The 57334-nt window shown below is 40.5% G+C and carries 61 protein-coding genes, 1 pseudogene and 2 riboswitches (1 of these 64 only partly in view); of the genes and pseudogenes, 14 read left to right on the top strand and 48 right to left on the bottom strand.

Annotated features, from left to right (window positions below; genetic code table 11):
• A protein-coding gene (locus tag J2S11_RS12990; RefSeq protein WP_307395198.1) for an ECF transporter S component crosses the window boundary here: on the bottom strand, positions 1-24 show its start. The gene continues 561 nt to the left of window position 1, outside the view; 24 of the gene's 585 nt are visible here — the first part of the coding sequence; it begins with the start codon at positions 22-24; its stop codon lies beyond the left edge, outside the window.
• Between the two features lie 335 nt (positions 25-359).
• Positions 360-458, bottom strand: a riboswitch (TPP riboswitch).
• 220 nt (positions 459-678) lie between these two features.
• On the opposite strand from J2S11_RS12990, the gene J2S11_RS12985 reads away from it, so the two are divergent.
• Together J2S11_RS12985 and J2S11_RS12980 are read left to right on the top strand one after the other, a co-directional pair.
• Complete coding sequence (locus tag J2S11_RS12985) at positions 679-1311, top strand: zinc metalloprotease (protein WP_307395196.1); 633 nt, start codon at positions 679-681, stop codon at positions 1309-1311.
• A 17-nt stretch (positions 1312-1328) separates the two neighbouring features.
• Entirely contained in the window at positions 1329-2225 is an 897-nt protein-coding gene (locus tag J2S11_RS12980) for a hypothetical protein (RefSeq protein WP_307395194.1), read from the top strand.
• A 216-nt stretch (positions 2226-2441) separates the two neighbouring features.
• On the opposite strand, the gene J2S11_RS12975 is transcribed toward J2S11_RS12980, so the two are convergent.
• The 3 genes from J2S11_RS12975 to J2S11_RS12965 are packed head-to-tail and all read right to left on the bottom strand — an operon-like array spanning position 2442 to position 3941.
• Positions 2442-2903, bottom strand: a complete 462-nt coding sequence (locus J2S11_RS12975; RefSeq protein ID WP_307395192.1) for a DUF2269 domain-containing protein — start codon at positions 2901-2903, stop codon at positions 2442-2444.
• Between the two features lie 43 nt (positions 2904-2946).
• Positions 2947-3480 (bottom strand): PadR family transcriptional regulator, encoded by a 534-nt coding sequence (locus tag J2S11_RS12970; protein WP_307395190.1) that lies wholly within the window; start codon positions 3478-3480, stop codon positions 2947-2949.
• 14 nt (positions 3481-3494) lie between these two features.
• Complete coding sequence (locus J2S11_RS12965; RefSeq protein WP_307395188.1) at positions 3495-3941, bottom strand: DoxX family protein; 447 nt, start codon at positions 3939-3941, stop codon at positions 3495-3497.
• Positions 3942-4303: 362 nt separating this feature from the next.
• Here J2S11_RS12965 and J2S11_RS12960 point away from each other — a divergent pair, with 362 nt between their 5' ends.
• On the top strand, positions 4304-5074 hold the full coding sequence (locus J2S11_RS12960) for a VOC family protein (RefSeq protein WP_307395186.1): 771 nt from the start codon (positions 4304-4306) through the stop codon (positions 5072-5074).
• Positions 5075-5245: 171 nt separating this feature from the next.
• Here J2S11_RS12960 and J2S11_RS12955 read toward each other — a convergent pair whose 3' ends face one another.
• The gene (locus J2S11_RS12955; RefSeq protein WP_307395184.1) at positions 5246-5830 is read right to left on the bottom strand and encodes a hypothetical protein; all 585 of its coding nucleotides are present in this window, start codon (positions 5828-5830) and stop codon (positions 5246-5248) included.
• 56 nt (positions 5831-5886) lie between these two features.
• A complete protein-coding gene (locus J2S11_RS12950; protein ID WP_307395182.1) occupies positions 5887-6360 on the bottom strand; it encodes a DinB family protein in 474 nt (157 codons plus the stop codon).
• A gap of 309 nt (positions 6361-6669) precedes the next feature.
• Between J2S11_RS12950 and J2S11_RS12945 the strand changes: the two genes are divergently transcribed.
• The 3 genes from J2S11_RS12945 to J2S11_RS12935 all read left to right on the top strand — a co-directional run bounded on the left by J2S11_RS12945 (position 6670) and on the right by J2S11_RS12935 (position 9577).
• Positions 6670-7464, top strand: coding sequence for a GNAT family N-acetyltransferase (locus J2S11_RS12945; protein ID WP_307395180.1), 795 nt, complete (start codon positions 6670-6672; stop codon positions 7462-7464).
• Positions 7465-7782: 318 nt separating this feature from the next.
• Positions 7783-8307: an RNA polymerase sigma factor gene (locus J2S11_RS12940; protein WP_307395178.1), complete on the top strand. Its 525-nt coding sequence runs from the start codon at positions 7783-7785 to the stop codon at positions 8305-8307.
• A complete protein-coding gene (locus J2S11_RS12935; protein WP_307395176.1) occupies positions 8291-9577 on the top strand; it encodes a hypothetical protein in 1287 nt (428 codons plus the stop codon). Before J2S11_RS12940 ends, J2S11_RS12935 begins: the two co-directional genes overlap by 17 nt.
• Positions 9578-9648: 71 nt before the next feature.
• Here the strand turns inward: J2S11_RS12935 and J2S11_RS12930 are convergent, their stop codons facing one another.
• From J2S11_RS12930 to dapD, 3 genes are all read right to left on the bottom strand, one after another.
• Complete coding sequence (locus J2S11_RS12930; RefSeq protein ID WP_307395174.1) at positions 9649-10821, bottom strand: aminotransferase A; 1173 nt, start codon at positions 10819-10821, stop codon at positions 9649-9651.
• A gap of 5 nt (positions 10822-10826) precedes the next feature.
• Positions 10827-11954: an N-acetyldiaminopimelate deacetylase gene (locus J2S11_RS12925; protein WP_307395172.1), complete on the bottom strand. Its 1128-nt coding sequence runs from the start codon at positions 11952-11954 to the stop codon at positions 10827-10829.
• Positions 11955-12062: 108 nt separating this feature from the next.
• Positions 12063-12782, bottom strand: coding sequence for a 2,3,4,5-tetrahydropyridine-2,6-dicarboxylate N-acetyltransferase (gene dapD / locus J2S11_RS12920; RefSeq protein ID WP_307395170.1), 720 nt, complete (start codon positions 12780-12782; stop codon positions 12063-12065).
• Between the two features lie 161 nt (positions 12783-12943).
• Here dapD and J2S11_RS12915 point away from each other — a divergent pair, with 161 nt between their 5' ends.
• The 3 genes from J2S11_RS12915 to J2S11_RS12905 all read left to right on the top strand — a co-directional run bounded on the left by J2S11_RS12915 (position 12944) and on the right by J2S11_RS12905 (position 17103).
• Positions 12944-13474 (top strand): gamma carbonic anhydrase family protein, encoded by a 531-nt coding sequence (locus J2S11_RS12915; protein ID WP_307395169.1) that lies wholly within the window; start codon positions 12944-12946, stop codon positions 13472-13474.
• Between the two features lie 95 nt (positions 13475-13569).
• Positions 13570-15363 (top strand): CocE/NonD family hydrolase, encoded by a 1794-nt coding sequence (locus J2S11_RS12910; RefSeq protein WP_307395168.1) that lies wholly within the window; start codon positions 13570-13572, stop codon positions 15361-15363.
• A 252-nt stretch (positions 15364-15615) separates the two neighbouring features.
• On the top strand, positions 15616-17103 hold the full coding sequence (locus J2S11_RS12905) for a transposase (protein WP_307395166.1): 1488 nt from the start codon (positions 15616-15618) through the stop codon (positions 17101-17103).
• A 463-nt stretch (positions 17104-17566) separates the two neighbouring features.
• Here J2S11_RS12905 and J2S11_RS12900 read toward each other — a convergent pair whose 3' ends face one another.
• Together J2S11_RS12900 and J2S11_RS12895 are read right to left on the bottom strand one after the other, a co-directional pair.
• Positions 17567-18118 (bottom strand): GNAT family N-acetyltransferase, encoded by a 552-nt coding sequence (locus tag J2S11_RS12900; RefSeq protein WP_307395164.1) that lies wholly within the window; start codon positions 18116-18118, stop codon positions 17567-17569.
• Positions 18119-18152: 34 nt separating this feature from the next.
• Positions 18153-19478: a serpin family protein gene (locus J2S11_RS12895; protein ID WP_307395162.1), complete on the bottom strand. Its 1326-nt coding sequence runs from the start codon at positions 19476-19478 to the stop codon at positions 18153-18155.
• A gap of 248 nt (positions 19479-19726) precedes the next feature.
• On the opposite strand from J2S11_RS12895, the gene J2S11_RS12890 reads away from it, so the two are divergent.
• Positions 19727-20077 carry a VOC family protein gene (locus tag J2S11_RS12890; protein WP_307395160.1) on the top strand — a complete coding sequence of 117 codons (351 nt, stop codon included), beginning with the start codon at positions 19727-19729 and terminating at the stop codon, positions 20075-20077.
• A gap of 43 nt (positions 20078-20120) precedes the next feature.
• A pseudogene (locus tag J2S11_RS12885) lies at positions 20121-20303 on the top strand (Lrp/AsnC ligand binding domain-containing protein); the annotation flags it as partial.
• Here the strand turns inward: J2S11_RS12885 and J2S11_RS12880 are convergent.
• From J2S11_RS12880 to J2S11_RS12840, 9 genes are all read right to left on the bottom strand, one after another.
• A complete protein-coding gene (locus tag J2S11_RS12880; RefSeq protein ID WP_307395158.1) occupies positions 20300-21091 on the bottom strand; it encodes an ABC transporter permease in 792 nt (263 codons plus the stop codon). The pseudogene J2S11_RS12885 and the gene J2S11_RS12880 sit on opposite strands and share 4 nt — an antisense overlap.
• The gene (locus J2S11_RS12875; protein WP_307395156.1) at positions 21066-22046 is read right to left on the bottom strand and encodes an ATP-binding cassette domain-containing protein; all 981 of its coding nucleotides are present in this window, start codon (positions 22044-22046) and stop codon (positions 21066-21068) included. The genes J2S11_RS12880 and J2S11_RS12875 overlap by 26 nt, the downstream gene beginning before the upstream one ends.
• A 27-nt stretch (positions 22047-22073) precedes the next feature.
• A complete protein-coding gene (locus J2S11_RS12870) occupies positions 22074-22808 on the bottom strand; it encodes a MerR family transcriptional regulator (protein WP_307395155.1) in 735 nt (244 codons plus the stop codon).
• 70 nt (positions 22809-22878) lie between these two features.
• Positions 22879-23781 carry a sensor histidine kinase gene (locus J2S11_RS12865; RefSeq protein WP_307395154.1) on the bottom strand — a complete coding sequence of 301 codons (903 nt, stop codon included), beginning with the start codon at positions 23779-23781 and terminating at the stop codon, positions 22879-22881.
• An 11-nt stretch (positions 23782-23792) separates the two neighbouring features.
• On the bottom strand, positions 23793-24590 hold the full coding sequence (locus J2S11_RS12860; RefSeq protein WP_307395152.1) for an ABC transporter permease: 798 nt from the start codon (positions 24588-24590) through the stop codon (positions 23793-23795).
• On the bottom strand, positions 24583-25506 hold the full coding sequence (locus J2S11_RS12855; RefSeq protein ID WP_307395150.1) for an ABC transporter ATP-binding protein: 924 nt from the start codon (positions 25504-25506) through the stop codon (positions 24583-24585). Before J2S11_RS12855 ends, J2S11_RS12860 begins: the two co-directional genes overlap by 8 nt.
• A 101-nt stretch (positions 25507-25607) precedes the next feature.
• Positions 25608-26300, bottom strand: a complete 693-nt coding sequence (locus J2S11_RS12850) for a response regulator transcription factor (protein ID WP_307395148.1) — start codon at positions 26298-26300, stop codon at positions 25608-25610.
• Positions 26301-26349: 49 nt separating this feature from the next.
• A complete protein-coding gene (gene phaZ, locus J2S11_RS12845; protein ID WP_307395146.1) occupies positions 26350-27231 on the bottom strand; it encodes an intracellular short-chain-length polyhydroxyalkanoate depolymerase in 882 nt (293 codons plus the stop codon).
• Positions 27232-27270: 39 nt separating this feature from the next.
• Positions 27271-27744 carry a GNAT family N-acetyltransferase gene (locus J2S11_RS12840; RefSeq protein WP_307395144.1) on the bottom strand — a complete coding sequence of 158 codons (474 nt, stop codon included), beginning with the start codon at positions 27742-27744 and terminating at the stop codon, positions 27271-27273.
• A gap of 306 nt (positions 27745-28050) precedes the next feature.
• Between J2S11_RS12840 and J2S11_RS12835 the strand changes: the two genes are divergently transcribed.
• Together J2S11_RS12835 and J2S11_RS12830 are read left to right on the top strand one after the other, a co-directional pair.
• Positions 28051-28266, top strand: coding sequence for a hypothetical protein (locus J2S11_RS12835; protein WP_307395142.1), 216 nt, complete (start codon positions 28051-28053; stop codon positions 28264-28266).
• Between the two features lie 150 nt (positions 28267-28416).
• Positions 28417-28917: a GNAT family N-acetyltransferase gene (locus J2S11_RS12830; RefSeq protein WP_307395140.1), complete on the top strand. Its 501-nt coding sequence runs from the start codon at positions 28417-28419 to the stop codon at positions 28915-28917.
• A 116-nt stretch (positions 28918-29033) separates the two neighbouring features.
• Here the strand turns inward: J2S11_RS12830 and J2S11_RS12825 are convergent, their stop codons facing one another.
• From J2S11_RS12825 to J2S11_RS12700, 26 genes are all read right to left on the bottom strand, one after another.
• Positions 29034-29240 (bottom strand): hypothetical protein, encoded by a 207-nt coding sequence (locus tag J2S11_RS12825; protein WP_307395139.1) that lies wholly within the window; start codon positions 29238-29240, stop codon positions 29034-29036.
• Between the two features lie 322 nt (positions 29241-29562).
• Positions 29563-33030 carry a methionine synthase gene (metH, locus tag J2S11_RS12820; RefSeq protein WP_307395137.1) on the bottom strand — a complete coding sequence of 1156 codons (3468 nt, stop codon included), beginning with the start codon at positions 33028-33030 and terminating at the stop codon, positions 29563-29565.
• Positions 33011-34921, bottom strand: coding sequence for a bifunctional homocysteine S-methyltransferase/methylenetetrahydrofolate reductase (locus tag J2S11_RS12815; protein ID WP_307395135.1), 1911 nt, complete (start codon positions 34919-34921; stop codon positions 33011-33013). The genes metH and J2S11_RS12815 overlap by 20 nt, the downstream gene beginning before the upstream one ends.
• Positions 34922-35009: 88 nt before the next feature.
• A complete protein-coding gene (metC, locus tag J2S11_RS12810; RefSeq protein WP_307395133.1) occupies positions 35010-36212 on the bottom strand; it encodes a cystathionine beta-lyase in 1203 nt (400 codons plus the stop codon).
• Positions 36205-37359, bottom strand: coding sequence for a methionine biosynthesis PLP-dependent protein (locus J2S11_RS12805; protein WP_307395130.1), 1155 nt, complete (start codon positions 37357-37359; stop codon positions 36205-36207). Before J2S11_RS12805 ends, metC begins: the two co-directional genes overlap by 8 nt.
• A 264-nt stretch (positions 37360-37623) precedes the next feature.
• A riboswitch (SAM riboswitch) is annotated at positions 37624-37725 on the bottom strand.
• 157 nt (positions 37726-37882) lie between these two features.
• Positions 37883-38008 (bottom strand): hypothetical protein, encoded by a 126-nt coding sequence (locus J2S11_RS12800; RefSeq protein WP_307395128.1) that lies wholly within the window; start codon positions 38006-38008, stop codon positions 37883-37885.
• Between the two features lie 168 nt (positions 38009-38176).
• On the bottom strand, positions 38177-39484 hold the full coding sequence (locus J2S11_RS12795) for a dihydrolipoamide acetyltransferase family protein (RefSeq protein ID WP_307395292.1): 1308 nt from the start codon (positions 39482-39484) through the stop codon (positions 38177-38179).
• A 54-nt stretch (positions 39485-39538) separates the two neighbouring features.
• Positions 39539-40552, bottom strand: a complete 1014-nt coding sequence (locus J2S11_RS12790) for an alpha-ketoacid dehydrogenase subunit beta (protein WP_307395291.1) — start codon at positions 40550-40552, stop codon at positions 39539-39541.
• A 33-nt stretch (positions 40553-40585) separates the two neighbouring features.
• Entirely contained in the window at positions 40586-41638 is a 1053-nt protein-coding gene (gene pdhA, locus J2S11_RS12785) for a pyruvate dehydrogenase (acetyl-transferring) E1 component subunit alpha (protein WP_370875517.1), read from the bottom strand.
• 25 nt (positions 41639-41663) lie between these two features.
• Entirely contained in the window at positions 41664-42818 is a 1155-nt protein-coding gene (locus J2S11_RS12780; RefSeq protein ID WP_307395125.1) for a Glu/Leu/Phe/Val family dehydrogenase, read from the bottom strand.
• Positions 42815-43825, bottom strand: a complete 1011-nt coding sequence (locus J2S11_RS12775) for an NAD(P)H-dependent flavin oxidoreductase (RefSeq protein WP_307395122.1) — start codon at positions 43823-43825, stop codon at positions 42815-42817. The genes J2S11_RS12780 and J2S11_RS12775 overlap by 4 nt, the downstream gene beginning before the upstream one ends.
• A gap of 4 nt (positions 43826-43829) precedes the next feature.
• Complete coding sequence (locus J2S11_RS12770) at positions 43830-44630, bottom strand: 3-hydroxyacyl-CoA dehydrogenase family protein (protein WP_307395120.1); 801 nt, start codon at positions 44628-44630, stop codon at positions 43830-43832.
• Positions 44617-45468: a 3-hydroxyacyl-CoA dehydrogenase NAD-binding domain-containing protein gene (locus tag J2S11_RS12765; protein ID WP_307395118.1), complete on the bottom strand. Its 852-nt coding sequence runs from the start codon at positions 45466-45468 to the stop codon at positions 44617-44619. The genes J2S11_RS12770 and J2S11_RS12765 overlap by 14 nt, the downstream gene beginning before the upstream one ends.
• Before the next feature lie 46 nt (positions 45469-45514).
• On the bottom strand, positions 45515-46297 hold the full coding sequence (locus J2S11_RS12760) for an enoyl-CoA hydratase-related protein (RefSeq protein ID WP_307395116.1): 783 nt from the start codon (positions 46295-46297) through the stop codon (positions 45515-45517).
• Between the two features lie 6 nt (positions 46298-46303).
• Complete coding sequence (locus J2S11_RS12755; protein WP_307395115.1) at positions 46304-47077, bottom strand: enoyl-CoA hydratase-related protein; 774 nt, start codon at positions 47075-47077, stop codon at positions 46304-46306.
• Between the two features lie 16 nt (positions 47078-47093).
• A complete protein-coding gene (locus J2S11_RS12750; protein WP_307395113.1) occupies positions 47094-47396 on the bottom strand; it encodes an EthD family reductase in 303 nt (100 codons plus the stop codon).
• Between the two features lie 25 nt (positions 47397-47421).
• A complete protein-coding gene (locus tag J2S11_RS12745) occupies positions 47422-48198 on the bottom strand; it encodes an enoyl-CoA hydratase-related protein (RefSeq protein ID WP_307395111.1) in 777 nt (258 codons plus the stop codon).
• 81 nt (positions 48199-48279) lie between these two features.
• Entirely contained in the window at positions 48280-49488 is a 1209-nt protein-coding gene (locus tag J2S11_RS12740) for an acetyl-CoA C-acyltransferase (RefSeq protein WP_307395109.1), read from the bottom strand.
• A 39-nt stretch (positions 49489-49527) separates the two neighbouring features.
• On the bottom strand, positions 49528-50985 hold the full coding sequence (locus J2S11_RS12735) for an aldehyde dehydrogenase family protein (protein ID WP_307395289.1): 1458 nt from the start codon (positions 50983-50985) through the stop codon (positions 49528-49530).
• Between the two features lie 144 nt (positions 50986-51129).
• The gene (paaD, locus tag J2S11_RS12730) at positions 51130-51609 is read right to left on the bottom strand and encodes a 1,2-phenylacetyl-CoA epoxidase subunit PaaD (protein ID WP_307395107.1); all 480 of its coding nucleotides are present in this window, start codon (positions 51607-51609) and stop codon (positions 51130-51132) included.
• Between the two features lie 9 nt (positions 51610-51618).
• On the bottom strand, positions 51619-52449 hold the full coding sequence (gene paaC / locus J2S11_RS12725) for a 1,2-phenylacetyl-CoA epoxidase subunit PaaC (protein WP_307395105.1): 831 nt from the start codon (positions 52447-52449) through the stop codon (positions 51619-51621).
• A gap of 31 nt (positions 52450-52480) precedes the next feature.
• Positions 52481-52846: a 1,2-phenylacetyl-CoA epoxidase subunit PaaB gene (gene paaB / locus J2S11_RS12720; RefSeq protein WP_307395103.1), complete on the bottom strand. Its 366-nt coding sequence runs from the start codon at positions 52844-52846 to the stop codon at positions 52481-52483.
• Between the two features lie 31 nt (positions 52847-52877).
• A complete protein-coding gene (gene paaA, locus J2S11_RS12715; RefSeq protein WP_307395101.1) occupies positions 52878-53849 on the bottom strand; it encodes a 1,2-phenylacetyl-CoA epoxidase subunit PaaA in 972 nt (323 codons plus the stop codon).
• Positions 53850-54215: 366 nt separating this feature from the next.
• A complete protein-coding gene (locus J2S11_RS12710; protein ID WP_307395099.1) occupies positions 54216-54641 on the bottom strand; it encodes a PaaI family thioesterase in 426 nt (141 codons plus the stop codon).
• A 12-nt stretch (positions 54642-54653) separates the two neighbouring features.
• Entirely contained in the window at positions 54654-55556 is a 903-nt protein-coding gene (gene paaX / locus J2S11_RS12705) for a phenylacetic acid degradation operon negative regulatory protein PaaX (protein ID WP_307395097.1), read from the bottom strand.
• 290 nt (positions 55557-55846) lie between these two features.
• Positions 55847-56095, bottom strand: a complete 249-nt coding sequence (locus tag J2S11_RS12700) for a hypothetical protein (RefSeq protein WP_307395095.1) — start codon at positions 56093-56095, stop codon at positions 55847-55849.
• 144 nt (positions 56096-56239) lie between these two features.
• Here J2S11_RS12700 and J2S11_RS12695 point away from each other — a divergent pair, with 144 nt between their 5' ends.
• A complete protein-coding gene (locus J2S11_RS12695; RefSeq protein WP_307395093.1) occupies positions 56240-56728 on the top strand; it encodes a hypothetical protein in 489 nt (162 codons plus the stop codon).
• A 35-nt stretch (positions 56729-56763) separates the two neighbouring features.
• Here J2S11_RS12695 and J2S11_RS12690 read toward each other — a convergent pair whose 3' ends face one another.
• Both J2S11_RS12690 and J2S11_RS12685 read right to left on the bottom strand, forming a co-directional pair.
• Positions 56764-56997, bottom strand: a complete 234-nt coding sequence (locus J2S11_RS12690; protein WP_307395092.1) for a hypothetical protein — start codon at positions 56995-56997, stop codon at positions 56764-56766.
• Between the two features lie 36 nt (positions 56998-57033).
• Complete coding sequence (locus tag J2S11_RS12685; RefSeq protein WP_307395287.1) at positions 57034-57243, bottom strand: hypothetical protein; 210 nt, start codon at positions 57241-57243, stop codon at positions 57034-57036.
• Positions 57244-57334: the final 91 nt, after the last annotated feature.

The raw sequence follows: 57334 nt of genomic DNA, 5'->3' as shown, positions 1-57334 counted from the left end.
TAAGGTTAATCCCTTCTTTTTCATTTTCTAGCTCTCCTTTTGTTCGTCACCCACTAAGAACGAGCTTTTCTGGTTCTAGCGTACCTCCCACCTTCACTCTCCCCAAAAGAAAGAAGTAAATAGGCAACAAACAATGCCTTTTAATAAGGCAAAGCTTCATGAGAGCAATTAAAAAACCACTCTCAGGAAGAAAGTGGCTTGTGTGTATTTTTCGGACACTTATCTATAGATAAATGAATACTCCAGTACTGGAAACAAGTAAACAAATCTACGTGCAGCTCTTTGATGAACTAGATAAGCTCTTAGACTCATTGACTTGTATTAGGAATGATCATCTATCTTAATATGTGTCGTATCATACTCAATCCTCTTCACTTCCCTACGCTAGTATTATCTAGATCAGGTTAAGGGTTTAGGCTAATGCCATTCTCAGCTCAAAAGCACCCCTAGTGAAATGACGATATTTAGTTTTTAATGTACAGAACCCTGCTACAGGATTCTATGACCAAACATACCACACTTATTCTTAAATCTCAATAACAATTCAATGACACAAAGAGTATTTGTTTCTCTATTTTAAAAATAATAAAATAGGCATTTACTTTTTTTGTAAATAAGATACCATATTATAGAAAGTGAATAAATAAAATCAACTAAAAGTGAAATGGAGGCTCATTCATGTTAAAAAGACTTTTCATTACCATTTTTTCAGTTTTCTTAATTTTCTCTCTAAGCAATATTATTTCTTATGCAAATAACCTAGGAACTCTGTCCTATTGGTATGCTAATGAAGAATCGGCTGATAGGATAGGCAGGTGGCTCTCAACTCCAACAGCCTGGCAGGGTCCTATAGATAATAGTTTTACAAGCTCTGTTTTTAATGGTCATGTTACTCATGCTAAGAATCAATGGAGTAATGCTGGGATATCTAGAGCAAATTTTTTTAATACGGACGATGTTAGTAATGCAAATTTTATTATTCGAGCTGGAACATACGAAAATCTTAGAAGATATAGACCTGATTTAGATGATACAGCAGCAGGAGAAACTTTTATAGCAGGAAATGTAGAAGGAAATTGGACGTATAGTAATTCTACTAAAACAGGTGTAAGAATTAGTAGAGCTGAGGCATATATATACTACTTTAGTAACCAAAATAGTAATTATCATAGAAATACCTTCATTCATGAAATAGGTCATGGATTAGGATGGTTTGGTCATTCTACTAATTCTAGTGACCTAATGGGTGGAGATTCTACAAGAACTTCATTAACAACTCGAGACCAAAGGCATCTAAATCAAGTCTATTAAATTGGGAGGTTTTTTTTGTGAAAATTAAAAAGTATAAAACTTCAATGTTTGTCATCCTTACTTTATCCCTATCCATAATCTTGCTATTTCAAAGTAATGTTTTTACTTCTCAAAATGAGAATCAAATTGAACAATCTAGCTTGGAAGAAAACCAAACCGTTGTTTATTCATCAAGCAAATCGCTTTTTGAGCCTACCTTAGACAATTTAATTGAAAGAGCCCAGTTTATTACCGTAGGGACAATCATTGAAGATAAAGAGTTTGATATATTTTCAAGGGAATACAAAGTTCAAATCCAGTCTGTTTTGAAGGGAGAAGCTATTTCTAAAGAAATAGTTGTTTATGATAAAGTAGGACGCTACCAGTTAGATAGTACGTATGTTTTGTTCCTTGGATATTGGGATGATGAATTATTTCCAAATCGGATCCATACCTCAATTTATAAGCCTGCCATTGTGGAGATTACTGAAGACGGGTTAGTTGGTTACCAAGAGTTTATTGAAAATCACACGGATGTATCCTTTATTGACTATATTAATAATTCACTAGGAATTGACTCCATTCAAATGCAAGCTGTTACTGTTCAGGAACAAGCTGAAAGCCTACAGGAGCTAGATCAATTTTCAGATCATATTATTCGTATAGTTCCTAGAAGTATGAATCATGAGCATAAATATATCAAGTTTGCTAATGTTGAGTTACTACAAATCTTTAAAGGTGATGGCATTGATACTACTTACCCACTTGCATTGCCACCTAGTATCGAATTAGGCAAAGAATATATTGTATTTCTAAAAGAGAATGAAGCAACACTTTCTCTAGCAACGAGAAATGGGAGCGTTATAAGCGTCGATGATCCTGAGTGGACTGATGCATTAGAGTATCTAGATACCGTATATCCTATTAACAATTAAGTAATAAATTCATTGATGTAAGGATAATAAAAAGAATAGGGAATCCATTTACTAGACTCTCACTCAATATTTAACTGTTAGATATTAAAAAGAGCTACTCGAAAGTTTTCGCCATTTAGAGTAGCTCTTTTTCTCTGTAATAACCGTTTGATGCGCCACACTCTTATTCAAATAGATCAAAGCTTGTAAATCCGACTACAAATGAATGATTTAAGTTTAAAAAGGTTTAGCTAGCATCAAGTAAAGCACAACTAACGGTATTAAATTTGCTAGACTCCCACACACATCCCAGATCCTAGATGCTTTTTTATATGACGGTGTAAGCTGGCCTAAGCTGATAGACTTTTCACTTTCTTTAATCATTTTTCGTTGATTTGGGAGTAAAATAATCACCCAAAGTAGTCCTGTAAGAATGAATAAGCCTTGAGAGACTGTGACCCAGTTCCATTCCATCATCGCATATCCTGCCTGGAAAGCCATCAAGTTACCTGTAATAATAAGAAGTATAATACCAGGCAAGGTAAAAACATAATCTGCAAACATAACATTTTTTACTGCCTTATGAATATGTGCGATATCTTTTCCTCTTTCTGCTCTGATTTTCCAAAAAGCTGCTGTAATCACATTGCCAAGAAACATTACAGCTCCTAGGACATGTAAAAAAATGAGAATCTTCATTATTCCCTCTCCTTTATATCTTAAGTAGATGTATTCTGTAGATTTAAGTAGATGAATCCTGATCGAGAAGCTTCAATCCTTTTCTTAATGTGTCTGCCTGTGCTCGATGATAATCAATTCCGATCTGAATCGTAATCTCTTGAGTGACGGACATCTCTGATTTGATACGCTCATACTCCTCCTGTAACTCGGCTACGATGGTCTCGTTTTTTTTGATTCGTTCATTCATCCATTTGAGAACCGTTTCCTTACTTGCAAACTCCCCGAAAAATAGTCGCACACAAAGATCGGCTCGAATACTGTCATCTAACACTGGACTGTTCAGATATTCCTCAAACAGCTCTCTACCTGTTGAAGTAATTTCATACTCGTGCTTATTTGGCTTATCCTCTTGAATAATGGTGTGCTTGACAATACAGTTATCCTGCTCAAGCTTGGTTAAAGTAGGATATACACTCCCATAGCTAGCATCAAAAAAGTAGGTGAAATACTTTTCAAATTGCTTTTTCATGTCATAGCCAGACATAGATCTTTTGTATAAAAGCCCTAATACTACATACTTTGCTTGTAACTGCATTTCTTCCCCTCCCTCTAATTCTGTTTTTTACTACTGTATAACACCCACACTATAAAGATCGGCTGGAAAAATAAGCGGACCCATGAAAGAAACGTCGAACTCATGGCACCAGATATTTCTAAATCATTGATCGCTTTATGCACATTAGCTGGGAGTATCGCTACAAAGAAAAGAGCTACCAGGACTCCAGTCACCCTTCTTGTTCTTTCAAACAGTAAACCGATCGCAAAAACAATTTCTATCACTCCTGTTACATAGACAACAAATTCGGGAAACGGAACCCAGCTAGGTAAGATCATCATAAGCTCGGATTTTTTGTAAAAATGACTTAAACCAAAAAACACTAGAAAAAAAGCCATTGAATAATTAGCCAATTCTCGATTTGAGCGCTGAGTGTATCCCGCTCGCTTTAACAGAAACAGCACGGCAAAGCTGCCGATTAAGATCAATAAAGTAATCATATGTCCCTCCTGCATAAGGCCTTCATTTATATTAATTATATGTATATTAATACTATTAATATAATTACACTGAACAATATACTCTAGTAAAAACAAGCTGTCAAGAAAAACAAATGATTATCCCAATAAGCACAAAACTTAGCTTACTGTAGCTAACTTCTTGTACTTATAAAAATACCTTAAAGCTAATGACACCTTCTTTAACTATTCCTCTTCATTTTTAAGGGTAAATGACATAAAACCTAATCATTTGCTTTAATTTGATAAACTTAAAAGGTAGGTTGAAGCTTCAAGTTGATTAAGTATATTCCTACAAGAATCTAGCAATTACGTTATCCAAAATCGAAAGGAGATTTTTAGGAGTGAATAAAGAACAACTAAAAGAACAGAATCGGAACCGTACTGTTGCCCTTTTTGAGTGCGATTACAATACTTTTGATAACCATTTGGAATTTTATACAGCTTTAGGTTTTGAAATTATCTATTATCAAAAAGCTCCGTATCGCTTTGCTTCAGTCAATAAAGATGGAATTGGCGAATTCGGATTTCATGGTGTTAAAAACTTTAAGGAAAAGGGCAACAGAGGTGGCTGTTACATCTATGTACCGAATATACGAGAGGTTTTTGAAGAATTAAAAGCAAACCTTAAAGCTTTTTATGGAAAAATCCCCTCAAAGGGCACACCTCGATTCTCAAGGCTTAACCAAACAGCTGAAGACTGGAGAGTAAATATCACTGACCCTAGTGAAAACATGATTATCATTGGAGAAACGTTTGGGGATTCCACCACTCTTATGGAAGCAGAAGAGGAACGGGTAAAAGCCCTTGAATCTAGATTTGAGAGAGCCTACGCACAAGCGTACCGCTTCGCTTATTCAAAGGAGGACTTTTTAGCAGCTAGAAACACATTGGAAGTTGCCTTTCACAAGTTCGATAAAGATTTTTCTAATGCAATTTTATTCAAAGCCAAGGTTCTACAAGCAGATATTTTTGTTACTTTAGGGCAAAAGCATCAAGCTAAACAAGCTATACAGGAGGCAAAAGAAGTAGAACTGATGCCAGCTGAAAATGAATCTCTTACTGAATTTATCGAGCGACTTGAGGAAGTGAACGAACAAGTGAATACAAACTAAAGTTGTGAATGCTCCTGCTTACTTTTCATATATCCAATAACTCCACAGCCGTCTAATCCTGCCCCTAGCATAAAAGTTGATCTAGCAAAAAAAAATGGACGATACTCAGCCCACTCTCGTCCACTCCATTTTTTTTAATACTATTCAACCTCATTTGTTGAATCAAAGTCCTTAACAAAAAGCAAATAAAATTTGAAAATTAGGAATGACACATGGTCTTAAAAATGGATAGCAATACCCAATCACAAAACCAAAGAAGTTCGTAACGGGGAACATAAGGAAAACATCTCTTAGCGTAAACACTAAAGTCCACCTGTTATAACAGAAGCGTGGTAAACCTGGCTGTCCCCCTATGCTCGGGGTTATGACACCGAATTGAGCTAATTGAACGCCCTGCTGTAACGACTGGGGGCGTTGCTGAGTAAATGCTTGAAGCATCGTTGGATTGCTTTTCAACTGACTATAGAGCGTCAGCATTTCCTGAGGCGCTTGGCCAGCTGGACCTTGGTGCTGACTTAGAATACTAGTCACTTGTGCCTGTGAAAGCTGGCTAGGCTGCCCAGGAGTGCCCGGCATAGTTGGTGGTTGGCCTGGCTGAAAAAATGGACCACCCGGCTGCTGGCCTGGAAAAATTGAGCCACCTGGTTGCTGAAAAGGAGGACGTGGCTGTGTAGGCATTCCTGGCTGGAACTGAGAAAGAGGAAACACTCTCTCCTGATCATCCGCTGGATAAAACTCAGAATGGGAATAACTCATAACTCTTTCGCACCCTCTCATTATGTTGTACCTTCCCATTCTATGCGTGTGCCCTATCAGATGTGAGATTCAATACTTTTTAACAACGCAATTATAGCCCCTTGATGTAAGCCTTCATGATACAGAGTACGGGGAATAACTTCTCCAATTGTACTCATTTCTGCTTCTGTTACCTGCTGAAGAGGCTGATCTAGACGCTTAGCAAATTTGTTCACTAGACGCTCTGGTTGAATACGTAGTTCTTCCAGCAGCTCGTTCCAGCTTGGGGGTTCCGCTTCCCAAGTCGCAGGACTAGTTCCGAAACCAAAGAACGTTTTGTAATGTTCAGGGACGTCCATCTTATCGTCAATTAAATAGTGAAACCATACCTCCTGATCCAAAATGATATGACCTATGTTCCACTTAATAGAGTTTTTATAGCCCTGAGGGATTATATTTACTATTTTTTCATCAAGGTCGCTTACCATATCTATCGTATCGTTTCTTATATTTTTTACTAAATTCCACATCACATGATCCTGATAGTTCATCAGCCTTCACCCTTTCTTGGTATGTCGTAAAGAAAATAATACCCTACTTGTTAAACATATAATTGCTCAATAATAATAAGTTCTACACAGATTAATGGCTTTCCTTTGTCCATATTTATCAATTTTACTCTATTCAATAGCTATTAATCATAAACTGGATATTGCTACAGAAATAAACTAGAATAAAAATGACTTCGTTGAGCTTAGTGGATGTATAGGATATGAAAATCAAACAATATCTATGCCATCCTTCCCTAAAGAAAAATTCTACTAGATATTTAAACAACGCCAAAAAGTAAGGAGCCTTGTATGCTAGAAAATAACAGTAAATGTGATCAGCAAACTTTTATAAAGAATCTTGAAGAGCTATCCAATTTAGCATGGCCTTCTCTGCAAACTAAACTTTATGATGGCTGGTTCCTTCGTTTCTCAAAGGGCTATACGAAAAGAGCTAATTCTATTCACCCTCTATCCCCTTCTACCTTAGAGCTTCAAGAAAAAATAGCAGCTTGCGAGGAGCTATATCAGGAGAAAGGAATGGACGTTGTCTATAAAATGACTGCCACTGCTTTTCCCAAACAGCTTGATCATGAGCTAGAAGTAAGAGGTTATACAGCTGAGGGGCACACTAGTGTTCAGACTCTGGATTTCAGTAGGTTTGAAGGGCAACTCGAAAAGGAAACTATTGGTGAGAATAACATTATTATTCTTGATACTATATCAGAGGACTGGCTAAATGATTACTGCACTTTAAATACTGTTTCGGAAAAAAATAAAGAAATCATGAGGTGCATGCTTGGGCAAATCTCCAGTTCTACCTTCTACGTTACTTTGGTTCATGAGCAGCAAACAGTTGCATGTGGACTTGGAGTATTGGAAGGAGATTACATAGGGCTTTTTGATATCGTAACTGCATCCAAGTTTCGGAAACAAGGATTTGGCAAAAGGCTGGTCTCAGCTCTATTACAAGCTGGAGAACAGCATGGTGCTAAGCACGCCTATCTTCAGGTGGTAAAAGAGAATGAGCCTGCGGTACACTTATATGCTAGCTTCGGGTTCAAAGAAGCCTATCAATACTGGTATAGAATTAAGCCTTCTACCTAACAAAACGATAGGCACACTTTTGTGGACTCTAATTGCCATAACGTGTGCCTATCTTTTTTTTTACAGTCTAAGAATTTATAAAATTTGATACAATGATTTCTTCAAGTTTTATAAATTCTGGCTGCATGTAAAAGCTTCCTCTAATGATGAACTAGACGACTTCTTCGAGGGGGCTTCGATAGAAGCTTTTCTTACTTCCTCTTCAGTATTCTTAATTTACTAATCAAAACATTTCAATACTCCATTCATATAACTGTGACGTTAAGCCGTGACACTCCGTCTATTGATTGAAGCACTAACAGAAAGGAAGGTGGGCAGTTGTCAGCACGAAAACAAGAAGAAGTGACAGAATGGTATAACGAATATAGCGATGCCATCTTTAAATTCATTTTAATGATGACTCATGATTATCAACAGGCTGAGGATTTGACACACGAAACCTTTATTAAGGCGTATCGTTTTCATGATTCTTTTAATAGAAACTCAAGCCCAAAAACATGGCTATATAAAATTGCCCATAACGTAACCATTGACGCACTTCGCATGCGTAAACCAATCCTATTTATTAAAACGATTCTTCAATTGATTGACCCAAATCCATTACCAGAGGAAGTGGTCCAAATTAAAGAGGAATCTAGAGAGCTGTATGACGCCCTTAAAAGGTTGAAGGAATCCTATCGCGAAGTCGTTATCCTACGGAAAATAAAAGGGTTTTCTACTAAAGAAACAGCCGAAATCTTACATTGGTCTGAAAGCAAAGTAAAAATGACTCTTTCCAGAGCGATTCTTGCTTTAGAAAAACAGCTTATGAGGGAGGGCTATGTCAATGAAAAAACAGTCTGATTCCTTAATGGAAGACACTCCATTTAGAGAGCTGGATCAAAACATTGTCTGGAATCAAGAACAAAAGCAACGCACAGGAAATCGATTAATAGCCAACATGAACAAACTAGATCGAAAAATGAAAGTGTTGAGATTTGCCAAAGCTTCTTCAGGTGTAGTAGCTGTTCTTTTACTACTTTTTATCGGCTATAGAATTGTCATGCATGAAGACCTATTAAACTTGGAGGGGAATCGGACGGTAGATCCAGTTGATCAACAGGCTCCTCAGCTACCCTTAGAGCCCGAAATAGATGTTGAGATCGAAGAAGCACCAGAGGTACAATACTATGGTCTTAATTCAGAAACCGAAGATTATCGAACAGTCGGTTTAACTGATGGAAGCGTCAGTTATTTTATTCCTGTTCAAATAAGAGATATAGATGAGGAGACACGGCAAATGCTTCATTTCTCGATGAATGAACAAGTTCGTGAGCAGCTTTATGAAGAATATGATTTATCCCCTACTCTCGGTAGACATCTCTTACAACGCTCTGAAATGGTCGATAATCATTTGCACCTCTATTTTTCTGAAAGTGACCTGAACAATATTCGCGGTTCAACAGGAGTGGCCATGGGACTTTTCAATATTTCCACCTACGCAAGCTACTTTAACGACAGTGTTGAACGATATACCGTATATGGAGATGGAGAGCCCTTTTATTCTTTTGGTGAAGATTTTAATTGGGATAATAAAGAGGTCAATCGAACAGCTTCCTATTTTCCTGTACGAACAGCTAAAGGCATCTTTCTCAGTCAGTTCTATCCATCATATACGGAAATAGAAGAAGTTTTTGACTTGTTTCTAAGTAAGCATGAAGATTTAATAAACTCAGCTGCTGACTTCAGTATGCTTACCCTGCAAAAATTTGAGCAGCATGGGAATAGAGTAGAAATTGAGCTTAGTGGTGAGCTTTTAACAAGTGAAGCCAATATGAACATCCAGCCTGAGAGCTTAAAGCTATTACTTGCTCATGGCTTAGGAGCCAATGTGCGGGGAAATCAACAGTTCTTTGACCAGCAAATTGAAGAGGCGAGCATTCATTTAAATGGTGAAACCCTATTTGACGGTGACCTGTCGTCAATTCAAATCAATGTGTTGGAAAATCTTAATCTAGAATCGATAACAAATAATTCGGAAGATAGTACCAAAGCTGAGATTATGGAGAAGGCAAATGTAGCTCTTGATTTCTTGTATCAAGTAGCCATAGTAAGAGATGTGCATTCTCCATAGCCTATTTGCCTTAAACATTGAAGGGCATTTTGTTCTCTATTGTTCAGAACAGAATGCCCTTCTTGTTTTTTTTATGCTTTATTTTCTTTACATAGTTTCTTCACAAAACGCTCCAAGCGATTACAACCATCTTCTAATACGTCCATCCCGTACGCATAGGACAAGCGAATATATCCCTCACCATAGCTTGAGAAAGCATCTCCTGGCACAACCGCAAGTCCTTCCTGCTCTAAAAGCTGTAAAGCAAACTCGTTAGAGGACAAACCAAATTTCTGGATGGAAGGAAAGAGATAAAAAGCTCCTTGAGGCTTAACTACATCAATCCCCATATTCACTAAGCGCTCGTGGACATAAGCAAGCCTTTCTTCATAAACCTCTCTCATTTCGTGGGCATCATCTTTTCCATTAGTCAGCGCTTCTATCGCTGCATATTGAGTAATGGAATTGGCACAGCTAACGTTGTATTGATGTACCTTAAGCATTTCCTTAGCTAAATAGGCAGGAGCAAAGGCGAATCCCAAGCGCCAGCCCGTCATGGAGTGTGATTTAGATAGACCATTTATGACAATCGCCTTTTCTCTAAGCTTTGGAAGCAAGGCAATAGAATGGTGCTGTTGTCCATAAACTAGTTCACTATAAATTTCATCTGAAATGACAAAAATCTCATGTTTACTGAGTACTTCAGCTAGCCCTTTAATCTCATCTGCCGATAACACACAACCTGTAGGATTTGAAGGGTAAGGTAAAATGACACAGCGCGTTTTATCCGAAATTTTTGCCGCTAGTCTTTCAGGGGTAAGCTTGAAATCAGTATCTGTTGTATCAACATAAACTGGTATCGCTCCACAAAGCTTAATAATTGGTTCATATCCCGGATAGACAGGACCCGGTAAAATGACTTCCACTCCCGGTTCAAGGATCGTCCGAAGTGTAATATCAATCGCTTGACTAGCCCCAACAGTAGTAATGACCTCTGTATTTGGATCATATTGTAGCCCATACTTTTGCTGTAAAAAATCAGAAGCCGCTCTTCTAAGCTCAGGAAGACCTGCATTTGGTGTATACGTTGTTCGATTCTGATCAATCGCAAGCTTCCCTGCCTCTTTAATAGGCTCAGGTGTTGGAAAATCTGGTTGACCAATTGTCAGTTGAATGGCATCAGGATAGTTAGAGACGAGTGTAAAAAATTTACGTATCCCCGAGATTTCAATATCTTTAACAAGTGGGTTTATCAAGTGCTCCATATTATCTACTCCCTTGTCCCTTTCCACTCCAAGTAATTCGTCATCACTTGAAGGGCAGATTCTATCGCTTCTTCTTGGGGCTCTAGCTTCGAATGATGAAGCCCGTACGGTGTATCCACTCCTAGCCAGAACATAAAGCCTGGTATATCTCGCAGGAAGTAGCCAAAATCCTCCCCGGCCATTGTTTCTGGACAGGTTAATAGCTGGATTTTCGCATGGTTTTTCTCAACATAGTCCATAAATTCGCGTGTCAAAGGTACATCATTGTACACCTGACAGTAGTTACAGCCGTAATCAATCTCCGCTTCACATTGAAACCCCGTCTCTATTCCCTTCACTAAGGCCTCAATCCGCTCTTTAACCACAGCCATTGACTCCATAGATAGTGTGCGAATTGTCCCTTCAACCCTAGCTTTCTCAGCTATAATATTCTGTTTTGTCCCACTCTCAATTTTTCCAACGGTCACGACAGCAGAATCTAGCGGGTTAATATTGCGTGCTACAATACTCTGTAGCTGGGTCACAAAATGACTAGCGGCTACTACCATGTCATGTGTTAAGTGTGGATAAGCAGCATGTCCGCCTTTACCCTTAAAGTCTACAAAAAGCTCAGAAGTATTGGCAAAAAACACAGCTTCTCTAGTGGCTATCGTTCCAACAGGGTATTGAGGTGCAATGTGTAAAGCAAGAATCATGTCAGGCTTCCAGGCACATAGTTCTTCACTCTCAAGCATTGGCTGCGCTCCTCCGGGCCCCTCCTCTGCTGGCTGAAAGATGAAAAGCAGATGATCATCCACTGGACTGTGGGCAAAGTGTGTCAGAAGCCCCAATCCAATCGCCATATGTAGATCATGACCACACGCATGCATCATCCCCGGATGCTTAGAAGCAAACGAGTAGCTGGTTTCCTCTTCAATAGGAAGTCCGTCCATATCTGCTCGATACGCAATTGTTTTTTGGGGATTCCTTCCTTTTACTCTAACTAATATTCCAGTTCTCCATGTCTGTATTTCAATATTCTCCTGTGGTAAGCCTTGGATATAGCTAAGTAAGTAAGCCTGTGTTTTATGTTCTTCAAAGCCAAGCTCAGGTATTTGGTGAAGCTCCCTACGTATTTGGACAAATGGATTCATGAGCTAAGCTCCTTTCTAAATTAAATAGATAAAAGCCCACTCAACAACAGACGCTAACCTTCCGCACTCTGGTTGAATGGACTTATCCCACTCTATCAGACTAAGCGATTACTCAGCATTCAGCTGACGAAGCTCGTGCTTAATCTCTGTTTTAGATTTTGTTTTCTCGTCGATTGTTTTAATGATTCTAGCTGGTGTTCCAGCCACAACCACATTTTCAGGTACATCTTCGATAACAATAGCTCCAGCAGCTACTACAGAGCCTTTTCCTACGCGAACTCCCTCTAAAATAACAGCGTTAGCTCCAACCACAACGTCATCCTCTACAATAACAGGTGTAGCAGATGGCGGCTCAATCACTCCAGCGATTACGGCTCCCGCTCCAATGTGACAATTTTTACCGATCGTTCCACGTCCACCAACAACGGCGTTCATGTCAATCATCGTACCTTCTCCAATGACCGCTCCAATGTTGATGCTTGCACCCATCATAATAACAGCGTTATTTCCAATTTCGACCTGCTCCCTAATAAAAGCACCTGGTTCAATACGTGCATGAATATGCTTCATGTCTAACAAAGGAATCGCTGAGTTACGGCGATCGTTCTCTACGACGTAGTCCTCAATTTTATCTTGATTTTCTTTGATTGCTGCCTCAATATCCTTCCACTCACCGAATAATACTCCAGTATCTCCAGTAATAAAGCTTTTTGTCTCATCACCAAAGTGAATTCCGTCAAGCTTTCCTTTTATATGTACCTTTACAGGTGTCTTTTTTACACTGTTTTGGATAAAAGAAATAATTTCGTTTGCATCCATCATTTTCATTATTCAATTCCTCCTGAGCTACGAGTTTTAAAACATCCTAAGCCTCATTATAACAGGCGCACACGAAAATACAAAATCATAAAACCAATACACCGACAGGAAATGAATAACACGACCTAGAAGTAACATAGGAATGAGATTATGAAGGAGAAGGTGACATAATGATTTACTCTATTCAAGGTAAAAATCCTAGCATTCATTCAAGCGTATATCTAGCACCCGGATCTAGAATAATTGGAGACGTGCATATAGCCGCAGATTCTAGTATTTGGTTTAATGCCGTCTTAAGGGGAGATGAAGGGGCCATCCGAATTGGGCAAAGATCAAATATCCAAGATAATAGTACTTGTCATTTATACGCAGGATATCCTTTAATGATTGGTAATGACGTAACGGTTGGACATAATGTTATTGTTCATGGCTGTAGAATCGGGAATAACTGCTTAATTGGCATGGGCTCTATTCTTTTAGATGATGTTGAAATAGGAGAAAATTGTTTGATCGCAGCTCATACCTTAATACCACCAGGTAAAAAAATTCCGCCAAACTCCTTTGTGATGGGAAGCCCGGGGAAGATAGTAAGAGAGGTTACAGAAAAGGATTTAGCCATGATCAAAGAAGCGTCACAGGTTTACGTAGAAAATGGTAAAAAATTTAGGGCGGAGGAAGCAGCTCAAAAAGCTTCGGAATAAAAAGTCTATGGTCTATAATTCTACATGTGCTTGTATTTATGAGATAACACAAAGCTGATCATAGTCTACGATTAATTCAAAAGGAGATGTCTTTTATGAGTGATACTTTAGATCAGAAGCACAAGCTAACCAAACAAACTACAGATAGTTTGCTAGAGGTCATGATTCTAAGAGATGTTAGAGTACCTATGAGAGATGGGCTGACTCTATCAACAGATGTGTATCGACCTAAGTTAAGCGGAGAATATCCAGCTATTGTTGTTCGTACTCCATATGGCAAAACAAGTAGGGTTATTCATGAAATGGGTACATATTTTGCTGCCCGTGGCTACGTCGTGCTCTATCAGGATGTGCGCGGGCGTGGAGATTCAGATGGCGAATTTATCCCTTATCGTAGTGAAGGAAAGGATGGGTATGATTGTATCGAATGGGCTGCCGAGCAGGACTGGTGTACAGGAGCAGTAGGTACGTTAGGTGGCTCCTATCTAGGACGTATCCAATGGCTGACTGCTTTACAAAAGCCGCCACATCTTAAGACAATGATATCTGTCGTAACCCCATCCGATCCTTTTGTGGAATGGCCAACTGGTGTACCGACACCACACCATTTATGCTGGCTGTATATGGTTGGCGGACGAGTGATGCAAAATGTAGATGTAGTAGATTGGGAGAGAATCTATAGCCACCTCCCGCTCATGACGATGGATGAGCTAACAGGGAAATCGTTTAAGCACTGGCGAGAGGAGCTTTCCCATACGTATCTCGATGAGTGGTGGAAGGAAATAAGCTATCAGAATCAATTTGATAGGATTAACCTACCCGCGTTGCACATTTCAGGCTGGTATGATGATGAGCAGGTTGGAACCCCATTAAACTATTATGGGATGCGTACTCAAGGGGCTAGCGAACACGCCAGAAACAATCAAAAGCTATTAATGGGACCGTGGACTCACCAAATAAATACATCAGCAAAAATCGGTGACTTAGATTTTGGTCCAGATGCCTTAATTGACCTAAAAGGGTATCAGCTAAGGTGGTTTAATCACTGGCTGAAGCAAGAGAATAATGGTATCGTTGATGAGGCTCCCGTACGATTATTCGTCATGGGGGATAATGAATGGAGAGATGAAGAGGATTGGCCTCTCCCTCAAACACAGTGGACAAAATACTATATTCATAGTGAAGGTAGCGCTAATAGCCGATTTGGTGATGGCAAGCTATCTACAACTGTCCCTAGCGTTATCCATACGGATGCTTCTGTGGCACAGGATAAAAATCATTTTTCAAGTAGCTTTGATACGAATATTAGCCCATCTTCTGATAAGGGGAAAAGCTTTGATCAGTACACGTATGATCCTGCTAATCCAGTACCCTTTATTACTGATATGGTGTCCTCTCAAATTGGTGGACCAGACGATTATTCAGCCATTGAAAGAAGAGATGATGTGCTTGTCTATACCACAGACGTTTTAGAGGAGGATGTTGAAGTAACAGGTCCGATTAAAATGGAGCTATTCGCTTCTTCTACAGCTAAAGATACTGATTTTATGGTTAAGCTATTAGATGTTTGGCCCAGTGGATATGTTCAACGATTAACGGACGGCATGGTGCGTGCCCGATTTAGAGAGGGAATGGCTAAACCTAAGCTAATTGAACCAAATAAAATCTACTCCTATGAAGTAGATTGCTGGAATACGTGTCATGTGTTTAAAAAAGGGCATCAAATCAGGATTGAGATTGCCTCAAGTGCTTTTCCTAAGTACGATCGCAACCTTAATACAGGGGAAGATTTAGCTCAATCATCTACCATGGTTAAAGCTAAACAGACGATTTATCACGATTCTACTTATACGTCTGCCGTTGTACTTCCTATAATTCCAAGAAAGTAAAGGAATCTCTTATTTGAAGCTATTATTTGAAGCTGTCTATCTAAGAAATTGATGCAAAGTATAGGCTGAAAAAATACTCTGCTTAGGGACAGCTTTCTCTGTTTTCTCTGCGTCTCCAACTAATCCCCATCTGTAACGGTCATATAAGAGGCTGTCGATTAACTGTGTATGAATTAAAATTTCAAAACGTCTCGAACTGCCCCCTAAGCATCAAGTATACTAGAGGTATACTAAGTGCTGGGGGTTTTTGCTATGAAGAATCGTGTCCGATACAAAGAATTTGAGCAGATTTCGTTTGCAGATATGATGGTCTATTCCAAATTGCCTGAGCATCCGTTTTGGAGCCTTCTGGAGAAGAAGATCGATTTTACTTTTGCTGATGAACTGTGCTCGGTTCTTTACAGCCCTAAGGGTCAACGACCCTATGCACCTTCCCTGAAACTCAAAGTCCATTTGGTCCAAACCTATAGCGACCTATCTGACCGGCAAACTGAGGAGAAGATCATGAGTGACTTGTTCATCAAGCGCTTCTTGGGTTTGCCAGTTGACTTCTTTGGTTTTGATCATAGCACGATCGGGCTGGATCGCTCACGCATGGGAGCCACCATGTTCAAAGCCTGCCACTTTTACATCCTGGCTCAAATGCGTTGTCATGGTTTGTGGGGCGACCACAACGAACAGTGGATCATCGATTCTTTCGCCGCTAACGTGCCTTGGGCTCAACCCAGTGCTTACCGCTTGATTCAACAAGCAATGATTAGTATTTTCCAGCATCTCAAACGTAGTCACCGCGGGTTCTACCAGTTCGCCTGTTCCTCCGTTGTTTCTGACACCATGTACACGCGGTTCCCTCGAAATGCTTCGGATGCCGAAGCGATGTTGGCGTTTAGTAAGCTCGTTGCCCAGGCCTACGGCCTGCTCCAGTGGTTTCAACTGGAGGAGGCCCACACTCTGTTTGTTCAAGAGCTCAAAGAAGGCACGCGCCGCACGTCAGAACAGCTGCAACAAACCTTGCTACAAATCCTAGAGCAAAACAGTCGCCTGCTGCCACCTGATGATGATCCTTCAGACCATGCCTCGGACATCAAGAATAGGGAGACTGACGATGAGGTGACATTCGAGAAAATCCCTCGTGCCCAGCGTCCTAAAGATCGGGTGATGAGCACTATCGACCCGGACGCTCGGGTCGGTAAGAAAAACAAGTCGACGGTCATCAAAGGCTACAAAGTGCAAAACTTGTGTACCGCAAGTGGTGTGATCTTAAATATGGCTGTCATCCCTGCCAACGAGCATGACCGAGAAGCGATGATTCCGATGATTCGTGATGTGCAGGGTTTCTTGTACCAGACTCCAACGGCCGTGTTGGGGGATGCGCTGTATGGTCATGGGAAGCAACGTGCTCAATTGGCTCAAGGGGGAATTTCTGTCGTGGCCCCTGTGCCTCCGGCAAACAATCCCACTCAACTCTATGATGCCTCCGAGTTTCAATATGACCCAGAAGAAGATCACTATCTCTGCCCGGGAGGGCAGATCAGTCAACAAAAACGACGCATTTCGCAAAAGGAAGGATGGCAATATTATTTTGCCAACAGGGACTGTCAGACCTGCGGTCTGCGTGAAGCGTGCACCACGTCCAAGGATGCAAGGCGTGTGTTTCGAAGTGATTTCCAGGTGCTGTATGAAAAGCTAGGTCCTACAATGAGACAGAGGAAGGAAAGGCAGACTTTCGGCAACGACTAATCGTCGAGCGGAAGAATCAGGAACTTAAAAATGACACGGGCTTAGGAAAGCCACGGACAAGGAGCAAAGGGGCCTTGTCCGTGAAGAGCTATCTGTCTGCCATTGTCGTCAATGCCAAACACATGATAAGGAGCTTATTCGCCCCGAAGCCTGGGTTTACTCGCCGTCAGATGGCGACGTAAAACAACCACAATCACCGTTACCCCTACCATGTGTTTCCCACGAATTTCAGTGCAAATTCTCCCAAATAATCATAGAACATCAGAGAAAACAATTTTTATCTACAATTTGTAGACAGCCTCATCTTCGACCCTTAGAATAAGAATTCATTCATTTTGGTTTCATTATCACCGCTAAGATGCAATTTTGACCGTTAAAAATTGCATCAGTCAAAAAAATACTTCTAAGGTGCAATTTTGTCCGTTAGAATTTACCTTCGTGCTCTGCACCATCTGACCCCTGATTACCTTTGTAAAGGGTTAACAATTCCATAATAAACAATATCCTCATATGAATCATTTTTATATACATGATCCTTTAGAGTACCTTCGTATGTCATTCCACACTTTTTCATGATTTCACCAGATGCAGGATTTGATTTAAAATAACGAGCATATACTCGATGATACTTCTTTTCCTTAAAGACAAATTCTAACATAGCTTTAGCTGCTTCTGTCCCGTATCCTTTACCCCAATGTTCTTCTCCTATCCAGTAAGCCATTTCACCATTTCGGTGTTGTTTTTGGTTGGAGATAGCTATAGCCCCAAACAACTTTCCACTATTTTTGTCTGTTACTGCTAGTTCATACATCCGATCTTGATTAAAGTTCTCCTCATGATTAGCAATCCACGAAAGCGCACTATCTATTGGGTAAGGGTAAGGTAAATTCAATGTGCTTTTATATATATTGTAATTATTGCACATGGTGCTAACATCTTTTGCATCCGATTCCCTAAATAATCGTAACCGTAATCGATCTGTTTCTATTGTTTTCTCTGCCTCACAATAAATCATTATAATCCCCCTCTAATAACCAATTCATGATTAATTACTCAACATCCTCCGGATTGGAAATAGACCCCATAAACAAAATTGTATCAGTCTGCTCCTCTATGATAAAGAAGAGAAAAGGCCTATCGACAGTCATAGTAATCTGATCTAAAGGAAGGGAGGTAGGCATGGCGACCGACGTAGAGGCAGCTGCTTCTGTTCCTTTTTCATCTGTCCTAATGTACGTTTTGTGCTTTACTTCATCGATCCAAATACCGCCACTGTCAAGCATTTTAGAAAAGTCTGCTTCAGTACCGAAAGCTTTGCTCATTCCCATACTTTGTAAAGCTTCATTTAATTGAAGCTCATACTCTAGCTCAAAGCGTGGGATAGATAGATTTACTTGCTGTGGTGTATAGCCCTCTAGTATGACATTCCACTCCTCCGTTGTATTCTCCGAAGAAGAGAACAATCTCTGACTAACCTCATTTACACTATGACCCTCTTGTGGTAATAGAATATGCATATTAAAAAGCTGCTCCCCATAAGAAATTTTCACAGCTTGAAGCTGGTCATTTTCATAATAGGCAAAGCTACCTGATCTCGCCATCATCGGATGCTGCTTCGTTGTCCCATCAGATAAATGGAACGTTTTATTTTGCGTCATACCTTCTTCAAAGGGTATAGTCCAACTCCCTAGAAAGTAAACAGTATTTAATAGCACCAAAGTGGTCTGAGGATCAAGTCTATCCACTATTTGTTCTATTTTATTATTCGTTCCTTCTCTAACCCATTTGTTTATTCTTTCTACACTCTCATTAATAGTAAAGTCTAGCTCCGTGATATCAGCTCCGTAATACTCCGTCATCCTTCCCACAAAGTCTTCTTGAAGCTCTATTCCTTCTGCTGTCCAAAGGGACTCGTTAATATTTATCTCCACCTGTTCATCTGCATGTGCTAATACATTTTTTAACACTTTAAATGCCTCGTTAATCTCATCAATAGAATAGCCTTGTAGGTGTAAAGCCAGCTCCATTTCAGACTTTGTTTCACCGTCTGCCCCGTTATACGTTAAAGCTAATGCAAGAGCAATGCTTAATGGAGAAATAATGACATTCTGCTCCTCTTCGTTTAGATCCATAATTGTTTGATAAAGTCTGTGACTAAATACTGACTGAGCCTGAGTAAACTCTAAATTGACATCCTCTACCTCATACATAGGCTCCTCCTCCATACCAAAGAAGCTTCTTATAGAATCTAGTAATCCCGTGGTAAAGCTTTGCTCAAGATCCTCATCAGCGGCATATTCTTGATGTCCGCAGGCCGTTAGAATAACTAATGATAGAACTGTCATAATAACGATAAACCTTTTCGTATACCTCATCATCTCACCCTTTATATGTGTGTTTCTTTTATCATTGATTAGGAAAAATCCTTTTTAATAGTATACCCACTTATTATTCCTAAGAAATCAGATTCGCTTATATATTAAACGCTAAAGAACGTTCCATTGTTTCATTAGTTGATATACTCATTATTGCAGAAAAAAGGAAAAATAAAAAGGAAGCTGGAAAAGGAATGTAGAATGTAGTAGTGATGGATGATAGAAAAAGCATACAAAGGAGAATTGACATGGCTGCTATTTTAAATCAAGTGGGTACGATCTTTATTCCGGTAAGCGATATTGAAAGAGCACGAGATTGGTATTGTAAGATACTACAGCTTCCCATTGATAGAGAGATACTACATGGTCACTTATATGTATTACCTATGAACGGAACAGGAATTGTCTTGGATAGTAAAATTTATGCAGAAGAACACGTCTTTAAAGCTCCCCTTTTTCATTTTAATACTAATAATGTTAAGGAAGCCTATGAATATATGAAAAGTAAAGATGTTAAATTGCTCACAGAAATTGAGCATGACCATTGGTTTAATTTTCAAGATCCTGACGGAAATGTGATGATGGTTTGTCACTGCTAATGACAAACCACTCTTTTAAGGTTACCTAGATTTCACTAGTTGACATCAAGATGTCATTGAATGTAATCGGCTTGCTGGTCAATACGATTATTTAATAAAAGTAGTGACCAGCTCCGTAAAAACATTAGAAAGCTTTATTGATCTATCTATGGAATATGGAAAACCGTCATCCTTAATCAGTCTTTCTTCTCCCGTAGAGAATAATAAATTGAATTGTAACGCTTAGCGGTTCCGCTCCGCTCTTGCGAACAGGATAGATCCTATGACCGAAAATACGAGAAAGAACCCTGCCATTACAAACAAATTAGTGAATGGATGATGGAGGACAATCAGGTCGTATTCTGGTTGTCCTCTATAAAATACAGCTCTAGCCAAATCAATGCAATAAGTCATAGGCATTATTTTCGCCAAAAATCCAAGAATACCCTCTGATTGAGCAATCGGGATGATCGCTCCGGAAAGAAGCAATTGAGGCATTACGAGGAGCATCGATCCAGCATCTGCTGTTTTGCTATCACGAACAAAACCAATAAAGAAAATCCCTAATGAAGCTCCAACTAGACCTATTACCGGGGTTAACAGCAGCAGCCAAATAAGATTGATTCCTCCAAGCGGAATTTGCAGGACTAGGGCTACAACAAGAATACCAGCCAAGCCAATGAAGTTCATCACCCCTGAGCCTATCATTTTACCAAGGATGATGGAGTACCTAGAAATTGGGGAAACATATAGCTCCTGTGTCATATTTTTGTCCCGCTCTTCGATTAACGTACTCATCCCACTAATCGTTTCCATGAATATACTGTTCACCATCATGCCTATCATCACAAACTGTAAATAATGAAAGCCTATTCCCCCACCCAAATTTTGAGCCAAGCTTCCTCCCAGAATTCCAAGAAAAAGAATGGGGAAGACAAGGCTTACTATGAAGGGAACTGGACTCCTGAAGGCTCTGGAAAATTCCCTAAAAGCAATGGCTACGATGGCATTAAGCTCCCTTGCCGCTATCGACATTCTGTTCTCCCTCCTTATCCTTACGAACCATTAAATGCATATAAGCTTCCTCTAGCGTTGGTTGCATCACATTAAGCTTTGTCAGTGGTGTATTAATTTGAGAGAGTAAAAGCTGAGGCGTTTGTTGCTGATACTTTACTTTAAATCCATTAGATATTTCCATAAACTCTACCTTGAATTCAGATAATTCAGACTTTAATGCACATCGATCATCCGCATCAAGCTCCATGCTTCGTTCAAGCATCAGTATCCTCTTCATTTCATTTGGACTTCCAGACATGGCAATTTTACCTCGATGTATCATACATACCGTATCTGCATCCTCAGCTTCAGCTAAGTAATGTGTTGTCAGAAAGAGGGTTACATTCTCTTCTCTACGCACTTTCTGCATATGCTCCCAAAAAGAGCGACGGCTACTTGCATCTAATCCCTGAGTCGGTTCATCTAAAAACAATACGCGGGGCTGATGCATCAGACTGCGTACAATCTCTACCTTGCGTTTCATTCCTCCAGAAAAGGTCTTCAGCTTTTTAAAAAGTGAATCGTGAATACCCATCATTTCAGCTAAACTCTCAATACGCTGCTTATACTCGGTAGGCATTAGCCGATAAAATGGGCGGTAGCCATATATACCGTATAAGCTAACATGTAGTCTGATATTCTCCTCGAAGGTCAATTCTAAATCAACACTATGATTCTGAAACAGGATACCAATACATTCACGAACCTGCTTTGCTTCTCTCTCTACGTCATGACCAACAATAGTCACCGTTCCCTCTGTTTTAGATAGAATCGTCGTTAAAATAGATATTGTCGTTGTTTTCCCAGCCCCATTCGGTCCTAAAAAAGCGAAAAACTCACCAGCATTGACCTCAAAGCTGATATCGTCTACAGCATTTTCCTCACCCTTGTGGTATCGTTTAACTAAACGATCTACTTTAATTACTGGCTCCATTCCATGCCCTCCTTCGTCATATTTATGCTAGTCGGCAAAGTTCACAGCACAAGCATACAGATAGTAACTTAAGCCTGTTTGCTGTTCTTCCAGCATATCTTTGTGAAACTCATCTGTTAGAAAATACCAAGCAGACTCTACGAACGTTTTTGCATCTACACTCATAACGTTATCGTTAATATAGGCGATATGGTCAGTTAAAAGCTGCTTAATCCTTTCATCCTCCACACTCCAGCCTTCTCTTAACGCAAAAGCCATTTTACTCATAAACTCTTGAGCTTCCTTTGCTGTCTCCTCCAAGTCTTCAACATCAACATCATCCAATGAAATCTCATACTGATACTCTTCCTTCAAATACTCATTTTGCTCCTGTAGCTGTTCTTGCCACTGCTCCTTTTGTAAGCCTTTAAACATATTCTTTTCATCCATTTCTTTTCCACTCTCCTCAAACTCAATCGTTTCACCAATCGTGTCTACTATAAGGTTAATTCGTTCTCTATTTTTCTCCATCAGTATTTTCTGTTCAACTAAAACAGTTAAACGATGTCCTTTTTCACTTAGTAGCTTTTGGATATCCTCCAATGAAAAATCTAGCTCACGATAAAATAAAATATGTTGTAGCCTTTGTAGTTCCTCTTTCCCGTATAACCGATATCCAGCCTCTGTAATCTCTTTGGGTTCTAGCAAGCCAACCTTATGATAGTGATGAAGGGTTTTTACCGTAATACCTGTCAAATTAGCTACTTGTTTCACTGTTAGCATACTGAACTCACCTCCTTGTTACTAAAGAATAAACTCTTACCTAAGGTAAGAGTCAAACGTTTTTACTTTTTTATTTTTCATACCGTGGAAGGATAAGCCGAATATCAAGTAGATCGCCCTGTAAAACTGCTTCCGTCTTACCACCCATTTGCTCAACCAGCAGCTTTACAATGGAAAGACCTAGTCCAGATGTTTGGCTTCTTGCTTGATCAGCCGTATAGAAGCGATCAAATAAACGCTCCACATCTATTTTAGAATCTTTTTTTATAGGGTTTTGGAACGAGATCATGGCATGTTCCTTAGCGGAAATTTTGACAGTTACATCCCCACCCGCGTGTGCTATACAATTACTGATTAAATTTTGCATGACCCTCGCTAGTTTTTCTTTATCAGCTAAGGCAAAAACAGGGGGGCTCTCTTCAAAGGAAACAGAAAGCCCTTTTTTTTCAAAGACAGCAATCGACTCAACGAGACATTCCGCTGTAAAGTTCGTTAGATTAATTGGCTCTATTGTCTGCTGCGATTCTTTACTTAGTAAATAGGAATACTCAAAAAATTGCCGAATCAATCGTTCCAAGTCATTCACATGCTTTTGAGCTGTATTTAGTTTATTTCGTTGGTCAAGTGTAAGATCACCCTTTTCTAGCAACTGCTGATAGCCTTTAATCGCTGCTAGTGGAGTCCGTAAGTCATGGGATATATTAGCGATCAACTCTTTAAAGTTTTTTTCTTCACGCATGCCTTGAAGGCGGAGATTTTCCTCCACCTTCAAGCACTTATTTATATTAATCGCTAAATCATTTAAGCGTTTATTAAACAAATCAATACTGACGATTTGACGAGTACGCTCCGTTAACCGTTTATCTAACTGACGATTCATGTGAACAAGCTGTCGTTGGAGATTGTATAAATAAAAACCAAGTACCACGATAATAAAGCTCAATACACCAACAATAACTGCCACTTGTCTCACTATCCCTTCTTTTAGTTAATCTCAGATTTCTTAAATCCTACATAGGTAAGGGTTAAAATAATAGCTATAAACACAAGACTAATCGTGATCCCTTTGAAAAAAACGCCTACCTCTGCATCTAATGTCAGTAAAGTAAGGTCAAAGCCATACGGAGTAAATGCTAGAATCTTTTCTACCATAGGGACGCTGTCTCCTAATGAACGGAGTTGACCACTAAGTATACTGACACCGTAGCCAATTAATATAACGAGCACTGTTTTTCTTAAAACAAAGGCAATCCACACCGCTATACTTAACTGTCCAGCATAAACGATAATAACCGTTAAAAAGATAGCAATCATTTTTAAAACCTCTAATGCAGTTACCTCTATTCCTGTTGAAGTGGCTAATAGATTCAAAAATGCTGATGGCACCAAAACAGCATACGAATGATCGGTAGTAAATATAGCCATACTTGTGATCAAAGCATAGGGTAAGATCATAAGGGCAACTAGAATGAAGTAAACCATGGTCTTACCAGCAATTAGGGTGCCTCTGCTAGAACCAGTTGAAATCGCGTCATGAATCGTTTTGTTTTTAAAGTCACCCACGATGAAAATACCAGCTATGATTGAGCCAATTAGGGACATCATTTGAAGATCAGAGAAAAGGGCACCTAATCCTCCTAATTCCTGCCCTGCATCGCCTTGTGCTACTGAATATGAAATCATTGTCATGAGAATAGCAGAAATAAATAAAATACCTATTAAAATCTTAATGGACCATAACTTACTAAGTTTAAATAAATCCGCACGCATTAAATTATTCATTTTCAGCACCCCCTACCACTGAAATGAAGTAATCCTCAAGCGTATCTCCTTCAACGGAAAAGTTCGTTACAGCAAGACCATGTTTAAATAGGGTTTGAGCCACTTTTTCTTTTTCACTAAGATAATCAAAAACCTTCACCGTATTGTCTGGCATCACTTTATAGTTTGTGGTTTGTAGCTCCATTTCTAAAACACTTGTTAGTTTCTCAGGCTGATCACATGTAATAGACAAATGCTGACTACAGCGCTCATCTAGCTCCTTGCGTGAAAGAGTTTGCTTTATTTCTCCGTGATGGATAAAGATATAATCAGTAGCCACATGGTAAAGCTCAGGCAAATTGTGACTAGAAATAAGAATAGTGATCTGTTTTTCTTCACATAGTTTTTTTAGTAGGTTTCTGATGTCAATAACCCCTAGCGGATCTAACCCGTTTATGGGCTCATCTAAGATAAGAAACTCAGGGCTGTTAAGTAAAGCAATGGCAATCCCCAATCGCTGTTTCATACCTAAAGAGAAGTTCTTAGCCTTCTTTTTTTTCGTATCGTTTAGCCCAACCAGTGTTAATAGTTCTTGCTCAACCTCTTTATTTGGCACTCCTCGTAAAATTCTGTGCATCCTCATATTTTCGCTTGCACTCAGATTAAGGTCGAGGCTAGGATATTCAATCATGCACCCTACTCTTTTCCGTTCAGCCTGTAGGGCTTGCTTGTTAGAATGACCGAATAGCTCTAAGCTTCCGCTTGTAGGGAAGCTTAGACCAGCCACTAGCTTCATGAATGTACTTTTCCCAGCCCCGTTCCGTCCAACTAGTCCATAGATTTTTCCGGCTTCTAAGGCAACAGATACGTCACTTAATGATTTTGTGTCTTTATAGCTTTTTGATAGTCTATTTGTTTTCAACACGTATTTGGCCATTATTTTCACCTGTCCTTTCTGTTTTCAAGTTTACTTCCCATAGGTTTAGAAAGGGTTTAGAGAAAACAAGCCAAAGGTAAAGAAAACGATAAGTTTATAGCTTAATCTTTATATAGACGATATCCCATGCCCCATACTGTTTCTATGTAATCCTCTTCAGGACTTACTTTTTTTAGTTTATTACGCAGGTTACTAACATGGGTTTTAATCACGTTGTCATCTCCAAAATAGTCCTCCTGCCAAACAGATTCATATAAATTCGCTTTGCTAAAGACCTTACCTTTGGACTTCAGCAACAGCTCCAAAATCATATATTCTTTGGCTGTCAGTTCAAGCTCTGTTGTATGTACAGTTACACTTTTCGTTTCAGCGTTAAGCGTTAGACTTTTATAACCATACAATTGATTTTGATCCAATTGATTTCCTTGTATATATTGAGAGCGTCGTATATTAGAAGCTACTCTAGCAACAACCTCATCTAAGTCAAATGGCTTGGTAATATAATCATCTGCTCCCAGCTTCAATAGATCCACTTTTGTGCCCACAAGATCCTTGGCCGAGATCATGATTACGGGAACTGTAGAATTGGTTCTGAGTTGCTTTAGAACTTCATCACCACTTTTATAAGGTAGCATAATATCTAGCAATATTAAGTCATAAGGATTTTTTTCTAATTCCTTTAAAGCGTCTGTACCCGTATATGCAGAGGTTACCTGATAATCAGCTAGCTCTAAGGCTTCTTTTAATGCCAGATTTAAGTCCTCGTTATCTTCAACAACTAATATTGAGTTCAAAACTTCTCTCCCCCTCCAATGTTTCAGTGAAAGTTATAATGTATGCACTCTATGAAATGATCTCTTCCATACCTTTAATGATCTCATCTGGGCTGTCGATGAGTGGGCAATGTCCGCATTCCTTCAGTATTCTTAGCGAAGCATTAGGTAAAAAGTGTACGGTATCTTGAACCGCCTTTAATTTTACAATAGGATCCTGCTCTCCCCAAAAACTTAACACAGGGACAACGATCTGTTTTATGTAACCATTGCCATGTATATATCCATTATGCTCCATTGATAAGTTAAAATGAGCAAGTGCCCAATAAACATCTACTAAATTTCTTTGCTTTAATGTTTCATTAACAAGTGTTTCATTTTTAGTAGGGGAAGGCTTCTGATTCGTATAAATTCCCACATTCCACATTGAACTTATGGTTTGAAAATCATTCTTTTGTATAGCTTGGGCGGGGATAAAAACCTCAGGATCAAGAGCCATTTCTTCTTTGCTAGTATAGTAACCCTCAGTTATTTCACCATTTTTATTTTTTCTTAATAAAGGATCTCCCTTTAGTCCAACTGAGCTTAAGAGAATGATTTCCTTTACCACATTAGGATGATCAACACATAACTGAAGGCATACTGGACCACCAGCAGACCAACCAACTAAACTCACCTTATTTAATTGCATTTTATTTATGAATGCATAAACGTCTTTTGCTAAATCACTGACTGACTCAATGGGTGTATGATATGTACTGTCACCAAATCCTCTCAAATCGAGAGCATAGCATGTATATTTTTCTTGATTTATTCCCCCAAGTAACGATGAAAAATGATCGCTTGAGCACATATTTCCGTGGATAAAAATGATAACCTTATCTCCATGACCTTTTTCCTGGTAAGCGATGGTCTCCCCGTTATCTAAACGTAGTCTTTTTTTATGTCCCATTTACCTTCTCTCCTCAAAAGAAGTCCCTATTTGTTTGTTTTAAGAAAGTCTCTTCACAAATACAACCCGATCTTGATTTGGCCCATCATAGTTTTCTATGACTGATACACCATCTACAGCCTTACTCCCTGGTTCAATCTCAAATCCCATTTTTGTATGATAGGCAATAGATGTCTTATTCACAGGAGAAGTTACACAGCGAACTCTGCTTCGATCAAAACTCTTCACTTTATGAAAAAACTCATTATATAGTTCTTTGCCAATTTTTCTATTGCGGTGCTCTGGATGGACTCCTACGAAATGTATGTATGCTTCCTCTGGATTAGTTTGGGAAAGAAAGCCGATTAAAAAGCCAATGATCTCTCCAGCTTCTTCAGCAATAAAGCTCGTATCATTAAAATGGTCAAAGAATAATTTGGGGAGACGATGTGACATTTCCCTGCCACCCCACCACTCGTTGATTAATGGGGATATTGTATAGTAATCTGAGCCCTTCACTGTCCGAATGTTCATGTGTAATCCTCCAATTTTTAGTACATCACAAGCATTTCTATACGTTCTGATAACTCATTGAATTAAATTAAATGATTTTCAGCTAGGCATTCAAGATAAAACTGATATCCCTAATTTATTGTACCAATCAAGCTTATTATGTGTCTATTTGTGAGACAAATATGAAACCCATCTTGGAATAATTCTATGTATAATAATGGAGAGTTAATAGAAGGTTACTATTTAGTCCATCAAAATTATAATTATAAGAATATTAACTTCTGTAAATTAATAATTTTGTGATAAAATGTAATAGGAGGTGATGTTGTGCAGAAGAAAATGAAATTAAGTTTATGGTTTTTATCTGGTATTATGATATCGGCACTAATTCTGCCACTTATTTCAGCATTGGGTATGCCTTCATATAATGTATTGTTAGTTTCTTTATTCGGAGAAGGGAGTATTTTAGCACTTGGTTTTACGTTACTTTTAATTACTTTTATTTTAGTAGGAGTTTCCAAAAAAACTAGTAAATTGATCTAGAACAAGAACCCTGAGTCTTACCCTTTCATTCGTATCTTGTTCATTAAGTTTTTGAGTCTGTTAAATTTTCTAAAAACGTTATATAACATACACTACTATGAACCTTTGCTATAATACAATTAGATTTTTCTACTGTAGAGGAGATAAAAAATGATTGAATTACGAAAAATAACCGGGGATAACATAGATGATGTAATAGCACTTGATATTGGTGAAAACCAGAGAGAATTTACAGAATTAACTAACCTTAGAAGCATTGCAGATGCTTATGTGTTGAACGCAGACGGGGAACCAGCTATTCCCTTAGCCATTTATGCCGATGATGTTGTGGTTGGATTTTTGATGTATACATATGATACGATGGATCATAAATCATTCAAAAATGAAGTTTTTTATAGGAAAATGAGCTATTTTATTTGGTATTTTATGATTGATAAGAGTTATCAGGGTAAAGGTTATGGCAAACTTGCTTTTGAAAAAATGTTGATGGATATTGAAACGATGCCACATGGGGAAGCAGAATATGTCGCCCTTTTTTATCATACAAGGAATGTCGTTGCTAAAACATTATACGCTTCATTGGGTTTTGTAGATACAGGCATCATTCAGGATCATTCGATGTTGGCGATAAAAAATCTAGTGAGAAAATAAGAGAAGCCGTAGTAGAATAAGACAAAGAAAAGTGTACCCGATACACTTTTCTTTTTTTTCATTCCTTCTTTTTTTCATTTCTACCTTTAAGTCCTGATTTTATAATAAACCTATCTTTATTCAAGCATGTTTTCATCATATCTTTTTAACCTATTTAAGTCATTCCGCAACAAAAAGATACCCATAATTAACGTTAGAGTTGGTAGTACAAGGATTAATCTACCATCGTTAATATAGAGAATTCCAACAGCAATGATCATAAAAGTTATAAATATGATGTTAGCCCAAATACTTCGCTTAATTAAAGTTCTCTCTCTTGTCATAAGCACCACCTATTCATACACTTACCTATACCTTTAATTACTAAAATAGTTTTACCACCTTTTAAATAACAATTAATCCCTTAAAAAAATGTTATTTGTGTTTATTCTTTTGATTCTCCTCCTTTATCTTGCTTTGCTTCAATTAAGATACTCTAATGAATGGATTTGTTTACCAAAAGAATTGTATGTCTACTATGCTATTGTATTGGTTTGAGTATGTAAATAGCAAAGTCTCTCTTATTTTGTCGAATAGATAAAAGAAGGAAGTGCATTTTACTGCACTCCCCACTCCTCTTTATACTATTTATGTCTCTATAATTTATTAAACCTGAACATTAAAGTACCGAGCGTCCGGATGAGCAAACACGATAGCAGTCACGGAAGCCTCTGGCTCCATCATAAAGCCTTCTGTAAGCTGAACGCCTATATCCTCTGGTTGAATAAGCTGGAATAGCTTAGCTTGATCCTCCAAGTGAGGACAGGCGGGATAGCCAAAGGAGAAGCGTTGACCCTGATACTTAGCTGAAAAACGATCCTGCATCGTAAAATCAGGTGAATCGGGGAAGCCCCAGAAATCACGCATAAGCTGATGCACTCGCTCTGCAAAGCCCTCTGCTAATTCTAGAGCAAGAGCTTGTAGCGCATGACTCTTTAGATAATCCCCCTGCTGCTTATAGCTTGCTGCCTTCTCTCTAATTCCTTGACCTGCTGTTACAGAGAAGAAACCAACATAGTCCATCTCACCGCTCTCAACAGATCTTATATAATCTGCTAGACAAAGGAACGGTTCTTTATCCTGTCGAGGGAAATTAAATCTCTGGATTTCCTTCGTAGGGTCCTCTGGGTCATAGATAATCACATCATCCCCTGAGCTTTGAGCAGGGAAGAATTGATACATCGCATTCGCCTGAATTAAAGCTTCTCTTTGAACATCATCCAAAAGCGAGTCTACCTGTTGTTTTAATTCAAGGGTTTTAGCATCCTTCTCCTCAAGTAAGCGAGATACCTTTCCTTTTAATCCTAGATGGTGTCCCAAGAGCATCTGCTGGTTAATATATGGAATAAGGTGTGCTACGGAATAGTCACGCAGAATATGGCGCTTCAAGTCTCTCGGCTGATAAACCGGAACAGACGTAGAGACAGAGGATTTCCTTTTTTCAAGAACAGCCGTAGAGCTAGAACGATTACCGAACAAAGCACTTTTCTGGGCATCGTTTTCTAATCGTTTTTGTTTTCTGTCCTCTCGCTCCTGCCACAGCTTAGTCCGTTCCTCTTCCTTCTGCAGTCGATTGGTCAAAGCTAAGCCGTCCATCGCATCCTTCGCATAAAGCACAAGTCCCTCATATTCAGCAGATATTTTCGTATCTGTAAATTGTCTGCTGAGCGCTGCACCACCGACTAGAATAGGCAAAGAAATCTCAGCAGCCTTTAAATCCTGAGCCGTTATAACCATCTGCTGTGCTGATTTTACAAGTAGGCCAGAGAGACCAATGATATCTGGGTTATTTTTACGAATCGCTTCTATTAATTCCGTTGGAGTTACCTTAATTCCTAGATCGACCACATTATAGCCATTGTTGCTTAAGATGATGTCTACTAGATTTTTACCGATATCATGAACGTCTCCTTTAACGGTGGCAAGAATAACTTTACCCTTCACATTACTTCCTTCTGAACCACTCTCCATTAATGGCTCTAGAAAAGCTACAGCCGCCTTCATCGCTTCGGCACTTTGCAGAACCTCCGCTACGATAAGCTGATTATCATTAAATAATCTTCCTACCTCAGCCATCCCATCCATCAGTGGTCCATTAATGATGTCCAGAGGGTTACTATATTCCTTTAACGCCAGCTCTAGATCAGGGATGAGTCCTTCCTTTGTTCCTTCAATAATGTAATAGGCTAACCTTTCATTAAGAGGAAGGTCCACTTGACTCTGCTTTTCCTTGGCCTTTTTACCACGATAGAATGCTGTAAACTCCTGTAGTGACTCCTCACTCATTTCAAAGATAAGCCTATCTGCTAAGGCTCTTTCTTCTTCAGAAATGGAGGCGTAGCGTTCAAGCTTTTCTGTGTTAACAATGGCATAGTCTAAGCCCGCCTTTGTACAATGATACAAATATACAGCGTTTAACACCTCACGCCCTGCCGGTGGTAAGCCAAAGGAAACGTTACTCACACCAAGAATGGTTAAGCACTCAGGTAGCGCTTTTTTGATCTGTTCAATTCCCTTGATTGTTTCTTCCGCAGACCCCACATATTGTTGATCTCCTGTTCCAACAGGGAAGACAAGCGGATCGAAAATAATATCTGTAGGCTGTATCCCGTACTTATTCACTAATAAGTCATATGAGCGAAGGGCAATACGGACTTTATCCTCTGCTTTAACAGCCATGCCCTCCTCGTCAATCGTCCCAACCACGACAGCTGCTCCATAGCGATGGATCAAAGGAGCTATTTTTTCAAACCTCTCCTCACCATCCTCTAAATTAATGGAATTAATAATTGCTTTTCCTTGGGAATAGGTTAACGCACTTTCGATGACTTTTTCATCAGTAGAGTCAATCATTAAAGGCACCTTCACCTTATGAATGACCTGAGCTAAAAACTGATCGACATCCTGCTGTTCATCACGGTCTGGGTCAGCTAAACACACATCAATGACATGGGCTCCATTTTTCACTTGGGCTCTAGCAATTTCTGAGGCTTCCTCATATTTCCCTTCTGCAATCAGGTTTTTGAACTTTCGTGAGCCAATAACATTCGTCCGTTCACCAACAAAAAGTGGTCTCATTGAATCATCGTAGATTAAGGGTTCAATTCCTGACACAGCGTGTGGGTGCAAGGGGCTTATGCTTCTCGGAGAATAGGGTTTAACCGCTTCTACAATGGCTGTAATATGAGCGGGAGTCGTGCCACAACATCCTCCGGCAATATTTAACCAGCCTTTTTCCGCAAACGCCACTAGCTTTTGGGCAAGGGATTCTGGAGATTCATGATAGTGCCCTTCCTCATCTGGTAGACCAGCATTAGGATAGCAGATCGTTGCTGTTGACGCTAGATGTGAAAGCGAACGAAGATGATCGGTCATAAATTCTGGTCCAGTCGCACAGTTTAAGCCCACAGCAGTAGGCTTCATATGCTCAAGAGATAGATAAAAGGCTTCGATATTTTGGCCGGCTAACGTTGTTCCCATCGGTTCAATGGTTCCTGACACAATGAGAGGTACACGTTGTCCAAATTCTGAAATAGCCTGTTCAATGCCAATAAATCCAGCTTTCACATTTCTCATGTCCTGACATGTCTCTAATAGAAACAAGTCTACTCCACCCTGTAGTAGGCCTAAAGCCTGCTCCTTATAATTAGCAATGAGCTCCTCAAAGGTTGTTCCTCCTGTAACAGTAATGGATTTTGTAGTTGGACCCATCGAACCAGCTACAAAACGAGGTTTGTCAGGGGTTGAGAAATCTACAGCCGCTTTTTTGGCTAAAGCAGCTGCTACTCGATTAATCTCAAAGGCTAAATGTCCTAAGTCATATTCGTTCAAAACAATCTCTGTAGCTCCGAACGTATTCGTTTCAATGAGATCAGCACCAGCTTCAAGATAGGCGCGGTGAATATATTCAATTTTATCCGGTACTGTAAGGTTAAGATATTCGTTACAGCCATCGTACTCCTCTCCACCAAAATCCTCAGCTGTCAGGTTAGCCTGCTGAAGCATCGTTCCCATCGCCCCATCAAGCACTAATATTCTTTTTTGTAGTTCTTGCTCAAACGGTGTAAGAGTCATCGTACATAATCCCTTTCTTAGAGCCAGTAATTTCTCTGATATGCTTTGTTAGTTCAACGGTGAGATCATAGCGCATAAACGGTGTAATGAGATATATACCTTTAAAGTATTGCAACGCTTTTTCAGCTAGTCCTTTTGCTATCTCTAATCCTGCTTGGCTTGAAGCCTGTGGATCACCTGCTACACTAGCCATCTTCTCCCTAATCTGATCTGTTAGTTGTATCCCTGGAACCTCATGATGCAAAAATTCTGCGTTTCTAGAGGAAACTAAAGGCATGATTCCGATAAAAATTGGTGTCTTTAAATGCTTTGTCCCCTCATAGACCTCCTCCAGTCTCTTCTCACTAAAGACAGGCTGACTGATAAAATAGTCGGCTCCACATTCAATCTTTTTTTCTAAGCGTTTGATCGACTTATCCAAATGACGTACGTTTGGATTAAAAGCAGCGGCGACGGTGAAGGATGTTTTCGTGCCTAATGGCTTTCCAGAATAGGATAACCCTTCATTAAATTTCTTAATAAGTGAAATCAATTCATAGGAGGAAAGATCATACACCGAGGTAGCCCCTGGAAAATCTCCTATTTTGGACGGATCACCTGTTACAGCTAAAACGTCATGTATCCCTAAGCTATGCAGACCCATGAGATGGGATTGTAATCCAATCAAATTCCGATCCCGGCAGGTAATATGGACAAGTGGCCGAACTCCTGCCTGTGATTTGGCTAGAGTACCCGCTGACAAATTACAGATTCTTGGGGTTGCTAACGAGTTATCTGCCATCGTTAGTGCATCGATTCCTGCTTCCTTAAGGGCTTTTGCTCCTTGCAGAAACGTTTGGATATCTAGCTTTTTGGGAGTGTCTAGCTCAACGATAATTGTGTTTGATTCCTTTGCTTTTTCATATAAAGGCTGCTCCGTAGGAGGCTGATGGATAATGGTAATAGGCTGCTCTAGCTTTTTGATTTCTTTTGTTGTAAGCGGCTCTAAACCTGATACTGCTTTTCGCATAGCTGCAATATGTTCAGGTCTAGTACCACAGCAGCCACCCATCAGACGAACCCCTTGGTTGCGAAGATCTAATGCCTTTTGCCCAAAATACTCTGGCTCACTTTTATACTCAAATTGTCCATCGACATAATCTGGCAAGCTTGCATTTGGATAGGCTGATAAGAAAGCATTTTTCGGGATAGGGACCTCTTCAAGGGAGCGAACCATATGAAAAGGCCCCTGTCTACAATTCAAGCCGATCACATCAGCACCTAAGTCGATAAGCTGCTGGAAGGCTTCCGTCACATGAAGTCCATCCTGAACCACACCTACCTCTTGTAGCGTAATCTGAGCAATAATAGGCAGATCAGTTTCCTTACGTATAATCGGTAGGATCGTTTGGAGCTCCTCCATATCATAGAAGGTTTCTAATAAAATGCCATCTACGTTTCCTAACAATAAACAATAAAGCTGCTCCCGAAAGGTACGTTTAATTTCATCAAGGGTTGTCGCCTTTTTTCCTAGACCTCGAATGCCCCCAATGGTACCTAACAAATAAGGACTATCTGACAGCTGGTTAAGTGATGCTCCTCTATTTTTTCCTCCATCTTGTTTAAATTCTTCAATAGCTTCCTTAGCTAATTTTATGGCTGTTCTGTTAATCTCAAGAACCTGATCCTCAAGTCCGTAACGAGATAACTTCTCATAATTAGCGCCATACGTATTCGTTTGGATAACCTGTGCTCCAGCTGATAAATATGCTTTATGAATCTGCTTAATTAATTCAGGCTCAGTAAGGTTCAATTCCTCATAGCATAAGCCAATCCCATAGGAATATAATAATGTCCCCATAGCCCCATCTGCTACAAGGATTTGCTTTTCAAGCGCCTGTAAAAGATTCATGTCATTTCCCCTTATCTTGATTAGTAAAATCTTATGATTGTCAAATTACTTTTATAATTTTAGTCTTTCTCTGTATCTCTGCCACTCTCTAGCGAATCTGCTTTTCCCGACTTTCTAAACGGAAGGAATATGTTGCTCCTACTCCCTCTAAGCCTTGCTCTAGATCTCGAAGCAAATCCTCTGTGCTCTCAAGACCTACAGAAAGACGCAATAGTCCATCTGTAATTCCTCTTTTCTCCCTCTCTTTAGGAGACATTGCCGCGTGTGACATTTGTGCTGGATAAGATAGGATAGATTCGACTGCACCTAAGCTTACAGCAAACACAGGTAGTTGAACCCGCTCTACAAATTGTTTAACGGCTTCTTTGTTTTTAAGTGAAAATGAAAGGACCGCCCCCGCTGATTTAGCTTGCTGCTGTTGGATCGAGTAGCCTTCATGGGAGCGTAGTCCTGGATAATAAACCTGCTCGACCAAAGGATGCTGCTCAAGGAATGCTGCAATTTGATACGCACTTCTCGTAGATTGCTCCATTCTGACAGATAAGGTTTTTAATCCGCGTAATACGAGCCAGCAATCCTGAACTCCTAAAACGGCTCCGAATGAATTTTGAAGAAAATAAATTTGTTCAGCAAGCTCTTCATTCTTCACGACAATAAGTCCTGATATGACGTCACTATGGCCAGATATAAACTTAGTAGCACTATGGATAACCACATCTACCCCTAACTCCAACGGACGCTGTAGGACTGGTGTTAGAAAGGTATTGTCTACAAAGGTTAAGCAATCATACTTCTTAGCCAGTCGGACAATCGCCTTCAAATCAGTCACTTTAAGCAAAGGGTTAGATGGTGTTTCTATATATAACACCTTGGTGTTGGGCTTTATACTAGCTTCGACTTCGTCTACATTACTCATGTCTACAAAGCTATGCTCAATCCCAAATCGACTAAGGACCTTAGTAATCATTCTGTATGTTCCACCATATACATCATCACAAATTAAGACATGATCGCCTTTAGATAGTAAGAAGAAAGCAGTTGTAATAGCGGCCATACCTGAAGCAAAGGCAAAGCCTCTCGAACCACCTTCTAGCTCAGCTATCGTTTGCTCTAACGCTGCTCTAGTTGGATTACCTGAGCGAGCATAATCATATTCACCAGGCTGCTCCACATCCCATTGATGATAGGTAGAAGCGTGATAGATGGGTACACTGACCGCACCAGTATACTTCTCTATTTTATGATCATTGTGCAGGAGTTTTGTTTGAAAATCATACGTTTGCTTAGCCATGGATGTTAACCCCCTCATTCGTAAGCTCCAAGCTTAAGACCTGTGCTAATGCTTGCTGAATATCTCCTACTAAGTCCTCCACATGCTCTATACCTACGGAAAAGCGTAACAGCTTTTTACAAATTCCATTCTGAATTCTTGTTTCCTCTGGAATGTCTGCATGAGTTTGGGTGAATGGATACGTAATAAAGCTTTCTACACCACCTAAGCTTTCAGCAAAAGTAATCAGCTTGAGACTCCTTAAAAAAGGATCAACCCATTCACTACGCCTTAATCGAAAGGAAAGCATTCCTCCCTGACCAGGGTAGAGAATCTCTTCCACTGCCTCATGCTCACTTAACACTTGGGCTAGCCTCTTGGCGTTTGACGCATGAGCTTCTATTCTAAGGCTTAGCGTCTTCATTCCCTTAATGAGTAGCCAGGAGTCGAAGGGTGAAAGGACGGCACCAATTCCGTTATGATAAAGGGCAAGCTTTTCACAAAGCTCCTTTCCCTTGGCTACGATTAAACCAGCTAACACATCATTATGTCCCCCTAGATATTTCGTTGCACTATGGACAACAATATCCGCTCCTTCCTCAATTGGTCTTTGAAGAAGAGGGGTATAGAATGTATTGTCTACTATAAGTAAAACATCATGTTTCTTTGCTATCTGGCTAACCTCTCCAATATCAACGGTTTGCATTAACGGATTTGTAGGCGTTTCAATGAAAATAGCTTTTGTCTTAGCATTGATCCGACCTTCCAGTTCGGTCACATCTCTAGGGTCTACGTAATGAAACGTTAGTCCCCAATTGCGCCAGCCTTGCTCAAATAAACGGTACGTTCCTCCGTAAAGATCAAGAGAAGCAATAATCTCATCACCTTGCTCAAAAATGGAAAATAATGTGTGGATGGCAGCCATACCAGAGCTACAGGCAAAGCCTTGGTCTCCTGCTTCTAAATTGGCTATTCCTTCTTCTACAATTTGCCTGGTAGGATTACCTGTTCGGACGTAATCATACCCTGAGGATTGCCCAATCCCTTCATGACGATAAGCGGTGGACAAATGGATAGGGGGGTTAACGGCTCCAGTGCGTGGATCTTTACCATTACCTAGCTGGACTAGTTGGGTTCTACATCGATATTCCTCTTGTTTTTTACTCATTTTCAATAGCCTCCTAATTATTAGTCAATCCTTGTAGCTTTGCTTGTAAGAAGGCTTCAAAATATAAAAAGCCTTCTTCCAAAGAAGAAGGCGATGATTCCTAAAGATAAAAAGAGGAGTGTACGGAAGTGACAACTAGAGGAATCCTTTGATTGAACCTCTTTACATTGTCTTTTCTTTCCCTCTTTTATTAAAAATCGCTTCTTCTTATCTATCAAGCATGCACAAAAGGTTTGGTGAGTTGCTGCTATTATTTAAACAACACTACAACCTTTTAAGCTGCTTGCTGGAATTAGCACCTGGTCAACGTATTGACTGGTTGCTGAGGCTTCTACGGGCCAGTCCCTCCACCTCTCTGGATAAGAATGCTTAGAACACATATAGCTTTGCTACATAAACAGGTTCTAAACACTTTCTCATGATTATCAATATGATGCACAATCAAATATATGATAATTTTTAGATTATTCTCATCTTATACTATGTTCATTTGTTTATCAAGGTTATTTTTTCTTTTCTTAGCCTAGCTATGAGTTAAAGGCACCTGCTCCTTTAATCGACGATAGTCCATGGCGGCAATAGTTAAAGAGACAATAATAGCAAATAGGATCATAATACTTGTTAATTTCAGTCTAAAATTTGAGTTCATGTATCATCTCTCCGTTCTACTGCATCTTACTTGGAAACGTTATCAGCCTATATTAATTCTATGTTTTTTTCTTGTGTGAAGCAATTGTCTTTCTTACCCTGAAGACAAAATAAAACCGCCTTTACATGCTACGTAAAGACAGTTAGTTAATAAAGAAGTTAGGTTAAATTAGATTAGCTTAGAAAAAAGAGATAACGGGTTCTCAAGCATCCGTTTCATTTGATTCGTAAACTGTACAGCGGTAACCCCATCTGCTACTCGATGATCAAAGGACATGGAAAAATTCATCATTGAACGAATGACGATCTCTTTATTTCTGACAACTGGCATATCCTCAAGCTGATGAAAAGCCAACAAGGCGACCTCTGGATAATTAATAATAGGGGTAGCAAACATTCCACCTATAGGCCCTACATTGCTTATTGTGATTGTCCCTCCACGCAAATCACTGGCTTGCAGTTGATTATGCTGCGCTCGGTAAGTAAGCTGCTTCATTTGCTCATTAATATCAAAAATACTGAGATTTTCAGCATGGTGTAAGACAGGAACAATTAGTCCTTCGTCTGTATGAACGGCGATCCCAACATTCACATGAGACTCTATGCTAATTTCTCCTTTTTCCTCATTAAGCTTCGCATTAAAGATACGAAATTGGTCTAGACTCATCGCCAGTGCTTTAATAATAAAAGCCATGACTGACAACCGCTCTTGGTTGATATACTCTCCAGCTAGATTAGTAGATGAACCTTGCGTATCCTTATGGTACTGTTCTCTGAGCTCCTGAAGCTGAGTGAAATCTATTCGATCAAAGTGGGTAACATGCGGGATAGTTAGCATGGATTGACTCATTTTATGTGCTATTTGCTTACGCCTACCAGTAAAAGGGATAACTTCAGGCATGCTAGATGAAATGGTAGGTTCGAATGTGGTATCTGCATTTTTCTGTTGATGAGCAATAGTTGTTGTTGCTACTTCCCCAAAAGCTTCACTTTTGCCATGTTCACTAGCATATCTAGCGACATCATCAATGGTAATCCTTCCATATGGACCAGTTCCTTGGAGAGTTTCAATATTAATACCGTAATCTCTGGCCATTTTTCTAGTATATGGGGCCGCCTTTACATTTTTGAGTTGTGAAGGATGCTTGCTATTATCTTCTTTTACTGAAAGGTGTGTTGTCTCTAAAGGGACTTGCACTTCATCTTGAACTTCTGCCTGCACTTTGGCTCGTTCTTCGGCTTGTTCTTGACTGTGCTCCTCAATCTTAATTAAGGTACTTCCTACACGCATGACATCTCCGACTTGTACTAGGATTTCGACTACCTTACCCCCAACAGGAGCAGGTAGCTCTGCACACACCTTATCCGTTTGCACTTCTAGCACAGGCTGATCAGCTTGAATCCTGTCCCCAGGCTGTACTAGAATTCTGACAACCTCTCCTTCTGTCATGCCCTCTCCAATATCATGCAGCTTCATGTCAAACAAGTATATCCCTCCTTTTGATTAGCATCGCTTCACTCTTTCTCTCGTTTAAAACGTCATCACCTTAGCGATGCCCTTTTTAATTCGTTCAACAGAAGGAACATAATCATCCTCTAAAGCAAATAGTGGGACATGTACATCAAAGCCAGTCACACGTTCAATCGGCGCTCTAAGCGAAAATAAAGCTTGGTCATTGATCAAAGATATAATTTCTGCCCCTACTCCACCTGTCCTGTGCCCTTCATGCACGATAATCACTCTTCCCGTTTTTTCAACAGACTTTGTAATAGCCTCTTCATCCATTGGATAAAGTGTCCGCAAATCTAGTACATCTGCTTGTATCTGAGATTCCATAGCCATACTCTTAGCCGCTTCAAGGGCAGGGCGAACCATATTTCCCCAAGAGATGATTGTAACATCATCCCCTTCATGTAGCTTCTTTGCTTTTCCTAGCTCTACCGTATAGTGATCAAGAGGGACATCTTCTCTTTCTGCTCGATAGCTTTTCATAGGCTCTAAGAATAAGACGGGATCAGGGTCCTCAATACTTGCGATTAATAACCCTTTGGCATCATACGGGGAAGAAGGTGCCACCACTTTTAAGCCTGGAAGATGAACAAAAAATGACTCTGTGCTATCAGAATGTAGCTCCGGTGCCCGAATTCCTGCCCCATAAGGAGCCCGTATGACAAGCGGTGCTGAATACCTCCCTGATGTTCTAGTTCGAATACGTGAAGCATGGGCAACAATTTGCTCAAAGCCAGGGTAAATAAAACCTAGGAATTGTATTTCAGCTACAGGTTTAAAGCCATTCATCGCTAGACCTATACTAGCTCCAATAATGCCAGCTTCTGCTAAGGGGGTGTCCATAACCCTCGTTTCTCCGAATTCAGCAAGTAGCCCATCCGTTGCTCGAAACACTCCCCCATTCTGTCCTACATCCTCTCCCAAAACGAGAACCGTTTCATCCCGACGCATCATCGTACGTAAACCATCTGTTACCGCCTGAACCAATGTCATCGGAGCTGTTGATGTTTCATTCTGACTTGACTGGCTTGACATTCTTCCTATCGACTTCGCTTCCATACTCAAAGCTTACACCCCCTTCTCTTCAAAAGTCCTTTTCTGCTGTAATAGGCTTTGAGGTGCCTGGGCAAACACATGCTCAAACATATACGTAGGATCGGCAGGAGGTCTATCTTCCATTTCCATCACTGCTGTTTGAATCTCATCTTCGGCTTTCTTAGACTGCTCTTGGGCCCATAGCTCATCCCAATCATCATGCCTTTGCAGTAATTTCTCCAGACGGTCTAGTGGATCAAATTGTCTTCGAGCCTCACTGTCGCTCTGATCTCTATACTTCGTAGGATCATCAGCTGTTGTATGTGCACCATACCTCCAGGTTACCGCTTCAATTAAAGTTGGACCCTCTCCCTTTCTAGCACGCTCTAACGCTTCTTTGGTCACTTGATAAACAGCTAGGGCATCGTTACCATCCACACGAACTCCAGGCATATCATAAGCAATAGCCTTTTGAGCGATGGTTTTAGATCTCATTTGCTTGGAAACGGGAACACTAATTGCATAGCCATTGTTCTGACAAAAAAATACAACAGGAAGCTGGAAAACACTCGCGAAATTTAATCCTTCATGGAAGTCTCCTTCTGATGTTGCCCCATCACCGAAATAGACGATGGATGCTCCTTCCCCACCCTTTAGCTTTTCAGCCCATGCGGTACCGACAGCATGAGGAATTTGAGTAGCTATAGGGACAGAAGGGGGAAAAATATGCTTATCTTGTGGAGGAATACAGCCTTCAATTCTACCTGCCCAATACAATAAAATAGATATTAAAGAATGACCAAATGTCATGGTTGCTGCATGATCACGATAAGAGGGAAAAAGCCAATCCTGCTCCCCTAGTGCAAGAGCACTTCCAATTTGAGCTGCTTCCTGTCCCTCAAATGGAGCATACGTTCCAATTCTTCCTTGACGCTGTAGGGTAATCGCTTTTCGATCAAATAACCTAGCTCTTTGCATGCTGGTGTACATTTTCTTGACTAGATCTAGACGATAAACTGATGGATCAGTTACTGTAATCTCCCCATCAGGAGTGACATATTGGGTAACAGGAAAGTATTCCTCTATATTGGTCAACATGCATGCTCCCCCTTTACTTAATACTCCATTTTGGTCTTTGCTGGTGGGAAAAAAAGCTATTATTTCTTTTTCGCAGCTCTAAACGCTGTTCGACAACCTGATTAGCCGCCTCAATAGTCGAAATAGATTGCTTGGCTGCCGCCTCGAACGTTTGCATTAATGTTTCAAAAATGGCCTCTGTTTTCTTAAGCACCCTTTCCTTATTCAAACCATACAGTTCATCTGAAACCTGAATGAGTCCCCCAGCATTGACAATGTAATCTGGCGCATAAAGAATTCCTCTTTGCTGTAAAATTCCTCCTAAGTAATCCTTTGAAAGCTGATTGTTTGCTGCTCCACATATCGCTTTAACCTTTAAATCTGACAATGAAATATCATTAATAATTCCACCTATGGCACAAGGAACTAGAGCATCAGCTTCAATTTGAAAGATTTCTTTACCATCCACTCGAGTGACCTCACCAGGAAGCGTCTCTGCCTTCTTCTGTAATTCTATGATTGAGTTTTCATAAATATCTGTAACAAATAAGTTTGCCCCTTCAGCTAGTAAGGTTTCAGCGACCTTAAAGCCTACCTTCCCTAAGCCTTGAATAGAAAAGGTTTTTCCAGCTAAATGGGTCGTATCCCACAAGAATTGACTTACTGCACGTAACCCCATAATGACGCCATGGGCTGTTGGAATGGAAGAATCTCCACTTCCACCATACTCCTCGGGAGCACCTACAATATATTGCGTTTCCTTAGCTGCATGGACAAAATCCTCAGGTAGTGTCCCCATATCACAGCCTGTATAATAGCGACCTCCTAAGCTTTGAACAAACTGTCCTAATGCTCTAAACAGCTCTGGAGATTTATCCTTGTGAGGATCTCCTATAATAACAGCCTTTCCTCCTCCAAAATCAACATCTGCCGCAGCACACTTATATGTCATCCCACGCGACAATCGTAGAACATCCTCTAGGGCTTCTTCCTCTGAAGCATAGGGACGCATTCGGCAGCCTCCAAGAGCTGGACCTAGTGTTGTATTATGGATAGCAATGATAGCCTTTAATCCTGTTGACTCGTCCTGACAAAAAACAACCTGTTCATGCTGGCTCATTTGCTGGAAAACAGATAAAGAGCCCCCAGACTGATTAAGATTAAGCTCCATTGGTTGAATCGTATTCATAGCTTATCCTCCCATTGATAAAAATCGCTTCTTATTTCCTCTAGACGTCTTCGTGCCACCAGCTCCATGTCCTCAAAAAGCTCCCTCACTGAAGGGATAGAATCAATAAATCCACTTATTTGCCCTGCGTTCACATGCCCCTGATCAAGCTCACCGTCTTGAGCTCCTAGCCTGTGACTTTTTTCATCTAAAGCGCTTAATAGGTCCTCTATCCTGATTCCTTGCTTTTCCCTTTGAAGTAGACTTTTGGCATAAGGTGTATGTAATAGTCTAGTTACAAATCCATAGCTTCTTCCTAAGACGATCGTGTCTTCATCTGAAGCGTTTAGAATAGCATCCTTGTAACGCTCATGAAGAGTCGCTTCCTTTGTCATGACTAGCCTAGTTCCAAGCTGTACACCTGCTGCCCCCATGGCAAAAGCAGCTAACAATCCTTGACCATCTGCGATTCCCCCAGCGGCTACGACAGGGATTTGAAGAGCCTTTGTGAGCTGAGGAATTAGGGCAAGAGTTGTAAGCTCCTTGGGTGAATTTTTCCCTGCTGCTTCAAAGCCTTCACCAATCACGACATCTGCTCCACAGCTTTCGGCCTTTTTCCCTTGCTCTACCGTGGCCACCACAACCATGACCTTTCTACCTCTTTCCTTCAGTTCAGCAATGAAAGGCTTTGGATTCCCAGCTGATAACGAAACAATAGGCACCTGCTTTTCGATCACTAACTGAATGACGTCCTGAAGCTGAGGATGAACGTTAAGTGGAATGTTTACACCGAACGAAGCATTGGGCTGTAGGTGATTCTGAACCATCTCTATTTTCTGCTTAAGCTCATCTACAGATAACGTTCCTGCACCAATTTGCCCTAAGCCCCCTGCTTGCGTAACCGCTACACATAACTCGACAGGGCTTATGTTACCCATCCCCCCCTGAATGATCGGCTTCTGGATATTTAAGCTCTCTAGTAAAGTAGCTCTTGGACTTGATATAGGCTCAGTCTCTCCTCTAGTCATTCTTTCATGCTCCATATTCATAGAACCCTCGACCTGCAACAATCCCAATTTGCTGTGCGTACACCTTCTTCTTTAGAGACGCGGATGAACGATAACGCTCGTCACCAAGCTCACGAAACAAGCCTTCTAAAATCCAATGAATATGATCTAAACCTATTTGATCTCCCCATTCAAGTGGCCCTAAAGGATAATGAGTACCCTTTTTCATCGCCAGGTCTATACTTTCTGCAGTTGTTACCTTTTCCTGTAAAGCATAACTTGCTTCATTAATGAGTAAGGCAATCGATCTTGGGAACACTCCCCCAACCTGATCTTGGATCAGTTGAACCTTTTTACCCCATTCTGTTAATTGACATTGCACTCCTCCCAAAATGGCTGGATCATGCTGCAGGGAAGGTGCCAGCTCTATCATTTTTAACCGTTCAAAATGTAGGGGGTGAAAGCCTATAATTTCTGGAGCATGCTCTGCCCAGCTAGAAATTTCAGTTGCTGTATGATGTAAAATTGACGTCAACAGTGGTGCCTGCTCCTGCTTGTGGAGCATCAACCATTTGATCATCTGCCGCTTCGTTTCTGTAGGTCCAGTTAACGTGTCAAAGATAAAATCCGATTGAGTTATTTTTGTAGCAGTTTTATGGTCCAGGATATGCTCAACATTCATAACTTCCTGGTCAGTAATTCTCAACTGTAGTTGATCAATTGAGACGCAGGTCACTTCAAGCTCTAATGGGGTCAGCCATTCCATGACACGATCATTTAAAGCAGTATGACCTATAACAACCACTTTTTTATCAGTCATAGACATAGAACCCCCTCCCTGTTTTCCTCCCCAATCGATTGCTTTTAACCATCTGTTTCTGTAAAGGGTGTGGACGGAATCTTGGATGCTGAAAATACGCCTCGTATATAGTACAAGTTGTTGCAAAATTAATATCAATTCCTATTAAGTCTTGAAGCTCAAAAGGTCCCATTGGAAAGCCCGCGTCCTTCATAATTTCATCGATTTGAGTCACATCAGCTATACCTTCTCCTAGCATTTTCAAGCCTTCTGTATAAAATGGTCGGGCTACTCGATTCACAATAAAACCTGGTGAGTCCTTAACCCCAATCGGTTCCTTTTCGATAGACCGTAGCAGCTCTGTAGCCTGCTCTAAAGTAGCCTCATCCGTATCAATACCAGCAATTACCTCCACTAAAGGCATTAATGGGGCAGGATTAAAGAAATGCATCCCTAGCATTCGCTTAGGCTGTGACAAGCTAGCAGCCATTTCTGAAATAGAAAAAGAGGATGTATTTGTGGCCAGTATCACAGGAGCTGGATAGCACTGATCTAGCTTTATAAACAGCTGTTTTTTTGCGTCAATATTCTCTATAATCGCCTCAATGATAAGTGTTGCTTTGTGACCCTCTATTTGCTCTGAGCAGCTAAGTCGCTCCATAAGCTGGATAGCAGGAGAGGAAAGCTTATTTTTTTCTTCAAGACGCTTTAGTCTTTGGCCAATTTCCTGTTTGGCTTGCTCCAAAACAGAGGGGGAGCTGTCAATAAGAGTAACTACCATTTCTCCCTGTAGAAATACCTGAGCAATTCCTCTGCCCATCGTCCCTGCACCAATAATCATTACTTCATGTTTCTGCTTGAGCATGCTGCAACATCCCTTCACATCTGCCATTCTATCTTTATATTTCCAATTACTTCCCGTGAAAAGTTGGCTTTCTTTTTTCTAAAAAGGCAGCTATACCCTCCCGATGATCCTCTGTTTGACCCGCAATTTCCTGAGCATAGCTTTCCGCTTCAAGTGCCTCTGTCAACGAACTATTTATCCCTTTATATATCGTTTGTTTGATCTGACCAATAGCTTTTGTGGGCATATCTGCTAATCGTTCTGCAAAGGCTAAAGTATGTTCCATGAGCTCCTCCTGCTGTGTTACTTTCGTTACTAAACCTAGCTCCTGAGCCTGTTCAGCGCTGAGCTTTTCTCCTAAAATAGAAAGCTCTAGAGCCTTAGCCAAGCCAACGATACGAGGTAGAAAATAACTACTTCCGGAGTCAGGAACTAAGCCAATATGGATAAAGGCCTCAATAAAGCTAGCATTTGCTGATGCAATACGAAAATCACAAGCTAAGGCCAAGCTCATGCCTGCACCTGCTGCTGCCCCATTGACCGCTGCAATTACTGGCTTCTCAAGCTGATAAAAAGCAAGCATCATAGGATTGTATCGTGTACGTAAAACCTCACCGTGCTGTATGGCCTCCCCTGCTTCAATTGCTCCAAGATCCTCGCCGGCACAAAAAGCCCTGCCAGCACCAGTAATAACTAACGCTCTAATTTCTTCATTCTTAGCTACTTCTTTAGTAACCTGTAGGATTTCTACGTTCATTTGCTTCGTAAAAGCGTTAAGCTTATTAGGACAGTTGAGCGTAAGGACACCAACCTTTTCATGGACAGTAAACGTTACTGTTTCAAGGTTCATTAAATTCTACCTCCCTTCAAAATAGGGCTTCCTCTTTTCTGTAAACGCTTTCAATCCTTCGGAGCAGTCCTCCGTTCCAAAGCACATATAGAAGGCATTTCTTTCAAAATCCATTCCTTGCTGAAGGGGAGTATCTAACGCTTTATAAATAGCTTCTTTAATTAGCATGACGGACATCGGGGGTTGCTTGGCGATCTGTCTAGCTAATCGCTTCGCTTCCTCCAATACGAGCTCATGAGGAACCAGCTTAGTGACAAGCCCTCTCTCAAACGCTTCCTCTGCGGAAAAGGTGTCTCCAGTTAGTAAAAGCTCAAAGGACCTTGCCTTACCGAATGCCTTTGTAAGGCGCTGTGTCCCTCCTGCCCCAGGCATAATACCCAAATTAATTTCAGGCTGCCCAAATACAGCTCGTTCCGAAGCAACGATCATATCACAGCTCATAGCAAGCTCACAGCCACCACCAAGAGCAAAGCCCTGAACAGCGGCTATTAACGGCTTACTGAAACGGTGTAGGCGGTCCCAAGGCAAAAACTGATTTTTTTTCTTCATTTCCATTAAGGTCATTTTGGACATTTCAGCTATATCACCGCCTGCAGCAAAAGCCTTCTCATTTCCTGTGAGTATAATACACCGTATTTGATCATCATATTGAAGCTGCTCTAATCTATGTACAAGCTGATCGACAATCTCTAGATTCAGAGCGTTCATTACCTTCGGACGATTAAGCTGAAGAATACATATAGCACCTTCCGTCTGCTCAATAAGTAATGGCTCAGCCATATCTTTTCTCCTCCAATTATTCCTTCACTTCGCCAAACATCATCGTCACAAGAGGTCCAGCAAAGCCCATTAAATCCTTAGCCGCTGTTTTACCCTCAGCAGAAGACATCGAAGCCATTAATGTAGCTTTATCCTTAAAGTAAAGCTCAGCCTGTAAGTAGTACTTACTCTCACCAGCTGGAGAACCAAACATCTCTGTTACCTCTACTTTTTCCAAGCCTGGCATCGCGCCTGCCAACGGGCTGTGTACGTTATAATAATGATCGTTAAATTCCTCCTTATTCTCCGGGTGCTTATATAAAGCAATTAGTTTTACCATGTTTTTCCTCCTATTATTAATATATTTATCTTCCTCTAAATACCGGCCTACGCTTCTCATTAAAGGCTGCTAATGCCTCTACACGATCCTCTGTTGGAATGAGCGTTTCATATGCTTTAGCTTCAATATCTATTGCTGCTTGTGTGTCTGTCTCGTACCCTTTATTGATAGCGTGCTTCGCCTGAATAACGGCTAGTGGAGCCAATTTAGCGATTTCCTCCGCTTTTTCAAAGGCGAGCTTGAAGACACTTTGGCTTTCTTGTGCTACCTCATTACAAACCCCTAGCTTGAGCGCTTGTTCAGCATGAATCCGCTCAGCCAGTAAAATCAGCTCCTTCGCCTTCGCTTTACCCACAAGCTGTGTTAAGCGTACCGTACCTCCAGCACCTGGAATAATACCCAAGCTAACCTCAGTTAATCCTAGCTGAGTATCCTGTTCCACATACCGTAAATCACACGCTAGGGCAAGCTCTAGTCCACCACCAAAGGCGTAGCCGTGTAGAGCAGCAATCGTTGGCTGTGGTAATCGCTCGAGCTGATCAAATACGTCTCTAATTTTACGTACATTTCGACGTACTTCATCTTCTGTCAGTGTTCTTCTTTCCTTTAAATCTGCTCCAACACAAAATGCTTTGCCAGCTCCTTGAATCACAATAGCGCGAAGCTCCTTGTTCTGTTCAATGTTCTCTAAGAGCTCTCCTAGCTCAGTAAGAGTATTTAAATTTAGAGCATTCAATGCTTCAGGACGATTCAATGTGATCAGGCCAATATGGTTAAGCTGTTCAAATAAAACAGTTTTCATCTTTCCAGCTCCTTTTATATCTAGTTTAAAAGTTCTACTAGGTTTCTCTTGTTCTTTTTTATGCTGAATCTGCTAAATACCTCACTCCACTGCCTCTACTATCGTTGCTATCCCTTGACCGACCCCTATACACATCGCTGCTAGTCCGTAGCGTGACTGACTTTGCTTAAGCTCATAGATGAGTGTGGTTAAAATCCTTGCACCACTGGCTCCCAAAGGGTGACCTAAAGCAATAGCTCCACCATTTACATTAACCTTTAGAGGGTCAAGCTCTAATAACCTCATACACGCTATGGCTTGAGCGGCAAAAGCTTCATTGAGCTCTACTCGACCTATATCAGCTATATGTAGCCCTGCTCGGCCTAATGCTTTTTGAACGGCTGGTACAGGTCCAATGCCCATAATATTCGGCTCTACTCCCGCAACAGCCGATGCTACATATCTAGCTATAGGCTTTAGTCCGAGCTCTTTCGCCCGCTTAGCGCTCATAAGAAGTACAGCAGCAGCTCCATCATTAATTCCCGAGGCATTCCCTGCTGTCACTGTTCCATGTTTAAATAAAGGTGGTAGAGTAGCTAGCTTTTCTAGGGTTGTTTCTGCTCTTGGATGTTCATCTTCTAGAAAAACATGCTCTTTTCCTTTTCCGTCCTTCCATTTCAGCTCCATTCGCTCATGGTCAAATTTATTTGCTTGATTTGCTTGCTGGTAGCGCTGCTGACTAGAATAAGCAAACTGATCCTGCTCCTGACGAGAAATATTGAAGCGCCTAGCTACCTCCTCTGCTGTTTCAGGCATCGACAGTGTGTCGTATTGCTGCTCTAGCTTTCTATTAACAAACCTCCAGCCAAGAGTTGTATCAAACAACGTATGGTCACCACGTTGAAAATCTGACTCGGCTTTAGCCATAACATACGGAGCTCGGGTCATACTTTCTGCGCCACCAGCTATATAGATATCTCCCTCTCCACTGGCAATGCTCCTAGCTGCAAATTGAACAGCATCTAAGCCCGATCCACAAAGCCGATTTACAGTACTCCCTGGAACCTCCACAGGTAATCCGGCTAAAAGCAATGCCATTCTAGCTATATTACGATTGTCTTCTCCCGCTTGATTCGCACAACCAATGATCACATCGTCAATTTGTTCGAGCGGAAGACTTGGATTTCTAACTGTGAGCTCCTTAAGGACAGAAGCAGCTAAATCATCCGGTCGAATACGCTTTAGAGCCCCTTTGTACCGCCCAATTGGTGTCCTGACAGCATCAATAATCACAACTTCCTCAAGCCCCATGTCATATCCACCTTCCCTTTCAAAGCCTATTATTTAACACTATATCCCAAAAGGATTTAAAGGCTTGCTTCCGACATAGGAAAGGACACTCTTAGTTTCTGAATATAAGTCTAGCGTTTCTATGGAAAGCTCTCTCCCGAAACCTGACTGCTTATACCCACCAAACGGCAATCCAGGGAAAGCGGAGAACGGACAATTTACCATGATGACACCTGCTTCTAAAGCAGCTGAGACGCGATGAGCACGCCCATGATCTGTTGTCCAAAGGGAAGCAGCTAATCCGTATTTTGAATCGTTAGCTAATTGAATCGCTTCCTTCTCATCCTTAAAGGTCATCACAACAACGACAGGTCCAAAGATTTCCTCCTGTGCGACCTTCATCTGATTTGTTACATTTGTTAATACAGTCGGCATATACCAATAACCCTGCTCTAAGCCCTCCAGCTCAGGGCGGTACCCACCATAAGCTAAAGTAGCACCATTTTGAATGGCATCCTGAACATATTGATCAATAATTTGAAGCTGATTTTCTGAAATAATAGAGCCCACATGTGTTCCCTTGGATAAAGGGTCCCCTAGCTTAAGTCTCTCAACCTTTGCTAGAAACTTTTCCATAAAAGCGTCGTACTTCTCTTCATGAATAAACAACCTAGATCGTGCTTCACAGGATTGCCCTGTATTAAAATAAATGCCAAATAACGCTCCATCTACAGCAGCATCCAGATCCGCATCCTCAAAAACAAGATTGGCAGATTTCCCACCAAGCTCTAGCGTGACTCTTTTCAGTGTTCCTGAAGCTTTAGCCATAATATCTTTTCCTGTTTCAGTTTCTCCAGTGAAAGCCACCTTATTAACATCTGGATGATCAACTAAGTAAGAGCCAATGGTGGAGCCTGGACCTGTGACAACATTAACGACTCCAGCTGGAACACCTGCCTCCTGACAAATTTCAGCCAGAACCAACGCTGTGATTGGTGTAAGGCTCGCTGGTTTAAGGACAATCGTACATCCTGCAGCTAGGGCAGGAGCAACCTTCCAAGCGGCCATCATAAACGGATAATTCCAAGGAATGATTTGAGCACAAACTCCAACGGGCTCCTTTGTTGTATAGTTAAAAAAACCAGGTGGAACAGGCTTCGTTTCACCAGAACGAGCAACGATAGCACCTGCATAAAACTCAAAATCCTCAATGGCCTGCATCACTTGCCCCTGTGCAGCACTAATCGCCTTGCCAGAATTTAATACCTCTAGCTCAACTAGCTCATTAAATCTATTTCTCATGATCGCTGCAATTTGATTTAAGATTCTAGCTCGCTTATTAAAAGGAGTTGTTTTCCATCTTCCATGATCAAACGCATGTCTTGCAGCTGCTACTGCTTTGTCTACGTCCTCTTTAGAAGCTTTAGCTACCGCAGCTAAATGCTCACCAGTAGCTGGATTATACGTATCAAATGTATCACCAGTTAAACTATCTACCCATTCACCATTCACATACATTTGGTAGTTTTGTTTCACATTCACCGTTGCTTTAGTTAACAAAATGATTCCTCCTTTTTAGAAAACGCTTTCAAAATAAGATTTTAAAAAGCTGCATGTACTTCTAAAAGTTTGTAAAATAGCATTCCTATTTTTGTATTCTGTCTATATCGGCTTTATGGCTTCAAAAGGGTTTTTACAGGATGAACAATATAAAATACTTCTACACGCAGTTGGACCAAAAACATTATCTATAACTGTTTTGCTAGACTGGCAATAAGGACATTGGACAGTCCATGGATCACCTAGCTTAAAGTCCCTTGGAGGCGGAGCAATTCCATGCTTTTTTAGATTTTCTCTACCTCGCTCTGTTATATGAGCTGAACTCCATGGAATAGAAAAGCTAAAGAATACTTCAACCTTCTGTACCTCCTTTGAGGTAAAGTAAGTGATAATCTGCCTTTTAATCATTTCCAGAGCTGGACAGCCAACAAACGTTGGAACCATATAAATGACTGTTTCCCCTGTGCTTTTAGTCTCTACATCAAGCACCATACCCATATCAACTATGCTGACAGAAGGGATTTCTGGATCTTTAATGTCTTCAAGCCATTGCCACGCTTGCTCATTTGTTATGTCAGCCACTCTTTTCACCTACCATGCTGCTGTTGGATCTTGTCGATATACTTCAGAGATATTTTTCAAGGCTTCCTCTAGGTCTACTGTGTGCTGACCATATCGACCGTTTTGCTCCTTACCTTTCAGCTGTAAATCCCCTGGCCACGGAATCTGAACGACATCAAATATATTACTCATCTGGTTAGTAAACGTGTTAAGTAACAACTGTTCATCGTCAAGTAATCCGTGCTGACAAATGCTAGCTGCTTGCGGTCCCCACGAGAAAAGCTCACCTATATCAGACCAAACTTTATCTAGGGCGATAAGAAGTCTGTAGCGCGCCTCATCTGTTGTTGTAGCCATTTCTTTAAACCATGTTTCTCCATGCAGGACATGGTAATACTTCTCTCTAGATATCTTAGTTGCTGCTTGGGCTAGTGGCAGGTAAGTAGAATGCTGTAACGCATTCATCCTCATCTGCTCAAATAGGTCAAATATATATTGTCTAACCACCGAATAGCACCAATCATACTGAGGATGCTCCATATAGTCCCCTTTTCCATTGGAGCGCTCCACCAATCTAGCATTTTGAAAGGAGCTAGCTTCTCGCAAATGAGCTAAATCATCTGCTTTTCCTTCACCTAGCTCCTCCAAAAGCTGATAGAATAGTGCAGCATGCCCCATATGATCCTGTGCTATGGAACTAAAGGCTACATCAGCCTCTAAATGAGGGGCCAGCCCGAGCCATTCCGAGCCACGATAACCAACCAGAAAGTTATCATCGGCTAGCTGAAATAATAGAGCCACTAACGCTGCTCTATATTCTTGATTCTGCTTAGCTTCCTCTGCCGATCCTATTTGTAACACAACGTTAATCCCCCTTTTTACATACACGTACTTACAATAAGTTCTTTTCTGTTAATTGCTCCTGGTCATATTTACGCCATTTTTTCTTTAAATAGCCATAGCCCTTTGTTTCACGGTACTGTTTATCCTCTAGCTTTTCTAAGGCCTTTCTCTCGTTTGGTGATGGCTGAGCAATATGTTTTCTCTCAACAACCCATAAATTGTAGCAGGGCTGTCTTCTTGTAAAATTCTCTTTTGCTAGAAACAAAGCTACCTGTTCATTTGGTGCTAATAAGCTACCTTGATGAACAAATGCTGTATTAGCATCCCTCTGAATAAAAACCTCATAGATAGGATAGTTCATCTTGCTTTCTCCTTGCTGAGACTGCTGGCTAGTATTCTGACGAGCTTCTTCCATACGCCTTTTCTGAGCCTCCTTCTTATGAATGTCACACTACGGAGTCGGCAGCTAGGGTACGAGCTGCTAGGAGCTCTCTTACCCATGCGCCATTTTCATAGCTTTCCTTTCTTAATCCAAGCCTCTCTTGTGATTTTGGACCTTGATTGCTCACAATCTTCTTAAATTCCTCCCAATCAGGCTGTTTATAGCACCATTCCTGGTTCTCTTCATCAAATCGTAATGTGTCATCAGGTATAGATAAGCCTAGGGACCATATTCGTGGAATGTATTTAGATAAGAACATTTGTCTCATTTCTTCATTTGTTGCCGCTCTAATCTTGTAGCGCAGGTTTTTTTGCTGGTGCTTAGATATCTGATTTCCCTCTGGTGGACCAAAAAACATTAATAGCCCCGACCACCAACGATCGAGTGCTTCCTGCAGGGACTGGCGCTGCTTTTCTGTGCCCTCCGCTAAGCTTAGGATAATGCTTTCCCCATGTTGCATGTGAAAAACCTCTTCTGCGCAAATCCTCTGAAGGACGCGACCATAGGGACCATAGGACGTATCTAGGAGCATTTTCTGTGTGATGATAGCCGCTCCGTCTACAAGCCATGCGATAATACCTGCATCGGCCCAAGTAGGCGCTGTCATATGAAAAACGTTGTGAAATTTCAGCTTACCTGAGATTAGGTCGCGGTAGATATCATCTCGATCCTTCCCCCAATAAGTCATCAAATCCTCAGCCACTCGAAGCAGCAGCTGACCATGCCCCATTTCATCCTGTACCTTAGCCATAATCGCTAGCTTACGGTGCAGGGTAGGTGCCTTTGGAACCCATTCCTTCTCAGGAAGTGCCCCCATAATTTCACTTATGCCATGCATAGAAATTAGACGAACGAGTTGCTCTCGGTAATCCTCCGGCATCCAATCATCCGCTTCAATTTTCTCTCCACGATCAATACGCTCTAAAAACGCAGCATGCTTCTGTTCCTCACTTAAGCTGTCTACATACACTTCCATAACGTATAAAACCTCCCTTCCCTACACTCTATGCTGAAACACTATTCATGTATTACGTTTTATCAACGCCATTATATTATAGTGTTATATAATTTGTAAACGGTTTCATTAGAAAAATTTGGCTTGTCGCCAAGATGTGGCGAAAGCCTTAGTTTTTCTTAACGTATAAAGAAAGTATAAAATTTGATACCATGTTTTCATCAAATTTTATACTTTCTGACGGCATGAAAAGCTTCCTCTAATGATGGACTAAACGACTTCTTCGAGAGGACTTCAATACAAGCTTTTCTTATACTATCTACCTTTAAACTTGTAAATTCAGATAATAAATTAAAAAGCCTTTAAAGAATTTTCTTCTTTAAAAGCCTAGTTTACGACCATGATAGATGATGTTAGTGTTGCCGCCCTCTTATTGTTTTGACTTAGCGTAGCTTCTACATAAGCCACAGATTTCCCTAGCCTCTCTACCCTAGCTTCTATCTCTACCGTACCAAGAGCTATAGGTCGGTGGTATGTCGCCTGTAATGTAATACTTGAGAAGCCCTGCTTCTCTCCCAGCTTAGACGCCATCGCATAAGCCATCATAATATCTGCCGCCGCAGAAACAAAACCTCCCATCGCTACTCCATGTCCATTGAGAAATTCTGGATGCACTGTCCAAATTCCCTTAGCTAAACCATCCTTTGCAAAATAAGCTTTTACTTTCATTGTCAAATCACAATTTGGTGGATGCTTGTCCCCATGAACAACATCTAATAAATCTTGAACAGTGTACGGGCTTACTTCTTCCATCTCTCTCCCCTCCTACTCATCTCTACCTTGCTGCTGTACCATGTATGGATGTTCAAAAACATTATACAGCTCGCTTCGAGCAGCGTCATTCCCCTCTTGGTAGACACTCTCAAAAAAACGGCTGGCTGGCTCCGCTAGCACCTTATAATAATCCCTGAACAAAGCGGCTGCATGATCTCCTAGCCAATCCTTAGGTAAGAGAACTTCAGGTAAGCCAGGATCAACAAACAGAAATTTTCGATACTCGTGAATCAGCTTTGTTCGCTCGACAAAGCAATCCCCATCCTGCATATCTCCTTTTTCAATTTTGTTCCGATCAACAATATATTTTTTACTATACAGCTCAATAAAGCTCTGATATTTTGAATTAATCTCCTCAAGGTTCCAGCATCTAGCTACGACATCCTGTCCCTGATGTGGGCCCTCATAGCTTGAAATAAAGAAATCTACGTACTCCTCAACCTGGTACCTTTTAATTAAATCCTGTACCTGCTGCTCCAGAGGATTGGGAGAAATATAGCAGCTGAATGTCAAAGAGCCAAAGCCACTCCAAATCAGTTCTTTCCTCAGTTCGTCACGTATCGCTCTTTTTTCCTCTGGAATAGAGTAAATAAGCATTCTCCACTTACCGTCCCATGGCTGAGCTTGCAGCTTAAAAATTCTTTGTGCCGCTTCATCCATTCGCTTCTTCCCTATCTCTGTAAGATAGTAATAGCTTTTGTTTCCTTCCTTTCTAGCCTCTACCCACCCTTGCTTACTCATACGAGAGATAGCTGCACGAATCGCCTGAGCGTTGTGTCCAAACTCCTCCATGAGCCTAATCAGACTACCTATCCAAATCTCACCACCATAATGATGGATATAATCTCCGTATAATGTGAAAATCATTGATCTAGTATTTAAGCTTTGTTCCATCCTACACCCCATATCCTTCTAACAAACATAAGTTTAGAGCTATTATAACGAGAAAAACATGTGCTGTAAAATATTCGTTATATGTTTTGTAGAGTATAAATGTGTGCAAGAGTCACTTTTGACTTGTTATATACCTACTTTACCTGTATATTCACAAAATCAGTTCGTTCTACCCTTTAAAAGGAAATGCTCCATATCAAGTAGAGAATGAGAAAAATAAAAACTGACATCAATCATATCCCCTATGGTTGATGTCAGCTTTTGAAATTCGCCCTGCTCCTGTACATTATTCACTTCTTTAGTCTGTATCTACCTGTATTTAGATCAAAGACATCAGCATCATCAATCAATTGAATAGGGTTAAGCAGAATAGTTCGATCTCCTAAATCTTCCCCAAACCCATTGTTTCGCTTAAGGCAATGGTTAAAATTTTTCACACAAGTTTGCCCTACCCTGAAGCTTGATCCTATTCCCAACGAATTAACCTTGCACATCCCTATTTGACAATTTGTTGGTTCAAAATCTACTCCTTTAGTCAAGGATTCTCCTCCATTTCTACACTACTTTTCTGAAAAGATGGACAAATCCCTGCATATTTTTAATTGCAGCCAGATACATATAAAAAGAGCTTGATTATTAATGATAGCTGTCTAGAAAGCTAATAAGCACTAAGGGGGACGACCATGAAGCTATCAGAATTTTTCTCAGGGATCAATCAGAAAAAAAAAGTAAAAGAAGCCATAAACAAAATAGATAAACTAGAGCAGCATATTTATGATCTTGAGCAGAAGCTCCTTATGCTCGACCAACCCAATCATCATGAGGAAAATACGTCAGTTCACTCTCAAGCAGAACAAATCTCACCCCCAATCATTGTAGAAAAATTACACATTGAAAAAATAAGTATTGATAAATTTGAGCTAAGTAATAATTTTGGTGCGTTAGGTATTAAAGAATTACAAGGTAAGCTAAACATAGGTGCGAACTATGGTGAGGCCAATACCACTGCTAAGCACATAAAAACAAACACTACTTCAGCTGAGTCTAATAATACAGAAGAAGGGAATGAATCTCCTAATTCATTGATCAAGAATGATCACACCAGTGATTCTTTGAATAGGTCTACTTCAAATTTCCCTCCTCGATACTCCATCAAAGGCAAGGAAGAGTAATCACGAAAAAGCTTTACCCAAATTTAATCTAGCCCTTAGATAATACTAGTTTTAGCAGAATTAGAATCCGAGACGTCCGGATCTGATATAATGCTTAGAGGAACAAACAAAGCACCAAAGTCTCCGTTCTCCTCCCCGAATCCTTGGTTTTGCTTATTAGAAAGAAAATAGTCAATTTGTTGATATGGACCTAATGTAATTGATGATCCTCTATCTACCGTATTGGCTTTAAAAGCTAACAAGTTTACAGCCATAGGGGCAAATTGCATATCATTACCTCCCTCCTACCGAATGTTGGATTGTTTTTAATATGATAGTTCACGTGAAGGGAAGTGGTTATTTGAATCGAAAGCATCCTTGTCATCTACGAAGCTACGATTATTCAGGAAAGCACCATCATCCCCAAAATTTTGACCATATCCTTGATTTTTCTTATCAGAATTCGTCCATTCTGCTAATAGATTTTGACCAATATTTACTGCCGACGCATTTTCAAAGGAATTAATTTTGATCATAAAAATATTAATAGATATAGAAGGTGTTCTCACGCCCTTTCCTCCTCTCTATGACTACAATATGAGGCCGGCAAGGGATTTATGTAAGAAA

The organism is Bacillus horti, assembly GCF_030813115.1.
In the GTDB taxonomy this organism is placed as follows: Bacteria; Bacillota; Bacilli; order Caldalkalibacillales; family JCM-10596; genus Bacillus_CH; species Bacillus_CH horti.
This window is presented reverse-complemented; position numbering and strand designations above follow the sequence as displayed.

Coding starts and splice junctions, on each gene's coding strand:
- J2S11_RS12985 (WP_307395196.1), top strand. CDS start 679: ATGTTAAAAAGACTTTTCATTACCATTTTTTCAGTTTTCTTAATTTTC.
- J2S11_RS12975 (WP_307395192.1), bottom strand. CDS start 2,903: ATGAAGATTCTCATTTTTTTACATGTCCTAGGAGCTGTAATGTTTCTT.
- J2S11_RS12970 (WP_307395190.1), bottom strand. CDS start 3,480: ATGCAGTTACAAGCAAAGTATGTAGTATTAGGGCTTTTATACAAAAGA.
- J2S11_RS12965 (WP_307395188.1), bottom strand. CDS start 3,941: ATGATTACTTTATTGATCTTAATCGGCAGCTTTGCCGTGCTGTTTCTG.
- J2S11_RS12955 (WP_307395184.1), bottom strand. CDS start 5,830: ATGAGTTATTCCCATTCTGAGTTTTATCCAGCGGATGATCAGGAGAGA.
- J2S11_RS12950 (WP_307395182.1), bottom strand. CDS start 6,360: ATGAACTATCAGGATCATGTGATGTGGAATTTAGTAAAAAATATAAGA.
- J2S11_RS12945 (WP_307395180.1), top strand. CDS start 6,670: ATGCTAGAAAATAACAGTAAATGTGATCAGCAAACTTTTATAAAGAAT.
- J2S11_RS12935 (WP_307395176.1), top strand. CDS start 8,291: ATGAAAAAACAGTCTGATTCCTTAATGGAAGACACTCCATTTAGAGAG.
- J2S11_RS12930 (WP_307395174.1), bottom strand. CDS start 10,821: ATGGAGCACTTGATAAACCCACTTGTTAAAGATATTGAAATCTCGGGG.
- J2S11_RS12925 (WP_307395172.1), bottom strand. CDS start 11,954: ATGAATCCATTTGTCCAAATACGTAGGGAGCTTCACCAAATACCTGAG.
- dapD (WP_307395170.1), bottom strand. CDS start 12,782: ATGAAAATGATGGATGCAAACGAAATTATTTCTTTTATCCAAAACAGT.
- J2S11_RS12915 (WP_307395169.1), top strand. CDS start 12,944: ATGATTTACTCTATTCAAGGTAAAAATCCTAGCATTCATTCAAGCGTA.
- J2S11_RS12910 (WP_307395168.1), top strand. CDS start 13,570: ATGAGTGATACTTTAGATCAGAAGCACAAGCTAACCAAACAAACTACA.
- J2S11_RS12905 (WP_307395166.1), top strand. CDS start 15,616: ATGAAGAATCGTGTCCGATACAAAGAATTTGAGCAGATTTCGTTTGCA.
- J2S11_RS12900 (WP_307395164.1), bottom strand. CDS start 18,118: ATGATTTATTGTGAGGCAGAGAAAACAATAGAAACAGATCGATTACGG.
- J2S11_RS12895 (WP_307395162.1), bottom strand. CDS start 19,478: ATGAGGTATACGAAAAGGTTTATCGTTATTATGACAGTTCTATCATTA.
- J2S11_RS12890 (WP_307395160.1), top strand. CDS start 19,727: ATGGCTGCTATTTTAAATCAAGTGGGTACGATCTTTATTCCGGTAAGC.
- J2S11_RS12880 (WP_307395158.1), bottom strand. CDS start 21,091: ATGTCGATAGCGGCAAGGGAGCTTAATGCCATCGTAGCCATTGCTTTT.
- J2S11_RS12875 (WP_307395156.1), bottom strand. CDS start 22,046: ATGGAGCCAGTAATTAAAGTAGATCGTTTAGTTAAACGATACCACAAG.
- J2S11_RS12870 (WP_307395155.1), bottom strand. CDS start 22,808: ATGCTAACAGTGAAACAAGTAGCTAATTTGACAGGTATTACGGTAAAA.
- J2S11_RS12860 (WP_307395152.1), bottom strand. CDS start 24,590: ATGAATAATTTAATGCGTGCGGATTTATTTAAACTTAGTAAGTTATGG.
- J2S11_RS12855 (WP_307395150.1), bottom strand. CDS start 25,506: ATGGCCAAATACGTGTTGAAAACAAATAGACTATCAAAAAGCTATAAA.
- phaZ (WP_307395146.1), bottom strand. CDS start 27,231: ATGGGACATAAAAAAAGACTACGTTTAGATAACGGGGAGACCATCGCT.
- J2S11_RS12840 (WP_307395144.1), bottom strand. CDS start 27,744: ATGAACATTCGGACAGTGAAGGGCTCAGATTACTATACAATATCCCCA.
- J2S11_RS12830 (WP_307395140.1), top strand. CDS start 28,417: ATGATTGAATTACGAAAAATAACCGGGGATAACATAGATGATGTAATA.
- J2S11_RS12825 (WP_307395139.1), bottom strand. CDS start 29,240: ATGACAAGAGAGAGAACTTTAATTAAGCGAAGTATTTGGGCTAACATC.
- metH (WP_307395137.1), bottom strand. CDS start 33,030: ATGACTCTTACACCGTTTGAGCAAGAACTACAAAAAAGAATATTAGTG.
- J2S11_RS12815 (WP_307395135.1), bottom strand. CDS start 34,921: ATGAATCTTTTACAGGCGCTTGAAAAGCAAATCCTTGTAGCAGATGGG.
- metC (WP_307395133.1), bottom strand. CDS start 36,212: ATGGCTAAGCAAACGTATGATTTTCAAACAAAACTCCTGCACAATGAT.
- J2S11_RS12805 (WP_307395130.1), bottom strand. CDS start 37,359: ATGAGTAAAAAACAAGAGGAATATCGATGTAGAACCCAACTAGTCCAG.
- J2S11_RS12800 (WP_307395128.1), bottom strand. CDS start 38,008: ATGAACTCAAATTTTAGACTGAAATTAACAAGTATTATGATCCTATTT.
- J2S11_RS12795 (WP_307395292.1), bottom strand. CDS start 39,484: ATGAAGCTGCATGATATTGGAGAGGGCATGACAGAAGGAGAGGTTGTC.
- J2S11_RS12790 (WP_307395291.1), bottom strand. CDS start 40,552: ATGTCAAGCCAGTCAAGTCAGAATGAAACATCAACAGCTCCGATGACA.
- J2S11_RS12780 (WP_307395125.1), bottom strand. CDS start 42,818: ATGAATACGATTCAACCAATGGAGCTTAATCTTAATCAGTCTGGGGGC.
- J2S11_RS12775 (WP_307395122.1), bottom strand. CDS start 43,825: ATGACTAGAGGAGAGACTGAGCCTATATCAAGTCCAAGAGCTACTTTA.
- J2S11_RS12770 (WP_307395120.1), bottom strand. CDS start 44,630: ATGTCTATGACTGATAAAAAAGTGGTTGTTATAGGTCATACTGCTTTA.
- J2S11_RS12765 (WP_307395118.1), bottom strand. CDS start 45,468: ATGCTCAAGCAGAAACATGAAGTAATGATTATTGGTGCAGGGACGATG.
- J2S11_RS12760 (WP_307395116.1), bottom strand. CDS start 46,297: ATGAACCTTGAAACAGTAACGTTTACTGTCCATGAAAAGGTTGGTGTC.
- J2S11_RS12755 (WP_307395115.1), bottom strand. CDS start 47,077: ATGGCTGAGCCATTACTTATTGAGCAGACGGAAGGTGCTATATGTATT.
- J2S11_RS12750 (WP_307395113.1), bottom strand. CDS start 47,396: ATGGTAAAACTAATTGCTTTATATAAGCACCCGGAGAATAAGGAGGAA.
- J2S11_RS12745 (WP_307395111.1), bottom strand. CDS start 48,198: ATGAAAACTGTTTTATTTGAACAGCTTAACCATATTGGCCTGATCACA.
- J2S11_RS12740 (WP_307395109.1), bottom strand. CDS start 49,488: ATGGGGCTTGAGGAAGTTGTGATTATTGATGCTGTCAGGACACCAATT.
- J2S11_RS12735 (WP_307395289.1), bottom strand. CDS start 50,985: ATGTATGTGAATGGTGAATGGGTAGATAGTTTAACTGGTGATACATTT.
- paaB (WP_307395103.1), bottom strand. CDS start 52,846: ATGGAAGAAGCTCGTCAGAATACTAGCCAGCAGTCTCAGCAAGGAGAA.
- paaA (WP_307395101.1), bottom strand. CDS start 53,849: ATGGAAGTGTATGTAGACAGCTTAAGTGAGGAACAGAAGCATGCTGCG.
- J2S11_RS12710 (WP_307395099.1), bottom strand. CDS start 54,641: ATGGAAGAAGTAAGCCCGTACACTGTTCAAGATTTATTAGATGTTGTT.
- paaX (WP_307395097.1), bottom strand. CDS start 55,556: ATGGAACAAAGCTTAAATACTAGATCAATGATTTTCACATTATACGGA.
- J2S11_RS12695 (WP_307395093.1), top strand. CDS start 56,240: ATGAAGCTATCAGAATTTTTCTCAGGGATCAATCAGAAAAAAAAAGTA.
- J2S11_RS12690 (WP_307395092.1), bottom strand. CDS start 56,997: ATGCAATTTGCCCCTATGGCTGTAAACTTGTTAGCTTTTAAAGCCAAT.
- J2S11_RS12685 (WP_307395287.1), bottom strand. CDS start 57,243: ATGATCAAAATTAATTCCTTTGAAAATGCGTCGGCAGTAAATATTGGT.